Origin of the sequence: Streptomyces tibetensis, from assembly GCF_007655005.1 — a bacterium.
In the GTDB taxonomy this organism is placed as follows: Bacteria; Actinomycetota; Actinomycetes; order Streptomycetales; family Streptomycetaceae; genus Streptomyces; species Streptomyces tibetensis.
The window spans coordinates 112,534-168,230 of record NZ_SZVW01000021.1 but is presented as its reverse complement, the minus strand read 5'-3'; the positions used below and the strand labels follow the sequence as shown (position 1 = coordinate 168,230).

Here is a 55,697-nt window from a genome sequence, read left to right as displayed (position 1 = left end):
GCGTACGGCGTCGGAGCCCTGCTCACGGAGCAGCTCGCCGCATCCGACGAGGTCAAGCAGGTCGTCGCCATCGACGAGCGGCGCGGCGAGTGCGCGGCGGCCCAGTGGCACATTTTGGACGTACGGGATCCGGCCATCGCGGACAAGCTGCGCGGGGCCGACGTGGTGGTGCACCTGGCGCTGGATCTCGACCTGGAAACCGACGCAGCCGCCCGAACGGCCTACAACGTACGGGGGACGCAGACCGTCCTGACGGCCGCCGCGGCTGCCGGAGTGCACCGGGTCGTGCTGTGCACCTCGGCGATGGTCTACGGCGCGCTGCCCGACAACGAGCTGCCGCTGTCGGAAGACGCCGAGCTGCGCGCCACGGCCGAGGCGACGGGCGTCGGCGACCTGCTGGAGATCGAACGGCTGGCGCGGCGCGCGCCCCGGGCGCACCCCGGGCTCAATGTCACCGTGGTTCGGCCCGCTGTGCTGGTGGGAGGCACCGACACCGCGTTGACCAGGTACTTCGAGTCGCCCCGGCTCCTGGTCGTGGCAGGGTCGCGGCCCGCGTGGCAGTTCTGCCACGTCGAGGATCTGTGCAGCGCGCTGGAGTACGCCGTTCTGGAGAAGGTCGAGGGGGAACTGGCCGTCGGCTGTGACGGCTGGCTGGAGCAGGAGGAGGTCGAGGAGCTCAGCGGGATCCGGCGGATGGAGCTGCCGTCGGCGGTCGCGCTGGGTGCGGCGGCGCGACTGCACCGCATCGGCCTCACCCCCTCCCCGGCCGGGGACCTGGCGTACACGATGTACCCCTGGGTGGTGAGCGGCAGCCGGCTGCACGACGCCGGGTGGCGGCCGCAGTACACCAACGAGGAGGTGCTGGCGGAACTCCTGGAGGAGGTCTCCGGCCGGCACACGGTCGCCGGGCGCCGGCTGGGCCGCAAGGACGCGACGGCCGCGGGTGCGGCCGGTGCGACGGTGGCCCTGCTGGGTGCGGCGGCGGTGGTGCGGCGGGCGCGAAAGGCCCGGCGGCGGATCTGAGGGGCGCCTGTACGGGAAACGCCGCGGAAGGCGGCCCTGTAGGAGGCTCCAAACGCGTACGCGCGCGTGCCGGTCGATAGCTCTATTCCGTGCCGTCGGTCGCGTGCGGCACGATGGAGGCATGGCTACCACGAACGATCACCCCGGTGAGCAGGCCGCGCAGGACCCGATCAAGCTGATCGGGATCCGGGACTCGGCTCTCTCCCTGGACGAGGTGTTCCGGGCCGTCGGGGACGACGCGGCCGGAGGCACCGCGCTCTTCGTGGGAACCGTGCGGAACCACGACGAGGGCGCCGACGTCGACGAGCTGGGGTATTCCTGCCACCCCAGCGCCGAGGCCGAGATGCGGCGCATCGCGGAGAAGGTCGCCGCCGAGTTCCCGGTGCGGGCCCTGGCGGCCGTGCACCGCGTGGGGGACCTGCGGGTCGGGGACCTCGCCGTGGTCGTCGCCGTCTCGTGCCCGCATCGCGGAGAGGCCTTCGAGGCCTGCCGGAAGCTGATCGACGACCTCAAGCACGAAGTGCCCATCTGGAAGCACCAGAAGTTCTCCGACGGCACCGAGGAGTGGGTCGGCGCGTAGCGCTGGTCCTGAGGGGCGGGTGACGGGAGGGCGGGTCGGACCGTAGCGGTGTCCCGAGGGGTGGTGGCCGGGTGCCGTGGCCGGGTCGGGGCCTGCCGATCCCGGCGGTCGCCTTCCGGTTGCGTAACCGCACCCCTGGCGTGAGCGTTGTCACTGCGGATCGTTAATCTGCTGATCAGTCAGTTGCGGATGCTCAAAGGGGTTGGAGGTCGGCATGGCGGCGCTCGCCTGGTTGCTGATTCCGCTTGTGGCTGCCATCGGCGCGGGACTCTGGGGCAGTTGGGCCCACCGGACCCGCAAGGCCCGCAACGACGGGCCGGAGCTCACCGGCTACGCCCGCTTCCGTGAGGCCATGGAGAAGCCCCGCCCGGGCGCCTGACGGCAGAGGAATCAGCAGGTCACAAGCGTTGTGGAGGGCAGGGCCGCCTCGGACGGGCGGCCCTGACGGTGCGCTGACAGGACCGTCCCGTACTGTCGACTCATGCCACGCCGCACCGCGACGATGCTCGCCTCCACCCTGATGCTGATCGCGCTCCTGTGCGCGGGAGTGTTCATCCCCGTGCCCTATTCGGAGATGTCCCCGGGGCCGACGGTGAACACGCTGGGCGACCACGACGGCGAGCCGGTGCTGCAGATCGCGGGCAAGAAAACGTATGCGACCAGTGGCCATCTGAACATGACGACGGTCCGGGTCACGAGCGCCGACTACCGGATGAACCTGGTCGAAGCCGTCTACGGCTGGCTCGCGCACGACAACAAGGTCGTGCCGCACGAGACGCTCTACCCGGACGGCAAGACCGAGGAGCAGTCCACCCAGGAGAACGCCGAGGAGTTCAGCCAGTCCCAGGAGAGCGCCAAGGTCGCCGCCCTGAAGCAGCTGGACGTTCCGGTGAAGTCCTGGGTGATCGTCTCCACGGTCGTCAAGGGGTCCCCGGCCGAGGGCAAGCTGCACGCGGGAGACGTGATCAAGGCCGTGGACGGTACGGCGGTGAAGGAGCCCGCCGACGTCGCGAAGCTCGTCACCAAGCACAAGCCGGGCCAACAGGTCCGCTTCACGATCGTGCCGGCCAAGGAGCAGGCCGCCGCGGAGAAGGAGAAGCGGACGCCGACCGAGACGCAGGACATCACGATCACCACCACGACGTCCGACGACACCGGTGAGAAGCGGGCCATCGTGGGGATCTCCGCCGGGACCGACCACACGTTCCCCTTCACCATCGACATCAAGCTCGCCGACGTCGGCGGGCCGAGCGCCGGTCTGATGTTCGCGCTCGGCATCTACGACAAGCTCACCCCGGGCAGCCTGACCGGTGGCGCGTTCGTGGCCGGCACCGGCACGATCGACGACGCCGGCAAGGTCGGGCCGATCGGCGGCATCGAGATGAAGACCGTGGGTGCGCGGGCCAAGGGCGCGAAGTACTTCCTCACGCCCGCCGACAACTGCGCGGCCGCCGCCAAGGACACCCCCGACGGTCTCACCCTGATCAAGGTGGGCACCATCAAGGACGCCCTGGGAGCCCTGAAGGACATCCGCGGCGGCGACACCGCGGATCTGCCGAAGTGCGGCAAGTAGGCCGGGGACCAGGGGTCCGGTAAAGCCGGACCCCACGGTCGTTCGGGCTACTCCTCGAAGGTCGCCGCCAGCGCCTCCGCCAGCCCCGGAACCAGGTCCGAACCGGTCAGGACCTCGGTGGGGGAGTCCTTCTCGCGCAGCCGCAGGGCCGACTCACGCGTGCCGTCGCGCAGGACCGCGACCGTCATGCGGACCTCCTGGCGGTCCGGGTGGTCCGCCACCCACTTCGTGAGCTCGGCCTCGCTCAGACCCTTCGGAACCTGGGCCTCCGCGGACGGCGGCAGCATCAGGCGCTCCACGGCGAGGGCGCAGCCGACCACCGCGTCGGGCCAGGCGATGGTGGCGAGGAACTCGTCGAGCGGCTTGCCCGTTGGAACTTCATCCTGCTCGATCGGGGTGAGGCCGGAGTTCTCCGGCTCGTCCCCCAGGCCGAGCCGGTCCGCGAGCGAGGGCTGTTCGGCACGAAGCCGTGCGGTGTCGACGAGGGCGAAAAGGCGGGCTGGCTGGTCCCAGCCGAGGCCGGAGACGTACTCGTCGATCTCGAGAACGGCCCGGGTGAGCGGGTTCGCAGCCATGGGAGTGTTGGACATGGTCACAATCCTCTCTCGTTCCTGACCGGAATCGGGAACCGAGTAAACGGTGAGTAAGTTGCATAGGTGGGGGCCCGCGATCACGGGGGCCACGCACGGTCCGTGAAGACGCGGGCCTGACGAATCAACAGCGAACTTCGAGGTGCGCACCTTGGCTTTCCAGATGCCGGACCGCGGCGGAGGCCCTTCGGGGCCGCGGATCAGAGTGGGCCGCCCGTCCCGGCGTGTCCGGACCCTGCTCATGACGCTGGGCGTCCTGGCCGTTCTCGGCATGGCGTTCACCATGTTCGCGGGCTTTTGGACGGACTGGCTCTGGTACCGCTCGGTGAACTACTCCTCGGTCTTCACCACCACCCTGTGGACCAAGATCGGGCTCTTCTTCGTCTTCGGCCTGCTCATGGCTCTCGCCGTCGGCTTCAACATCTGGCTGGCGCACCGGCTGCGGCCACCGCTGAGCGCCATGTCGATGGAGCAGCAGAACCTCGACCGCTACCGGATGGGCATCGCGCCCTACAAGAAGTGGCTGCTGTTCGGGATCACCGCCCTCGTGGGCCTGATCGCCGGAGCCTCTGCCTCCGGCCAGTGGCGGACGTGGCTGATGTGGGTCAACGGCGTGCCCTTCGGGCAGAAGGACCCCCAGTTCAAGCTGGACGTCTCCTTCTACGCCTTCGACCTGCCCTGGTACCGGTTCCTGCTCGGCTTCGGCTTCGCCGCCGCGATCCTTTCCGTGATCGCCGCCGCGCTCACGCACTACCTGTACGGCGGGCTGCGCGTCACCAGCCCCGGCGCCCGCGCAACGGCCGCGGCCACCGGGCACCTGTCGGTGCTCATCGGCATCTTCGTCGCCCTCAAGGCGGTCGCGTACTGGCTCGACCGGTACGGACTCGCGGTGAAGTCCAGCGACTTCAGGGCGACCGACAACTGGACGGGCCTGAGGTACGTCGACGCCAACGCCTACCTGCCGGCCAAGACGATCCTGTTCTGCATCGCCGTCATCTGCGCGCTGCTGTTCTTCGCCACCATCTGGCGGCGCACGTGGCAGCTGCCCGTGATCGGCTTCGGCCTGATGGTGCTCTCCGCGATCCTCATCGGCGGCCTGTACCCGGCGATCGTGCAGAAGTTCCAGGTCCAGCCGAACGAGCAGGCCAAGGAAGCGCCGTACGTCGAGAAGAACCTCGAGGCCACGCGCAAGGCGTACGGCATCGACGGCACCAAGGTCACCGACTACTCGGGCACGAGCAAGACCGAGGACAAGACCACCCTGCGCGACGACGTCCCGTCCACAGCGAGCATCCGGATCATGGACCCGAACATCGTCTCGCCGACGTTCCAGCAGCTCCAGCAGATTAGGAACTACTACGCGTTCCCGACCAACCTGGACGTCGACCGGTACGCCAAGGACGGCAAGGACCAGGACACGGTCATCGGTCTGCGTGAGCTGAACCTCGCGGGCATCCCGAAGAAGAACTGGATCAACAACCACTTCCGTTACACGCACGGCTACGGAGTGGTCGCCGCCGAGGGCACCAGCGCCGACGCCCAGGGCCGACCGAACTTCACCGAGTCCGACCTGCCCTCCGAGGGCGACCTCGGCACGTACGAGCAGCGGGTCTACTACGGCGAGAAGACCACCACGTACTCGATCGTCGGCGGTCCCCAGAAGGAGATCGACTACTCCGACGACAACGGCGAGAAGACCACCAGCTACAAGGGCGACAGCGGGGTCAACCTCTCCAACCCGGTCAACCGGGCCGCGTACGCGGTGGCGTTCGGAGAGCCGCAGATCCTGTACTCCGGGGCCATCGGCGAGGGTTCACGGATCCTGTACAACCGCACGCCCAAGGAGCGCGTCGAGGCGGTCGCCCCCTGGCTGACCATCGACGGTGACGCCTATCCGGCGGTCGTGGACGGCCGGATCCAGTGGATCGTCGACGCGTACACGACGACGAACGGCTACCCGTACTCCTCGCGTACGACTCTCGGCGACACCACGGCGGACTCGCTGACCGCCACCAACGACAACCGCGCGGTGGTGGCCCAGCAGAACCAGGTCAACTACATCCGCAACTCGGTGAAGGCGACCGTCGACGCGTACACCGGCAAGGTCAAGCTCTACCAGTGGGACACCAAGGACCCGGTTTTGAAGACCTGGATGAAGGCCTTCCCGGACACGGTGGAGCCCAAGGGCGACATCTCCAAGGACCTGATGGACCACCTGCGCTACCCGCAGGACCTGTTCAAGGTCCAGCGGGAGCTGCTCACGCGCTACCACGTGAAGGACGCCACGACGTTCCTCAGCGGCAGCGAGGTGTGGCAGGTGCCGGACGACCCGACGAACCGGTCGGGCAGCGCGGTGCCGCCGTACTACCTGAGCATGAAGATGCCCGACCAGAAGGCGCAGGCGTTCTCGCTGACGACGACCCTCACGCCCAACGGCCGGGACAACCTCAGTGCGTTCATGGCGGTCGACGCCGAGGCGGGCACCAGTGACTACGGCAAGATCAGAATCCTGAAACTGCCGACCAACACCACGGTCAACGGACCCAAACAGGTCCAGAGCCAGTTCAACTCCCAAGAGGACATCGCCGAGTCCATCAGGCTCCTGAGAGGTGGCGACTCCGAAGTCGAGTACGGCAACCTGCTGACGGTGCCGCTCGACGGGGGACTGCTGTACGTGGAGCCGGTCTACGTACGCGGTGGTGGACTGAAGTACCCCCTGCTGCGCAAGGTGCTGGTCACCTACGGAGGCCAGACCGCCTTCGAGAACACCCTCGACGAGGCCCTCAACAAGGTCTTCGGAGCGGACGGCCCGACCACCGAGCCACCGGACGAGGGCGGCGACACGACGCAACCACCGCCGACGTCGGACAACCCGACGGTCCAACAGGCCCTGCAGGATGCCCAGAAGGCGTTCGACGAGGGTCAGGAGGCCCTGAAGAAGAACGACTGGGAGGCGTACGGCAAGGCGCAGAAGGACCTTGAGGACGCCCTGCAGCGGGCCGAGGACGCACAGTCCGAGGCGAGCCGGGCGGGCGGTTCCGGGGGCGGCGAAAGCAAGCCCAGCGGCAAGCCGAGCGGAAGTCCGAGTCCCAAGCCGAGCAGCTAGCGCCCTGGCCTGGTCAAATGCCCGTCCCGCGCCGTGATACGGTTGTGAACACAACGGCGCGGGGTGGAGCAGCTCGGTAGCTCGCTGGGCTCATAACCCAGAGGTCGCAGGTTCAAATCCTGTCCCCGCTACTGAAGTCGCGATGTCCGAGTGACGGAGCGGCACCGAAGGCCCGGATTCCACAAAGGAATCCGGGCCTTCGTGATGTGTGAACGCATGTGCTGGCGCAGTCTGTGGCCGCGCCGCCGGGGGGAGTTGGCCGATCTGTGTTTGACTTGTCTCTCTGTGGGCATGTCGACAAAACGCTGAAGTGACCTCACTGGCTGCGGTATACCAGGTGTACCCAGGTTGCAGGTGGTGCGACGATGGACGTTATGGGGGACAAGGCAACTCTGTTCGAGACAGGGCGTTTTGTGCAGCCTTCCAGCCGGGAGGACACCGAGACCCCGGACGAGACCGGGGAGATCGCCGACGAGGCGGCCGAGGAGCTGCGTCAGCGGCTGGCCGCCGAGGCCGGCGACGTCGAAGCGATGAGTGTCCTCGGGGCCATGCTGCTGCGCCGTGGTGATCTCGACGGTGCCGAGCCTCATCTGCGTGCCGCCACCGCCGCGGGCGACCGGGCGGCCGCCAACAACCTGGGAGTCCTCCTGCACCAGCGGGGGTACGCCGACGAGGCCGCCGGATGGTGGCGGATCGCCGCCGTCGCCGGATCCACGGCGGCCGCACACGCCCTCGGGCGGCACCACCGCGAGCGCGGCGACGAGCCCGCCGCCGAGTACTGGCTGCGCCAGTCCGCCGAACAGGGCCACACGCTGGGCGCATACGCGCTCGCCGATCTGCTGGAGCACCGCGGTGACGCCGGGGCCGTGCAGTGGATGCGGGTCGCGGCCGAGCGCGGGCACCGGGAGGCGGCGTACCGGCTGGCGCGGGCGCTGGACCGGCAGGCGGCGCGGGAAGCCGACGGCGACAACGGTGTCCAGGCGCCCGAGGAGGCCGAGCAGTGGTACCGGCAGGCTGCGGCACGTGGCCACCGGCGGGCCGCGCTGCAGCTCGGGACGATCCTGGAGAGGCGTGGTGAACTCAAGGAGGCCGGGCGCTGGTACCTGACCTCCGCCAAGGACGGGGAGGCGCGCGCCGCCTGTGCGCTCGGCTTCCTGCTGCGCGACGCGGGCGACACCGAGAACGCCGCCGTGTGGTGGCTGCGGGCCGCCCAGGACGGCGACGGCAACGCGGCGAACGCGCTGGGGGCGCTGCACGCCGAGCGGGGCGAGACCCAGACCGCCGAGCGGTGGTACCGGGCCGCGATGGACGCGGGTGACGTGAACGGCGCGTACAACCTCGGTCTGCTCTGCGCCGAGCAGGGGCGCACCCCGCAGGCCGAGCAGTGGTACCGGCGCGCGGCCTACGCCGGGCACCGGGAAGCGGCGAACGCGCTGGCGATCCTGTTGCTGCGGGGCGGTGACGAGACGGGCGCGGAGCCGTGGTTCTCCAAGGCCGCCGAGGCCGGGAGCGTCGACGCCGCCTTCAACCTCGGCATCCTGCATGCCGGCCGGGGCGAGGAGGAGGCCGCGTTGCGCTGGTACGAGCGTGCCGCCGCAGCCGGCCACACCGAGGCGGCGCTCCAGGTCGGTATGGCAAGGCTGCGGGAAGGGGACGAGCAGGAGGCCGAGCGGCACCTGCGGTGTGCGGCCGGGGGCGGGAGCTCCGAGGCCGCGTACCGGCTGGCGACCGTGCTCGACGCGCGGCGGCCGCCGGAGCCCGCGCACGAGCTCGGGGAGCCGGTGCACCGGCGGAGCGAGTGCGAGGAGTGGTACGAGCGGGCCGCCTCCCAGGGGCACCGGCGGGCGCAGGTGCGGGTCGGCATGCTGGCGGCGGCCCGGGGTGATGTCGTCGAGGCCGCTCGGTGGTACCGGGAGGCGGCCGAGGCCGGATCCCGCAACGGCGCGTTCAATCTCGGGCTGCTGCTGGCCAGGGAAGGGAGCGAGCCCGAGGCGGCGGTGTGGTGGACGCGGGCAGCTGACGCCGGGCACGGGCGGGCGGCGTTGCGGCTGGCCCTGGTCTACGCGCGTCGGGGTGAGCTGGCGGAGGGGCAGCGCTGGGCTGACCGGGCCGTGTCGCTGGGCCCGGCGTCCGTCGCCGAAAGGGCGGAGCGGCTCAGGGATGCGCTGCGGCAGGAGCTGTCCGCGTGAGGCGTCGCTGCTGGGACCGGGCGGGGGCCGCCGGACTATGGATTTGCATCCATCCTCTGCGGTGACGTAACGTTGCATTCACCGACGCGGGGTGGAGCAGCTCGGTAGCTCGCTGGGCTCATAACCCAGAGGTCGCAGGTTCAAATCCTGTCCCCGCTACTGAAGGCCGAGGGCCGGAATCCGAAAGGGTTCCGGCCCTCGGTGTTTCTGGTCCGCAGGGTTCCGGCCCTCAGTGTTTCTGGTCCCCGGTGTTCCGGCCCTCGGTGTTTATGAAACTCGGTGTGTCTGGCCCTCGATGTTCGGGCCGCAGCGCTCGCGGACTCAGCGTCTTCAGCCTCCGTGTCTTCGCATCGTGCGACAACGGCAGCAGTGAGCCCCGGCACCCATGGGTGCCGGGGCTTTCGTGTTCGTGTGCGAGGGCTAGGCGGCGGCGCAGTTCGGGCAGACGCCGCGGTACGTCACCTCGACGTCCGAGACCGTGAAGCCGAAGCGCTCGGTGTCGGGGAGGTCGGCCAGCGGGTTGCCGGTCGGGTGGACGTCGCGGATCGCGCCGCACTGGGCGCAGACCAGGTGGTGGTGCGGCTGGTGGGCGTTCGGGTCGTACCGCTTGGCACGCTGGTCCGTGGAGACCTCGAGCACCTCGCCGAGGGTCACCAGTTCGCCCAGGGTGTTGTAGACGGTCGCCCTGGAGATCTCGGGCAGCTTGGCGACGGCCCGTGCATGGACCTCGTCGGCCGTCAGATGGACGTGTTCGCCGTCGAGGACCTCAGCCACGACACGCCGCTGCGCGGTCATCCGCCATCCGCGTCCGCGCAGCCGTTCCAGAAGGTCACTCATAGCCACCAGCCTAACAGCAAAAGAGACCAGGTCCCGAACAGGTGTGAGTTTAGATCCCTGCCTGCTTTAGACGTTGTCTAGGATCGAGGGTGGCATCGTGGAGCGGGCGATCGACGACTTCCGTCGGGCCGACGGGGGCTATGGCAAGCGGCGGGAGGTCGCTGTCCGGGCCCTGTGCGGCTGGACTCCGGCGCAGGACCGCTTGCGGTGGCGGACGGGCCGGGTCCCATTCGGGGTCCGGCCCGTCCGCGTCGTCACGCCGGAACCTGCTGTCGTGCCGGTGCCCAGCAGCGGATGATGTCGCGGACCGACACGATGCCGACGGGCTCGCCGCCGTCCAGCACGATGAGGTGCCGGAAGCCGCCGTGTGCCATGGCGGCCGCCGCCTCCTCCAAAGTCCAGGCCGGGGTGGCGAACACGACGTTGTTGGTGGTGTGGGTGTGGGCGCGCTCCGTGTCCGGGTCCTGGCCCAGGCCTACGGAGTTGAGGATGTCGCGTTCGGTGAGGATGCCGATGCCGCCGGCGTCGGGGTCGTGGACCACCGCCGCCCCCACCTTGCGCGCGGACATCAGCGATGCGGCCTGGCGCAGGGTGTGGGTCGGGCCGATCGTGAGGACGACGGTGCTCATGGCGTCACGGACGAGCATGGATGGAGCCACCTCCTGGGAGTCTCCCCACCGTTCGTTCAGGGTTTCACAAATTCACAAGTGGGGGACTCCCAGGGTGGCAGGTAAAGGGAGGGTCAACAAGGGGGCGCTCGGTAACAACGGGGGGCTCAGTAGCGCTGGTTGAGAAATCCCAGCAACTCGTCGTGCAGCAGGCCGTTCGACGCGGCCGCGTTGCCGCTGTGGGGGCCGGGGCGGGCGTCGAGGCCGGTGAAGGTGCCGCCGGCCTCCGTGACGACGATGGCAGTGGCGGCCATGTCCCAGAGGGACAGCTCCGGCTCGGCACACATGTCGACGGCGCCTTCGGCCACCATCATGTACGGCCAGAAGTCGCCGTACGCGCGGGTGCGCCACACCTCGCGCGTCAGGTCCAGGAAGCCGTCCAGGCGGCCCTGTTCCTCCCAGCCGCTGAGCGAGGAGTACGCCAAGGACGCGTCGGAGAGCTTGGAGACGCGGGAGACCTGCAGCCGGGACGCCTTGGTGAGGCTGCGGCCGGAGAACGCGCCGTGGCCCTTCGCGGCCCACCAGCGGCGGCCGAGGGCGGGAGCGGAGACGACACCGACGACGGGCTGGAAGCCGCCCTCACCGGCCTCCATCAGTGAGATGAGAGTGGCCCACACGGGCACGCCTCGCACATAGTTCTTGGTGCCGTCGATCGGGTCGATCACCCAGCGGCGGGGGCCGGAGCCCTCGACGCCGTACTCCTCGCCGAGGATCGCGTCTCTGGGACGGGCGCGCTGGAGGTGGCCGCGAATGAGCTCCTCTGCGGCCTTGTCCGCCTCGCTCACCGGGGTCATGTCCGGTTTGGTCTCGACCTTGAGGTCGAGGGCCTTGAAGCGGTCCATCGTCGCGGCGTCGGCGGCGTCGGCGAGGACGTGGGCGAGACGCAGGTCGTCGAGGTAGTCGGGCATGCAACGAACCTATCTGCCGAGGTGGGGATGGGGCTACCGGGGGTTTGTGAGGGTGGGGGAGGGGTTTGGGCGAGGCGTGGGGGCGCCGGGTCAGTGATCCGGACTCTGTTCCTCCGCGCCGCCCGCAGCCGGCCCGGGCTTGGCGTGGAGGATGTCGCGTGCCTGCTCCGCGGCTCGGGCGGTGCTCTCGGAGACGAAGTCGAGGAAGCGGGCGACGTTCTCGAGGCGGGTGGCGGCCTGGGTGCCGGGGCCGAGGACGCCGACGCCCTGCCGGGCGATGTCGACGACCTGGGCGATGGCCCGGGCGCTGGCCATCATCGACCGGTACCAGACGTCGTCGTCGACGACGTAGCGCTCGCGGCGGCCCTCGTCCGCCTCCCGGCGGACGAGGCCCTGGCTGTCGAGGTACGCGATCGCCTTGGAGACGGACGCCGGACTGACCTGGAGCCGCTGGGCGAGTTCGGACGCGGTGAGGCTGCCCGCGTCGGTCAAGCAGAGGCAGGCCATGACCCGGGACATCATCTTGGGCATGCCCGATCCGATGAGGACGGTGGTGAACGTCTCCTCGTACTCGCGCACGGCCTCGGCGTCCCGCCCGTCGGTCTGCGGGGGTGCCTTCGGGTCCCGGTGTGCGGCCTGCTTGCGGCGTGTGCGCCGTTCCGTGGCGCGGTGGGCCAGGTCGGCGCGGTAGGCCGCGGGGCCGCCGTTGCGCATGACCTCGCGGGTGACCGTCGAGGTCGGGCGGTCCAGGCGCCGGGCGATCTCCGCGTAGGCGAGGCCGTCGGCCAGCCCCAGCGCGATCTGCTGACGTTCCTGCTGGGCGAGTCTGCCTCCCGGCATCGTGGCCTCCTTCGTGCTGGGCGATGACCGCACCATAGCGTTCACCGACACATCATTGCAACGGACCAACAGGTTCTGTTGCGTTCGACGGCAAGCTCGTTGCAATGATTAATCGGCTCTGAGCTGCAAATACTTGATTTGTGTGCAACGAAGTCGTTGTCGGTTTCGTGAAGGCAACGTAGCTTTTCCCTCATCGGAAACGACGCACCGCGAGAATCCAAGGAGAGCACGATGCAGAAGTTCGACACCCCCGCCACCGTCTCGGCCGTCCTCGACATCCCCGCCGGACGCATCCGCTTCATCGCCGCCGACCGGGCCGACACCACCGTCGAGGTCCTGCCCGCGGACGCGTCCAGGAGCCGCGACGTGAAGGCGGCCGAGCAGATCGAGACCACCTACGACGACGGTGTCCTTCGCGTCACGGCCCCCGCGGCCAAGAACCGCGTCCTCGGCCACTCCGGATCCGTCGAGATCACCGTGCAGCTGCCCGCCGGATCCCACATCGAGGCGAAGGCCGCCGCCGCCGAACTGCGCGGCGTCGGACGGCTCGGCGACGTCGTCTTCGAGGCGGCGCAGGGCTCGGTCAAGCTCGACGAGACTCACGGCGCCCGCCTCACCCTGCTCGCCGGCGACATCGAGGTCGGCCGCCTCGGCGGCACCGCGCAGATCAGCACCCAGAAGGGCGACCTCCGCATCGCCGAGGCCGTACGCGGCACCGTCGCGCTGCGCACCGAGCAGGGCGACATCTCGGTCGGCGCCGTCCACGGCGTCTCCGCCGCCCTGGACGCCGGCACCGGCTACGGCCGCATCCACAACACCCTCAAGAACGCCGACGGCGCCGCCGCCGGCCTGACCATCCACGCGACCACCGCGCACGGCGACATCACCGCCCGCAGCCTCTAGCAGCCCCCAGCCTGTCCGAAGGAGCACCTCTCATGACCGACCTGGCCATCGCGGCGAACGGGCTGCGGAAGTCCTACGGCGACAAGACCGTCCTGGACGGCGTCGACCTGGCCGTCCCGGAAGGGACGATCTTCTCCCTGCTCGGGCCGAACGGCGCCGGCAAGACCACCGCCGTCAAGATCCTCTCCACCCTCATCACCGCCGACGGCGGACAGGCCCAGGTCGCCGGCCACGACCTGTCCACCGACCCCCGGTCCGTACGCGCCGCGATCGGAGTCACCGGCCAGTTCTCCGCGGTCGACGGCCTGATCACCGGCGAGGAGAACATGCTCCTCATGGCCGACCTGCACCACCTGCCCACACGCGAGGGACGCCGCATCGCCGCCGAACTGCTGGAACGCTTCGACCTCACCGACGCCGCCGGCAAGCCCGCCTCCACCTACTCCGGCGGCATGAAACGCCGCCTCGACATCGCCATGACCCTGGTCGGCGACCCCAGCATCATCTTCCTCGACGAACCCACCACCGGCCTCGACCCCCGCGCCCGCCACAACCTGTGGCAGATCATCCGCGAACTCGTCACCGGAGGCGTCACCGTCTTCCTCACCACCCAGTACCTGGAGGAAGCCGACCAACTCGCCGACCGCATCGCCGTCCTCCACCACGGCACCCTCGCCGCCGAAGGCACCCCCGACCAGCTCAAACGGCTCATCCCCGGCGGACACATCCGGCTCCGCTTCACCGAACCGGCCGCCTACCGCGACGCCGCCGCCACCCTCATCGACACCACCCGCGACGACGACTCCCTCACCCTGCGCCTGGCCGGCGACGGCAGCCAGCGCCACCTGCGCACCACCCTCGACCGGCTCGACGCAGCCGGCATCGAAGCGGACGAACTCACCGTCCACACCCCCGACCTCGACGACGTCTTCTTCGCCCTGACCGGTGGCACCGCCGCCGGCATCCCCGACCAGCCCAAGGAGAACGCCCGATGAGTTCCCTCAGCCTCGCCCTGCGCGACTCCTCCACCATGCTGCGCCGCAACCTGCTCCACGCCCGGCGCTACCCCTCCCTCACCCTGAACCTCCTGCTCACCCCGATCATGCTGCTGCTGCTCTTCGTGTACGTCTTCGGCGACACCATGAGCGCCGGCATCAGCGGTGGCGGTCCGGACCGTTCCGCGTACATCGCCTTCGTCGTCCCCGGCCTGCTGCTGATGACCATCGGCAGCACCACCGTCGGCACCGCGGTCTCCGTCTCCAACGACATGACCGAGGGCATCATCGCCCGCTTCCGCACCATGGCGATCCACCGTGGGTCGGTGCTCATCGGGCATGTCCTCGGCAGCGTGCTGCAGGCGGTCGCCAGCGTGGTCCTGGTCGGAGCCGTCGGTGTGGCCATCGGCTTCCGCTCCACCGACGCCACCGTCCTGGAGTGGCTCGCGGCCTTCGGCCTGCTCGTCCTCTTCGCCACGGCGCTCACCTGGATCGCCGTCGGCATGGGCCTGGTCAGCCCGAACGCCGAGGCGGCGAGCAACAACGCGATGCCACTGATCCTGCTGCCGCTGCTGTCCAGCACCTTCGTCCCGCTCGACGCGATGCCGGGCTGGTTCCAGCCGATCGCCGAGTACCAGCCCTTCACCCCGGCCATCGAGACCCTGCGCGGCCTGCTCCTCGGAACCGAAATCGGCCACAACGGATGGCTCGCCCTCGCCTGGTGCCTGGGTCTCGCGGTGCTCGGCTACTTCTGGTCGACCTCGAAGTTCGACGGCGACCCGAGGTAGCCCCCCGTGACCACGCGGGCCGTGTCCCGCGAACGTCCCACCCCGGGGCGGCGTACACCGACAACCGGTCGGAGTGCGCCGCCCGTTCGTACGCACGCGGCCAGGACCCGGCGCACGGCGCACAGGTCAACGCCCCGCGCTACAAGGCCGAAACACGCCCCCATGCGCGCTCGCGAACCCTTGACAGTGGTTCCACGCGCGTCAAATCTGGGCGCAGAGCCGCTCGCCCCAAGGGGAGGCGAAGATGCCTGCAGCGCGGGAATCTCTACTGGACGCCGCTTACACGGCGCTCGTGCGCCGGCCGTGGTCCGCCGTACGGATGGTGGACGTGGCCGCGGCGGCAGGAGTGTCCCGGCAGACGCTCTACAACGAGTTCGGCAGCAAGGACGGTCTCGCCCGGGCACTCGTCAGGAGAGAGGCCGACGGATACCTCGCGGGGGTGGACCGTGCCCTCGCCGCGCACAGCGATCCGTGCGACCGGCTCACCGCCACCGCCGAGTGGACCGCCTCGGCGGCCCGGGGCAACGTCCTCGTCCGCGCCATGCTCACCGGCTGCTGGAGCGAGCGGCTGCCCGCCCCGGTCCTGACGGCGGTACCGTCCAGCTCCGCCGTACCGGCCCAGCGCCGCGCCGACGGGCCCCTGCCCTCACCCGGCGACTTCGTCACGCTCGTCCGCGACCGGGCCGTCACCCTCCTGGCCGGGCCCGCCACACCCAAGTCCGACACCGCCGAGCTGGCCCGCTCCTGCGAACTCGCCGTGCGGCTCGCCCTGTCCTGCGTGGCCGCACCACCCGGCGAGGGCGGCGTCGCCGACCTGGTCCGCAGCGCCCTTCCCCGGCAGGCCGACTGACGGGACGTCAGTGCGCGGAACCCGACAACTGCAGCCCGATCACACCGGCGATGACGAGACTGATCGACACGATCTTCAGTACCGACACCAGGTCACCCAGGAACACCATGCCGTAGATCGCCGTCCCAGCCGCCCCGATGCCGGTCCACACCGCATACGCCGGACCCACGTCGAGTCGTCTCAGCGCGAGGGTCAGCAGTCCGAAGCTGCCGAGGGCGAAAACGCAGAACGCGACCGTCGGCCAGAGCCTGGTGAAGCCGTGCGACAGCTTCAGACACACCGCGAAGCCGGTCTCGAGCAACCCGGCCACGATGACCAGCAGCCACGCCATGAGTCGTCCTCCCCGTATCCCACGTTCAGTGACCGCTTCATCAGTCCCAGCGCGCTCGTCAGGCTTTGGCCAGGCTTGCGTCCGGCTTGGGTGCGATTATGCACTTACCGTCCGCACGCCATGACAAACAACGCGGAGGTCAGTCGCCTTCCTTGCGCTCGCGCGTGGCCAGCAGCCGCCGCAGCGAATACAGCCGCGCAGGGTCCGCGTGCCCCTCGGCCACCCACGCGTCCAGCGCGCAGTCCCGCTCGTCGTGGCTGCACGCGCGCGGGCAGCCCTCGGTGCCCGGCTCCAGGTCGGGGAAGGCGAGGATGACCCGGGAGGGGTCCACGTGGTTGAGCCCGAAGGACCGCAGGCCGGGGGTGTCGATCACCCAGCCGTCGCCGCCCGAGAGCGGCAGCGCCAGCGCCGAGGTGGTGGTGTGCCGGCCGCGGCCCGTCACCGCGTTCACATGGCCCGTCGTACGCCGCCGCTCCTCGGGTACCAGCGCGTTCACCAGGGTCGTCTTGCCGACTCCGGAGTGGCCGACGAACGCGGTGATCTTGCCGTCGAGCTGCTCGCGCACCCGGGCGAGGGCGACCCCGCTCTCCAGTTCCGCTCGGCTGGTGACGACGTAGGGGATGTCGAGGTCGCCGTACAGCTCCAGCAGCTTCTCGGGTGGGGCGAGGTCCGACTTGGTCAGCACCAGCAGCGGATCCAGGCCACCGTCGTAGGCCGCGACCAGACAGCGGTCGATCAGCCGGGGGCGGGGCTCCGGGTCGGCCAGGGCGGTGACGACGGCCAGCTGGTCGGCGTTGGCGACGACCACCCGCTCGAACGGATCGTCGTCGTCCGCGGTGCGCCGCAGGACCGAGGTGCGTGCCTCGATGCGCACGATCCGCGCGAGGCTGTCCTTCTTGCCTGTCAGGTCGCCCACCAGGGCCACGCGGTCGCCGACCACCGCCGCCTTGCGGCCCAGCTCGCGGGCCTTCATCGCCATGACCACGCGGTCCTCGACGAGGCAGGTCAGACGGCCCCGGTCGACGGTGAGGACGAGTCCCTCGGCGGCGTCCTCGTGCTTGGGGCGGATGTTCGTCCGGGGCCGGGTGTTGCGGCGGCCCGGACGGGTGCGGATGTCGTCCTCGTCGGTGTGCTTGCCGTAGCGGCGCATGACCTGATCCCTGCGTCCTACGCCCCGAGCATCCCGGTCCACAGGTCGGGGAAGTCGGGCAGGGTCTTGGCCGTCGTCGCCACGTTCTCGATCTGCACGCCTTCCACCGCCAGCCCGATGATCGCGCCGGCCGTGGCCATGCGGTGGTCGTCGTAGGTGTGGAAGATCCCACCGTGCAGCCGACGCGGGCGGATGTGCAGACCGTCGGCGGTCTCCGTGACGTCGCCGCCGAGTTCGTTGATCTCCTTGGTCAGCGCGGCCAGCCGGTCCGTCTCGTGCAACCGCAGATGGGCCACGCCGCGCAGGGTCGACGGGGAGTCCGCGAGGGCCGCGACCGCCGCGATGCCCGGCGTCAGCTCGCCGACCTCACCGAGGTCGACGTCGATGCCGTGGATCGAGCCGGAGCCGGTGAACACCAGGCCGTACTCGGTCAGTTCGCAGGAGCCGCCCATCTCGGTGAAGATCTCGCGCAGCCGGTCGCCGGGCTGCGTGGTGCGGGAGGGCCAGTCCGGGACGACGACCTTGCCGCCCGTCACCAGGGCCGCCGCCAGGAACGGCTGCGCGTTCGACAGGTCCGGCTCGATGACCAGGTCCCGGCCGAGCAGGGCACCCGGCGAGACCCGCCAGACGTTCGGCTCGCCGCCCGACTCGGGCGTGTCCACCTGGGCGCCGACCGCGCGCAGCATGTCGACCGTCATGCGGATGTGCGGCATGGAGGGCAGCGTGGCGCCGGTGTGGCGGACCTCGACGCCCTGGTTGAAGCGCGGGCCGGACAACAGCAGGGCGCTCACGAACTGCGACGAGGAGGAGGCGTCGATGGCGACCGTGCCGCCGTCGAGGGCGCCGCTGCCGTGCACGGTCAACGGCAGCGCGCCGCGGCCGTCGTCGTCGATCCGGGCGCCGAGCTGACGCAGCGCGTCGATGACGCCGGTCAGGGGGCGCTCGTAGGAACGGGGGTCGCCGTCGAAGCGGACGGGGCCGTCGGCGAGCGTCGCCACCGGCGGCAGGAACCGCATCACCGTGCCGGCGTTGCCGACGTCGACCGTGGCCGGGCCGCGCAAGCCGGTGGGGAGCACCCGCCACGCCTCGCCCGTGCCGTCGGGGCCCACGCCTTCCTCGATCTCGATGCCCATCGTCCGCAGCGCGCCGGCCATCAGCAGGGTGTCGCGGGAGCGCAGGGGACGGCGCAGCCAGCCGGGCTCCGAGGCGAGGGAGGCGAGGACCAGGGCACGGTTGGTGACCGACTTGGACCCGGGCACGTGGACCGTCGCGTCGACGGCTCCGCTCGCGTGCGGGGCGGGCCAGAGGGCGGTGTCTGCGGTGTTCGGGGCCATGGCCCCACTTTATAAGCAGGCGGTCCTTCGGGTGCGGCGCCGTGGGGCCGGTCGCGAAGGCGGTCCTTCGGGTGCGGCGCCGTGGGGCCGCCTCGCGCCCGCGCGGCGGAGCCGCATGTCGGCACAGCCCCGCGCCCCTGTGTCATGCCGCCCCCTCGGGGCGCGTCACAACTCCAGCAGCCAGCGGCCCCCGCCGATCAGCGAGCACAGAGACACCGCGTGGAACAGGAAGAACCACAGCCCCGCCGGTACGTGCGTCAGCCGCGACAGCTGGTCCGCGTCCGAGTCCCCGGCACCGCCCCGGGCCCGCTTCGCCTGGAGCTCGAAGGCCGGCCGGACTCCGCCGATCAGCAGGAACCACACCACCGCGTACGCGAACGCAGCCTGGACCTGGGGTCCGGCCAGCCACGACACCAGCACGAACAGGCCGCCGGTGACGAGCATGGTCAGGGCGCCGTAGGCGTTGCGGATCATCACGAGCATGGCGAGCAGCAGGGCCGTCGCCAGCCACAGCAGGAGCGTGATGCGGCCGGCGCCGAGCAGGGCCGCGCCGCCGAGGCCCAGCAGGGGCGGGGCGGTGTAGCCGGCGGCCGCGGTGAGGATCATGCCGATGCCGTGCGGCTTGCCCCGGCTGACGGTCAGGCCGCTGGTGTCCGAGTGCAGGCGTATGCCGGTGAGGGTCCGGCCGGTGAGCAAGGCCACAAGCCCGTGACCACCCTCGTGGGCGATGGTGATGGCGTTGCGGGAGATGCGCCACAGGCCGTGCGGAACCACCACGGCGAGCGCGGCGCCCAGGGTCGCGATCACCACCCACAGATCGGGGTCGGGCTGCGTACCGGAGACCTCGTCCCAGAGGGAGGCGAGCGAGGCGGTTGCGGTGACGTCCATGTGTGGCGTTGGCTCCCTGTGGTCGATCGGGTGCGGCGCGCAGCGCCGTCGTCGCGGGGTGGTGGCCGGGTGACGGGTGGGCCTGGCAGTGTGGCACGTCTGTGCGGACGGTTGCTGAGACGCCGACCTGAGAGGGATCGTTCCCGACAGCGACTGCGCAGGTCACCGTGGCCCGACCTGGTCCCCCGGGGCGGCATGCCTCGCGGAGGTGGCCGTGCCGCGCGGCGAGAGGCGCAGACCGTCGTACAGAGGGAAGGGGCCGGCGCCGACACGGTGACGCCGGGACGACTGCGCGGGACTCCACCCGGGAGCGCGGAACCGTTACAGGCCCTGCCCCCGTGGTCCTTCGTCGTGCAGGATTCGCTGGAAGAGCAGGTGATCCCGCCACGCGCCGTTGGCGTGCAGATACTTCGGCGCGAAGCCGTACTGCTCGAACCCGGCCTTGGCCAGAACCCGCTGCGAGGCCGTGTTGTCCACCATCGTCCCCGCTTCGACCCTGTGCAGTGCGAACTCCTCGCGCGCGGCCAGGCACGCCGCCTCGACGGCGGCAGTGGCGATGCCGCGCCCGGCCCGCTCCCCGTCGACCCAGTAGCCGACGCTCGCACTGCACAGCGGGCCGAGGGTGATCCTGGACAGGGAGACGGCGCCAACGAGCCGCCCACCGTCCGTCTCGACGAGCACCCACAGCATGGCCTGCCCCGCTTCCCGCTGCGCGAGCTGGTCTCTCAACCGGGCCCGTTGGCCACCTGCGGTGAAGAACTCCGCATGCCGGTCGGGTTCCCAGGGGCGCATGCAGGTCCGGTTCCGCAGCAGCGTCCCGGCGAGTGCTCCGGCATCGTCCAGAACGGCCGCCCTCATCTGTACACCCTCAGTGATCACACTCATACTTCCTCGGCTCCGCGTCAGGATGAGGCGTTTGCGGTCGGCGACTTATACCGTTCCTCTCGGGCCTTTCAGCTTGCCGAGGTGTTCCATTCCCAGACCAGCATGATCACCCGGCACTAAGCTGCATGCAGCATCTGTCCAGGGGGCAAACCGTGGAGAACAGCTCCATAGCAGGCATGGGCCGGCTGAGTGACGTCGAAATCGGCGTCTTCCGCTGGATCACGCAACACGGCCATTTGACCGTCGAAACAGCGGCTCAGGATCTGGGGCTGACCGCGGAGGCCGTGCAACACGCGGCCTCCGTGCTCACCGCCCGGCATCTGCTTCGGCGCCTGCAAGGGCCCGCAGCGGAGACTCGGCTCGTATCCGTCGCTCCCGAGACAGCGGCGGCGACGTTGCTCGCCCCCATCGAGACGGCACTTCGCAGCCAGTTGGCACGGGCTGAAGAGCTGCGAGGGGAATTCAACGCGCTTGGTCCTCTGTACGCCGAGACTCGGCAAACCCGGCGGCACCACACTCCGATCGAAGAGGTCCACGACACCAGGACTTTTGCCGAACGGCTCGACGACGCGATCGCACGGTGCCGGTCGGAGGTGCTCACCTGCCAACCAAGCCGGGAGCACCCCGCGGGCCCGGTGGAACCTGCGAGCGATCGCGACCTGGCCCTCCTCGGGCGCGGCGTTCGGATGCGCACCCTCTACCAACACACAGCTCGCCACGACACCACGACACAGGAGTACGTCAAGCAGCTCGCCTCGACCGGAGCCCAAGTCCGAACCCTGCCCGAGCTCTTCGGCAGGATGACTGTGATCGACGAGGAGATCGCGTTCATCTCTTACCACAATGCGCAGGATGGCGCGGTCATCATTCGTGACCCGTTCACGGTCGGTTACTTCTGCTCGGTCTTCGAGCACTCCTGGGTACTGGCCACCCCGCTCAATCCAGGTCATTTCGGCACGCCCACCATCAGCACCGAGGCCAAGCAGGCAATTGTGCGGTTGCTGACCGAGGGTCTCAAGGACGAAGTCATAGCCCGCCGGTTGAACATGTCCCTGCGAACCTGCCGGAAGCACATCAGGGAAATCATGGAGAGCTTCCGCGCCGAGAGCCGATTCCAACTCGGTTACCTCATCCGCGCGCGGCTGGGCGATGCCGGCAAGCCGGGGTCTGGTCACATCGACAGCGTGGTAGATGCCGCCTGCACCGATCGATCATGACTGTCAGAGCCCGATGCGCTCGACCGTGCGGACGTCACGGACGACGTACTCGGTGAGCGACCTGCCGCAGCGGACCCTGAACCGTGCGGTGGGATCGGGCCGTTCGAGGTCGAGGAGGAGGGTGCGTTCGTCGGTCCAGCCTTGCAACCGGAATTCCGCGTTGCCGATGTGGACGAGTCCGAAGCGCGGTTCGCCGGCGATGCAGAGGACCGGGCGCCCGTCGATCAGCTCGATCGTGCCGGGGAGGCTGTCGGTCGGGTCGGCGCCGGAGTCGTCGGACCAGTCCAAAAAGGTGGCGGGCACATCGAGCTCGCAGGCCAGGCCGTCCGTCTCGAATGGCTGGAGTGGCACCTCGCTCCGGGCGAACAGGACATCGGTCCAGGGCAGTTCGGCGCGGAAGTCGGCCGGGAACAGACCCATCAGTTCCGGGGTGGGAACGCAGTCGACGACCAGATGGATACGTCGCCGGGCGCTGCGATTGCGGGCGATGTGCAGGCGGTCGAAGTCCGCGTACCACAGTTGCCCGGCGTTCCAGTGGTAGGTCTCGCCGCCCACGACGAGTTGCGCTCCGGGCTGGGTCACGATCGGGATGTGCAGCCGGAGGGAGCCCCACGGAAAATTGGTGCGGCCGTCCCGGTGCTCATGGGTTTCGGCTCCCGGCCCGAGTGCCATGAGACGGACGCTGTGCAGTGGAGCGGGGATCCTGCCCAGCACCTCAGCGTGGTAGGGGCTGCGGGCCAGGGCCTCGGTGTCGAGGTGGTCCTCCAAGCCCGCGCCGCCTGGGTCGGTGCGCGCCAGGCTGCCGCTGGGGCCGCGCAGTGGGATGATCTTCCAGTCGAAGGTGTCCTCGGCACCCAGGCCCTTCTGGCTCACCGGACGGTTGGGGCGCCATGTGAGATCCGACAGGGCGGCGACCTCTGCGGCGAGCCGCACGGCGTCGACGCTGAGGTCCAGCGGTGCGGCGGGCGGCAGATGCGCCCATGTGGCGTTGTCCACAGAGGTCAGGGGCTCGGAAGACACGGGCATTCTGGGTTCCTCACTTGTCGCTGTGCTGTGGTGGTTGGTCCTTGACGGTCTGGTCGGCCGGGGCCTTCTGCATCACGGTGTGCGGGTCGGCCCCCCACGGGCGGGTCCTGCCGGTCGCGGCCGCCGCTGCGAGCGCGGTGAGTCCCCCGGCGGCGAACACCCACGGCGCGGAGATCCACTCGGCCACGAGCCCGCCGATGGCCAGTCCCGTGCCCTGGGTGGTGATGGATCCGGTGCCGGCGAGGGTCATGGCGCGGCCGCGCAGATGTGGAGGCACGCTCTCGATGAAGAGCTGGTCGAGTGGGAGGGCGTAGGCGGTTCCCGCGCCGCTCAGCAGCAGCAGGGCGAGAGCCCAGGGCAGAGCGGGTTCGACGGCGAAGCAGACGAGCGGGGCTGCTGCGAGGAGCAGCAGGGGGGGAACGCTCCGGGCGCGCTTTTCAGCTCTGAGGAATCGGGCGACTGCTGCCTCGCCCAGCGCGGTGCCGACGGCCGGGGCTGCCAGGAGAAGGCCCACCGCGGTGGGTCCTCCCCCCAACTGCTCGGCGTAGGGGGCTGCGAGCCCTTCCGGCATGACGATCAGTGCTGTGGGCAGCCATTGCAGGAGCAGCAGACGCCTCAGCAGCGGCGTGGTGAGGATCATCCGGTTGCCCTGCACAGTGGCACGGATGATGCCCGTACTCTCCTGACGTCCTGCGGAAGGAGCAGGCCTGGGGCGGACCGTCAGGACCACGACCACGATGGCGAAGGCGAAAGTCGCCGCATCCAGGTACAGAGCGGCTCGCGGGGTGACCAGGAGCAGCAGGAGACCGCCGAGGCCGAAGCCCAGAGTCTGGCCGATCTGAATGGTGCCCGAGAACATCGAGCGGGCCAGGGCGTAACCTTCCATGCCGACGATCTCCGGGAGCATGGTCTGGCGGGCCGCGCGGAATGCGGGAGTCAGCGCCCCGGATGCCGTCACCAGGCACAGCAGCACAGCGACCGACGTGCCGGGCAAGGTCATCAGCAGCACACACACCATGCGCGCGGCATCGCCGATGAGCATCACCCGGCGGGCCGGGAACCGGTCCACCACGGAGGACAGCAGGGCAGCCGTCAGCACCTGGGGCACGAAGCCGAGCGCGTACGTGAGCGCGGCGGCCAGGGCGGACCCGGTGCGGTCGTACACCAGGACCGACAGTGCGATCTTGGTGAGAACGTCACCGAGGATGGACACTGTGTGGGCTGCGAACAGACCGTTGAACTCACGGTTGCCGAGCAGGTCCTTGTAGGTGATCGGCCCGCTCATACGGGTGAGCCGAGCGACATCGGGCAGCCCGAGGGCGCAGGGCCCTGCCGGGCCGTTCCGGTCCGGGCAACGTGCCCAGGTGCGGCAGGCACGGTGAGGCGCACCACGAGCCCGCTGGGCGTCAACTCCCGGGCCGGATCGGGAACCACAGTCGTGTCAGGAGCAGCCTCCACGCGGAAGTCGCGCAGCAGCAGCGCGGTGCCCAGCGTCATCTCGATCAAGCTCCAGGACAGTCCCATGCACACCAGGGGGCCCGCGCCGAAGGGCAGATAGGCATGGGGCACAGCCGCGGTACCCGATCCATCGGAGAGCCAGCGATCCGGATCGAAGGACAGCGGATCGGGGAACCACTGGGCGTCGCGCTGGATGACGTAAGAGGGAATCATCACCTTGGTGCCGCGGGCCAGGGTGTAACCGCCGAGCTCCGTGTCATGAAGGGTGTGGCGGGCGTATATCCAGTTCGGCGGCCACAGGCGCAGTGCCTCCTTGACCGCTCGCCGGGTGTACTCGAGCTGCTCGTAGTGGGCATGAGTGATCGGGTCCGACGGCGGGAGCACGGCGGCGGCCTCGTTCGCGATGCGCTCTTGGGCCTCGGGGTTCCTGATCAGCTCGTGGATGATCCAGCCGAACCCGGAGGAGGGCGCGCTCTGGGCGGCCAGCAGGGTGGCCGCCAACGTCTCGCGGATGATCCGGTCGGAGAGCACTCCGTGCCGACCTGTCGGTTTCATCAGCACACCGAGCAGGTCATCCCCTTCGATCCGCCCCTCCTTGCGGCGGACGTCGACCACCCGGGCTATTCCGTTCTCCAATGCCCGGTTGGCGCGTGCCACGCGCCGGTGACGCGGCAACGGCAGCCAGGAGGGCAGCGCGATCGTGCTGCGGATGACAGGAAGGAGGGCGTCGAACAGTTCCTGTTCCAAGCCCTCCGCTATCGGCGCGTCCTGCGTGAAGCAGATCATCGCGCCGAGCCGGGAGGTAAGGCGACGCATTTCCGCGACGATCTCGATGTCACTGCCGGAGGCCCAAGACGGAATCGCGGTTCGCATTTCCGCCCCGATCATGGGGATCTTGGCCTGCATTGTGGACGGGCGCATTCCGCGCATGCGGGCAGCACGCGAAGAGGACCACTGCTGCAGTGTCGCCGCATCCTCTCTCTGCTTCCGGTGGAGGAAGTCCACCTCTCCGCCGAAGTCCTTGTTGGTGCGCAGGAGAACCTCCCCCGCCAGGGCCGGGTCGGACACGACGACGATGTGGTGGTCGAAGGACCAGATCGCTCCGTACCGTTCGGACATGCTGGTCATGAAGCCGAGGCGGTCCTCGTCGTAGGCCGGTCCATTGCCGGTAAGACGCGCGCCACGCGGGCCTGGAGGTCGGTTCATCGGATCCCCTCGGGTAAGTCGGTCCGGCTTGTCGTGCCCCTGGGGCTGGACAGAAGCGAAAGCTCTGCCCAGCCCCAGGAATGAGCTCCCCTGGCTGCAGATAAGGGGGAGTTGCTCAGTACTTGTAGAAGCCGGCCAGGGCGGTCATCTTCGTGCGGCGGGCAATCGCGTACGAGGCAGTCTTGAGCAGGGCCATCGTCAGCACCTTCTTCCATGGCAGGGGCCGTCCCGGAACATGAACGACCAGAGTGGTTGTGTTTTCAACTCCGCACGTCTTTGCCGGAATTGCTGTTGCCCGTTCAGACTGCCGACCGGCCACTCGGCAGGTCCAGCATGATCGGGTGGCAGTAGCTGCATGCATCAAATAGCCAGGGGTATCTTGCGGAGATACCGGACATTCGGCCGCCGTGCGACTTCCGGAATGCGCAACGAGGCCGACAGAAAGCCCCGGGCGGACCGGCCGCAGACAAGCACCGCCGGGGGTGGGCGACGGGCGGGACATCCCGTTGATGGCGCACCCGTCTGACGCCGCGGCCGGGCGCGTGGCCCGCCACGGCACCGGTCCGGGCGGCGCCCCGTTCCGGACGATCGACGGTCTGCCACTCTTGGACGTGTCCGGGTGGCCAGGACGACGGCGGCACCAAGGGACCCACGGAGATGTACGGGGGACTCGGCGGGGCGGGCGGTCATGGTGATCGATGCGGCGCTGACCCGGAACCCGTGCCGACCGAGGCGGCATGGTTTAGCGTTTCCTCAGGTCGGAGGAGTGTTACCTATGTGCGGACGGTATTCGGCGAGTCGTAAGCCAGAGGATCTCGCGGGAATCTTCGAGATCGAGAAGTGGGAGCCCGAGGAGACCCTCGAGCCGGACTACAACGTGGCACCCACCAAAGAGGTCTACGCCGTCCTGGACCGCCCCCTGAAGGACGCGGACGACCCGCGGCCGGTTCGCCAGCTGCGCACGCTGAAGTGGGGGCTCGTCCCGTCCTGGTCGAAGACCCCCGAGGGCGGCGCCCGGATGATCAACGCCCGCGCGGAAACCGTCCACGAGAAGCCGTCCTACCGCCGTGCCTTCACCTCGCGGCGCTGCATCCTGCCCGCCGACGGCTACTACGAGTGGGTCACCGGCACCCAGGAGCGCGAGCTGGAGGTCGAGGGCAAGAAGAAGCGGCCCCGAAAGCAGCCGTACTTCGTGACACCGGCCGACGGGTCGGTCTTCGCGATGGCCGGGCTGTACGAGTTCTGGCGCGACAAGACCCTGCCGGACGACCACCCGCAGGCCTGGTGGGTGACGTGCTCGGTCATCACCACGGAGGCCGAGCAGAGCCCGCTCGCGGTGTCCCCGGCCGACGGGCCGCGGGCGCTCGCCGAGATCCACCCCAGGATGCCGCTGATGCTGACGCCCGACCGCTGGGACGCCTGGCTGGACCCGTCCCGCACGGACGCCGACGACCTGCGCGAGCTGCTCGCTCCGCCGCCCGCCGGGCTGATGCGCGCCTACCCGGTCGCCACCGTTGTCAGCAACGTCCGCAACAACGGGCCGGAGCTGCTGAAGGAGCTGGAAGGGCCCGAAGAGGGCACACTCTTCTGACGTGGCGAACGGAACGAACGTGAGCAACGTGAACAACGTGACGAAGACGACTGAAGTGACGAAGATGGCCGGAGTGACGAAGGCGGCCGGAGTGACCACCGAGACCGTCGAGACCGACGCGGGAACCGCCCGCATCACCTGGCACCAGGCGAAGAAGGCCCGGCTGGTCCTCGCCGTCAGCCATGGCGCGGGCGGCGGCATCGAGGCCCGTGACCTGACCGCCCTGGCCGAGGCCCTGCCCGCCCACGGGGTGACCGTGGCCCGCGTGGAGCAGCCCTGGCGGGTGGCGGGGAAGAAGCTGGCACCCGCGCCGAAGACGCTGGACACCGGCTGGCGGGGCATCTGGCCCGCGCTGGCGAAGGCCGGACTGCCGGTCGTCTCCGGCGGGCGCAGTGCCGGGGCCCGGGTCGCCTGCCGTACCGCCGCCGAGCTGGGCGCCCACGGCGTGCTCGCGCTCAGTTTCCCGCTCCACCCGCCGGGCAAGCCGGAGAAGTCCCGCGCCGGGGAGCTGCTGGGCTCCGGGGTGCCCACCCTGGTCGTGCAGGGCGGCAACGACCCGTTCGGGAAGCCGCAGGAGTTCCCCGCCGGGGAGTACGAGCTCGTGGAGGTCCCGCACGGGGATCACGGCTTCGCTGTGCCGAAGCGTGCGGATATCTCGCAGGAAGACGCCGTGGCGGTCATCACGGACGCGGTCGTGGAGTGGGCCGGGTCACTCGGGTAAAGCTTCGGGAATGCCGGGGCGGCGGTCACTGTTGTGCGGGACGTACGTGCTGGAGACCAGCACCGACGTCGTAGGAGAGGGAGTCCGCCGCATGGGTTCGACCATCTGCCCGACCCGCAGCAGCCGCGCCGACCTGGACTGGACGGTGCTGCACGCGGCCAGGACCGCCCCTGTTCGGGCGGCGGGCGGACCGGATCGTCGTCTATCCTCCGATTCGGGTGAGACCGGTCTCGGTCTCACGAGAACACTCGAGGAGGTGGGTCCGGTCACAGGGACCGACGCAGGGACCGAACACGGCCAGGCGGAGCAGCCCGAGGGCCAGGGCGGCACGGGCGCGGAGACGGCCGCGGAGCGCAGTGCGCGCTTCGAGCGGGACGCGCTCGAGTTCCTCGACCAGATGTACTCGGCAGGGCTGCGCATGACGCGCAACCCGGCCGACGCCGAGGACCTGGTGCAGGAGACGTATGCCAAGGCGTACGCGTCCTTCCACCAGTTCCGCGAGGGCACCAACCTCAAGGCGTGGCTGTACCGGATCCTCACCAACACCTTCATCAACTCGTACCGCAAGAAGCAGCGCGAACCTCAGCGCTCCGCGGCCGAGGAGATCGAGGACTGGCAGCTCGCCCGTGCCGAGTCGCACATGTCGACGGGTCTGCGCTCCGCCGAGTCGCAGGCGCTCGACCACCTGCCCGACTCGGACGTGAAGCAGGCGCTCCAGGCGATCCCCGAGGAGTTCCGCATCGCCGTCTATCTCGCGGACGTCGAGGGGTTTGCCTACAAGGAGATCGCCGACATCATGGGGACACCCATCGGTACGGTGATGTCCCGGCTGCACCGGGGCCGCCGTCAGCTGCGCGGCATGCTGGAGGACTACGCCCGTGACCGCGGGATGGTCCCGGCCGGTGCCGGAGAGTCGAACGAAGCGAAAGGCTCGGGGTCATGAGCTGCGGAGAGCCGCACGAGACGGATTGCAGCGAAATCCTCGATCATCTCTACGAGTTCCTCGACCGTGAGATGCCGGACTCGGACTGCGTGAAGTTCGAGCACCACTTCGAGGAGTGCTCGCCCTGCCTCGAGAAGTACGGGCTCGAGCAGGCCGTGAAGAAGCTCGTCAAGCGCTGCTGCGGGCACGACGACGTGCCGGGCGACCTGCGGGACAAGGTCATGGGGCGGATCGACCTGATCCGCTCCGGCCAGGCCGTCCCCGATCAGGACGTCACGGCCTCGCCCGCCACGCATCAGGAGTCCTGACACTCCTGCGCTTTTCAACTACCCCACCTCTGCGCGGGTAGTCACTCTCGAACACGTCACTCGAATGTGCTAATCCGCGGGTTATCGGCCCGCGGAGCCCCCTGTTGCCGTCCTAGGCTCCGGGCCTGACGGACCTGGCCGGGGGAGGGGCACATGGAAGCGGTACCGGCACGGGCACGGGTCTACATCGCCTGTGTCGTCACGGCCGCCCTGCTCTGCCTGCTGCCGCAGCCGGGCACCCACACCACCTGGTGGGCGGTCGTACTGCTCGCCGGGCTGTACGCCGGATGCGAGCGCGTCGCCCGGTCCCGGTTCGTGGGGATCTCCCACCCGGCCGGGACCTTCTACCCCGTGCTGCTCGCCGGTGCCTTCCTGCTGCCCGCGCCCGCGGCGGCGCTGGTGGCCGTGCCCGGCGCGCTGCTCTCACAGGTCGGGCAGCGGCCTGTGGCACTGCGACGCGTCTGGCGGGCCGCCCAGCTCGTCCTCGGGGTGTGGGCCGCGGCCAGGACGCACCGGCTGCTCGGCGGGCCGGAGGCGGTCGCCGCGGGCGACGTCCCGTACGCCCTCGGGCCGGCCGGGGCGGCCGTGCTGGCGTTCTGCCTGGTGCTCGCGCTGCTCGACGGCGGGATCCTGGCCGTGGCGGAACGGGTGCCGGTGCGGCGGGCCTGGCGGGGACTGGTGGCACGCTCGCTCGCTCCGATCGCCGTGCACGGCCTCGCCGGGCTGATGATGGCCGTCCTGTGGCGCAGCCCCTACGGGCCCGTGGCCGCGCTGCTCGTGCTGCTGCCCATGTGCGTCTCGTGGTGGGCGTTCGCGCAGTACCACCGGGAACACGCCGCCCATCAGGCGACCATCCGGGCGCTCGTCCAGGCCGTCGACATCAAGGACGGGTACACCCGCGGGCACAGCGAGCGGGTCGGGCAGGCCTCCATGATGATCGCGCGCGAGCTGGGCATGGCCGACGAGCGCGTCGAGGTGCTCCGCTTCGCCGGGATCCTGCACGACGTCGGCAAGCTGGGCGTGCCCACCCGGCTGCTCAGGAAGGACGGGCCGCTGACGCCCGAGGAGCGGCGGGTGATCGAGCTCCACCCCGAGTACGGGCACGAGATGGTGCGCGGCATCGGCTTCCTCGGCGAGGCCCGCGCCGCCGTGCTGCACCACCACGAGCGGCTGGACGGCAGCGGCTACCCCTACGGCCTGGTGGGTCGTCAGATCCCGGAGTCCGCACGGGTCGTGGCGGTCGCGGACGCCTTCGACGCCATGACCTCCACCCGCAGCTACAGCAGGGCACGGCCCGTCGCCGTGGCCCTGGCCGAGCTGGAGCGGTGCGCGGGCAGCCAGTTCGACCCGGTGATGGTCGCCGCTCTGGTCGACGCCGTCGGGCGGACGGGGTGGCACCCCGCCGTGACCGCCGACGACGACGAGACCCGCCCACCACGGGTGCCCCCGCCCGGCGCACACCTGTCCGGCCGCCCAGGAGCACACCGATGAGCGCGTACCGGCCGCCCCCGCTCCTCACCCTCGTCCACGCCTGCGCCGGCCTCTTCGCCGCCGGCTCCCTCGCCGTCACCCTCTACGACGGCCTCGAGGAACGCCGGGTCGCCCTCGCCTTCGGCGTCCTCGTCACCGTCGGCGAGCTCACCCGGCGCAACGGCGCGCGGGTCCGGGAGCCGGCGCCGCTCGGAGCCGCGGCGGCCCTGTCCTACGCCCTGCTCGGAGAGGCCGGCGGACGGGCCACCCATCACGGCCCCGCCCAGGTCGTCGCCGTGGTCCTCGCCGCCTCGCTGCTCGGCAGCGTCCCGCACGTCGCCCGCGGCCAGGGGCCCACACTCGACCATGTGGCGCGCCGCGTGCTCACCGTCGGTTTCGTCGCCGTGTGCTTCCAGCCCCCGTACAACCGGGGCATGTTCGACGACTGGGGCGGCCCCGCCTACGCCCTGCTGCTGCTCGCCCTGCTGTCCCTGACCGCGCTGTGCGACGCGGTGCTCGCCGCCGCCCTGGCCCACACCCGCACCGGCTGGCCGTTCGGGCCGGTGCTGCGGGACGAGCTGCGGGCCGTGTGCGGCATCGGGTCCGCCGTCATCGCCACCGGGGCGGTGATGGCGCTGGCGGTCGCGGTCGTGGGGCTGTGGGCCCTGCCCGTCTTCTCCGTACCACTGCTGCTCGCCCAGATGTCGTTCCGCCGCTACGCCGCCGTCCGCGCGACCTACCGGCAGACCATCGCCTCCCTCGCCCGGGCCACCGAGGTCGCCGGATACACCCCGGCCGGGCACGCCCGGCGCGTCGCCGCGGTCAGCAAGGCGGTGGGGCGTGACCTGGGGCTGACCGAGCCCGAGCTCGCCGTACTGGAGTACGCCGCGCTCATGCACGACATCGGCCAGCTGAGCCTCGTCGACCCGGTGCCTGCGGGCGCCACGGCCGCGCTGCCCGCCGCGGAGCAGCGGCGGATCGCCCTGCTCGGCGGGGCCGTCGTACGGCAGACGGGCGTCGACGAGGCGGTGGCCGTGATGGTGGAGCGGCAGGCCGACCCCTACGCAGAGCAGCCGCTCGCCGCGCGAATCGTCCGGGCCGTGAACGCGTACGAGGAGAAGTCCCGGGAAGGAGGGCCGGGCGGGCCGCTGAAGGCGCTGGAGGAACTCCGGCTCGCCACGGCCGGGACGTACGCCCCGGAGGTGGTGGAATCACTGGCCCGCGTACTGGCAAGGAGCAGTCTGACCCTGCCCGTGGCTGGGTAACCCATGGGTAATGAGCGCCCTCGAGGCCGTACGTGGTTGGATGCGAAGGAGAAGGTGTCCGGGGGCTCGAAACACAGCTACGGCCAGCCCACCGCACGGAACTGGCAGGCGGGAATCGTGAGGATCTTCGGCAAGGGACGGCACCGGCCCTCCGCCTCCTGGCGGCAGGCCACGGACCGGGCGTTCACCCTCATCGGCGACGGCCGGTACGAGGACGCAGGCGCACTGTTGACACGTGCCGCCGATCTGGAGCCCTGGCTTTCCGAGTCCTGGTTCAACCTCGCGCTGCTGCACAAGTTCCGGCACGACTGGGAGCAGGCGCGGGCGGCCGGGCTGCGAGCCGTGGCCCTGCTCGACCGGGACACCGGCGCGCCCGACTGGTGGAACGTCGGCATCGCAGCGACCGGGCTGCAGGACTGGCCGCTGGCCCGGCGCGCCTGGCAGGCCTACGGGCTGCGGGTGCCGGGAGCGGCCAACGACTCCGGTGAGCCCCTCGGCATGGACCTCGGCAGCGCGGCCGTACGGCTGTCCCCGGAGGGGGAGGCCGAGGTCGTGTGGGGGCGGCGGCTGGATCCCGCGCGGATCGAGGTGCTGTCCATTCCGCTGCCGTCGTCGGGGCGGCGCTGGGGTGAGGTCGTCCTGCACGACGGTGTGCCGCACGGGGAGCGGACGACTGCCGCCGGGCACACCTACCCGGTGTTCGACGAGATCGAGCTGTGGGCGCCCTCGCCGGTGCCGACCTGGGTGGTGCTGCTGGAGGCGGCGACCGAGTCGGACCGGGACGCGCTGGAGCAGCTCGCGGCGGACGCCGGGTTCGCCGCGGAGGACTGGTCTTCCTCCGTGCGGTTGCTGTGCCGGATGTGTTCCGAGTCGCGTATGCCGTCGGACGAGGGCGACGGGGAGCATCTCGATCCGCACGATCACAGTGAGCCGGGGCATCCCGGGCCGCTGGGGCACCGCACGGACGGGCAGCTGTGGGTTCCCGAGCGGGAGTGCGGGTTGGCTGCGCCGGCTGCGCTGGTTCGAGGATTGCTGGACGGGTGGGTGGCGGACAGTCCGGATTCCCGGGATTGGCGGGATCTGGAAGAGGTCTGTTAGCGCCGTTGTCGGGTGCCGCGCCGTCGTGGTTGTTCGCGCCCGCGCGGCGGAGCCGATGGTGAAACAGTCCCGCACCCCTGACGGGGCGCCTTCCCCGTACCCTGTATCTGCATCCGGCTTGGATTTGTTCAGGAAGGCGTACGTAACGTCATGGCTCAGCAGGACACCGATCAGCAGCGTGCGGGCGTGCTCCCCGTCGATGACGAGGGGTACGTGATCGACACGGAGGACTGCGAGGAGCGCGAGGCGGCCTGGCGGGAGCGGGGAACCTCGCGGCCGATCACGGTGGTCGGGAACCCGGTGCTGCACAAGGAGTGCAAGGACGTCACCGACTTCGGCGAGGAGTTCCAGCAGCTCGTCGCGGACATGTTCGCCAGCCAGCGCACCGCCGAGGGCGTGGGCCTCGCCGCCAACCAGATCGGCGTCGACGCGAAGGTCTTCGTCTACGACTGCCCCGACGACGAGGGCGTCCGGCACACCGGTGTCGTCTGCAACCCCAAGCTCGTCGAACTGCCCGCCGAGAAGCGGCGCCTGGACGACAGCAACGAGGGCTGTCTGTCGGTGCCCACCGCGTACGCCCCGCTCGCCCGCCCCGACTACGCCGAGGTGACCGGGCAGGACGAGAAGGGCAACCCGATCCGGGTGCGCGGCACCGGGTACTTCGCTCGGTGTTTGCAGCACGAGACGGACCACCTGTACGGCTACCTGTACATCGACCGGCTCTCCAAGCGCGAGCGCAAGGACGCCCTGCGGCAGATGGCCGAGAACGAGCCCCGCTACCCCGTGGTGGCCAACGACTGAGACCTCGGCTTCACCAGCCGCACGGCGTCTGTCCGGGTTTCCCGCCCGGGACAGGCGCCGTTCTTCTGTGCCGTTCGCCTGTCCGTCGCACGTTCGACCGCTGTTGCTCTCCCGGTGATCCGCGGGAAGTCACACAACGGGAGATTCCCGGCGCTGTGGGGTGGTGAATGAAGCAAATACGTTCCCAGAACGGTCAGTTGTAGTGCTGAATGGGATGAGCGGGGTATGCAACGGCGCACGCCCGGCACGAAGGGAGGGGCGCCCGCGCCAACTGGCGGCTGAGAGGGGTTAGTTCGTGCATGCTTTGTCACACGGCACCACACCGACACCGGTCACGATCCCAGTTCCACCGTCGCTCTCTCTCCCGGTGATCGAGGCGGAGTTTCCCCGGCAACTCCACCCGTATTGGCCGAAGTGCCAGGAGAAGACCCGGGCCTGGCTGCTCGAAAAGCGGCTCATGCCGGCGGACAAGGTGGAGGAATATGCCGACGGCCTTTGCTACACCGACCTCATGGCCGGGTACTACATCGGCTCCTCGGACGAGGTCATGCAGGCGATCGCCGATTACAGCGCGTGGTTCTTCGTCTGGGACGACCGTCACGACCGCGACATCGTGCACGGCCGCCCTGTCGCCTGGCGGCGGCTGAGGGACCGGCTGCACTCGGCCCTCGACTCCCCCAGGGAGCACCTGCACCACGAGGACCCACTGGTCGCCGGGTTCGCAGACAGTGTGCTGCGGCTGTACGCGTTCCTGGGCCAGACGTGGAACCTCCGGTTCGCCCGGCACTTCCACGCGGTGATCGACGCGTACGACCGGGAGTTCCACAACCGCACCCGGGGAATCGTCCCGACGGTCGAGGAATACCTGCAACTGCGCCGGCTCACCTTCGCGCACTGGATATGGACGGACCTGCTGGAGCCGACCGCCGGCTGTGAACTCCCCGACGCCGTGCGGAAACACCCGGCGTATCGGCGGGCGGCGCTGCTGAGCCAGGAATTCGCCGCCTGGTACAACGATCTGTGCTCGCTCCCGAAGGAAATCGCGGGCGATGAGGTGCACAATCTCGGAATCAGTCTCATCACCCATGAGGGGCTGACTCTGGAACAGGCCGTCGTGGAAGTCAGGCGTCGAGTCGAGAAAACCATCACCGATTTCATCGACGTCGAGCAGGAAGCCTTAGGGTTCGCCGACGACCTCGCCGACGGCACCGTGCGGGGAAAGGAACTGAGCGCCGCCGTGCGGGCCTGTCTGAGCAACATGCGGAACTGGTTCAGTTCCGTCTACTGGTTCCACCACGAGTCCGGCCGGTACATGGTGGACAGCTGGGACGACCGGTCCACGCCCCCGTACGTCGACAACGAAGCGGCAGGTGAGAAATGACCGTCGAGTCTGTGAAACCGGTCCACGCCCCCGTACGTCGACAACGAAGCGGCAGGTGAGAAATGACCGTCGAGTCTGTGAAGCCCGAAACCCCGCCGGCCGTGGAGCTGCGGGAGCCGCCCCGGGCGGGCGGCGGCGTCCCGGTTCTCGGGCACGGTTGGAAGCTGGCGCGCGACCCGCTGGCGTTCATGTCCCGGCTGCGCGACCACGGCGAGGTCGTGCGGCTGAAGCTCGGACCGAAGACGGTGTACGCGGTCACCACCCCGGCCCTGACCGGCGCCCTGGCACTGAGCAACGACTTCATCATCGCCGGGCCGCTGTGGGAGTCCCTGGAAGGCCTGCTCGGCAAGGAGGGTGTGGCCACGGCGAACGGCCCGCGGCACCGGCGCCAGCGGCGCACCATCCAGCCCGCCTTCCGGCTCGACGCCATCCCCGCCTACGGCCCGATCATGGAGGAGGAGGCCCACGCGCTCACCGAGCGCTGGAAGCCCGGCGAGACGATCGACTGCACCTCCGAGTCCTTCCGGGTGGCCGTGCGCGTGGCGGCTCGCTGCCTGCTGCGCGGCGAGTACATGGACGAGCGGGCCGAGCGGCTGTGCGTCGCCCTCGCCACCGTCTTCCGGGGAATGTACCGGCGGATGGTGGTCCCGCTCGGGCCGCTCTACAACCTGCCGCTTCCGGCCAACCGCGAATTCAACCGGGCATTGGCCGATTTGCATCTCCTGGTCGACGAGATCGTCGCCGAGCGCAGGGCATCCGGTCAAAAGCCGGACGATTTGCTGACGGCATTGCTGGAGGCGAAGGACGACAATGGCGACCCGATCGGGGAACAGGAGATCCACGATCAGGTCGTCGCGATCCTCACCCCCGGCAGCGAAACCATCGCCTCCACGATCATGTGGCTGTTGCATATGCTCGCGGAGCACCCGGAACACGCCGACCGGGTGCGCGACGAAGTGCAAGCCGTCACCGGTGGGAGGCCGGTGGCATTCGAGGACGTCCGAGGACTCAGGCACACCAACAATGTCGTGGTCGAGTGCATACGTTTGAGGCCCGCCGTGTGGATTCTGACGCGCCGGGCGGTGCGGGACACGGAACTCGGTGGATACCGTATTCCGTCCGGGGCGGACATCATCTACAGCCCCTTCGCGATCCAGCGCGACCCGAAGTCGTACGAGCGAAACCTGGAGTTCGACCCGGACCGGTGGCTTCCGGACCGGGTCAAGGACATCCCGAAGCACGCCATGAGCCCCTTCAGCGTCGGCAACCGCAAGTGCCCGAGTGACCACTTCTCGATGGCCATGCTGACGCTGATCACGGCGGCGCTGGCCACCAGATACCGCTTCGAGCAGGTGGCGGGGTCGAAGGACGACGCACGGGTGGGGATCACGCTCCGGCCGCACGACCTGCTGGTGCGGCCGGTCGCGCGGTGACCGAAGCCGTGCCTCAGGCCGCTTCGGGGCCTCTGAATGTGCGCCGGTAGGCGTTCGGCGTGGTCCCGATCGCCCGGACGAAGTGGTGGCGCAGCGTGGCCGCGTTGCCGAACCCCGTTCGGCCGGCGATCGCGTCCATGGTCTCGTCCGTCGCCTCCAGCAGCCGCTGGGCCAGCAGCACACGCTGGCGCAGCACCCAGCGGTACGGAGTCGTACCCGTCTCCTGCTGGAAGCGGCGGGCGAAGGTGCGCGGGGACATGTGGGCGCGGGTGGCCAGCTGCTCGACGGTGACCTCCTCGTCCAGGTGCCGCTCCATCCACGTCAGCACCTCACCGATCGTGTCGGCCTCGGGGAGCGGCAGTGGGCGCTCGATGTACTGGGCCTGGCCGCCGTCGCGGTGCGGCGGCACCACCATCCGCCGGGCGATCTTGTTGGCTACCTCGGTGCCCTGCTCCTTGCGCACCAGGTGGAGGCAGGCGTCGATGCCGGCTGCCGTGCCGGCGGAGGTGATCACGGGGTCCTCGTCGACGTAGAGCACGTCCTGCTCCACGACCACGCGCGGGTACTGCCGGGCGAGTTCCTGGGCGTGTTTCCAGTGCGTGGCACAGCGGCGGCCGTCCAGCAGCCCGGCCGCGGCCAGCACGAAGACGCCGGAGCAGACGCTCAGCACTCGGGCGCCGCGGTCGACCGCGCGGCGCAGGGCGTCCAGCAGTTCCGGCGGGAAGTCCCGGTGCGCGTAGCTCTGCCCGGCCGGCACGGCGATCAGGTCGGCCGTCTCCAGCCGCTCCAGGCCGTGCTCGGCCTGGAGCGAGAAGCCCGAGTTCATCCGCAGCACCGGGCCCTCGGCCGAGGCCACGGCGAAGTCGTACACCGGCAGGCCCTCGTCGCTCCGGTCGGTGCCGAAGACTTCGCACACCACACCCAGTTCGAAGGGATTCACGCCGTCGAGGAGGGCGACGGCCACGTTCTGCAGCATGCGTCCAGTGTGCCTCGCCCTTGGCAGTAATTCGAGGGTCTACGGCAGTACTGCCACTGACGGTAAGGAGTCATCAGCGCGACAGTGGTGTCCATGAACACGAACCAGATGGAAGCGCTGATCGGACTGGCCGCCACCTTCGGGATCCTGGTCCTCCTGATCCTCCCGTCCGTGATCGGCCTGGTGCGCGAGAGGCGCATCGACCGTCAGATCAGGGAGGCCCAGGAGGCCCGCGAAGAGGTGCCGGCTCAGAAGTCCTCGTCCAGGTCGACGGTGCCCTCCACCGCCACCTGGTACGCCGAGGGCCGCCGCTCGAAGAAGTTGGTCAGCTCCTGAACCCCCTGGAGCTCCATGAAGGAGAAGGGGTTCTCGGAGCCGTACACCGGAGCGAAGCCGAGGCGGGTCAGCCGCTGGTCCGCCACGCACTCCAGGTACTGCCGCATCGACTCGGTGTTCATGCCCGGGAGACCGTCACCGCACAGGTCGCGTGCGAACTGCAGCTCGGCCTCGACGGCCTCCCGGAGCATGTCCGCCACCTCCTGCTGGAGCCGGTCGTCGAAGAGCTCCGGCTCCTCCTTGCGGACGGTGTCGACCACGTCGAAGGCGAAGGACATGTGCATCGTCTCGTCGCGGAAGACCCAGTTGGTGCCGGTGGCCAGGCCGTGCAGCAGGCCCCGGCTGCGGAACCAGTAGACGTAGGCGAAGGCGCCGTAGAAGAACAGGCCCTCGATGCACGCGGCGAAGCAGATCAGGTTGAGCAGGAAGCGGCGGCGGTCCGCCTGCGTCTCCAGCCGGTCCAGCTTCTCCACCGAGTCCATCCACTTGAAGCAGAACGAGGCCTTCTCGCGGATGGACGGGATGTTCTCCACGGCCGCGAAGGCCGCAGTGCGGTCCTCCGGGTCGGGCAGATACGTGTCGAGCAGCGTCAGATAGAACTGGACGTGCACGGCCTCCTCGAAGAGCTGACGGCTCAGGTACAGCCGCGCCTCGGGGGAGTTGATGTGCTTGTACAGCGTCAGCACCAGGTTGTTGGCGACGATCGAGTCGCCCGTTGCGAAGAACGCGACCAGCCGGCCGATCAGGTGCTGCTCCGCCGGTGACAGCTTGGCCAGGTCGGCGACGTCCGAATGGAGGTCGACCTCCTCCACGGTCCAGGTGTTCTTGATGGCGTCCCGGTAGCGCTCGTAGAAGTCCGGGTACCGCATGGGGCGCAGGGTGAGCTCGAAGCCGGGGTCGAGAAGGTTCTGGGTCATGACAGTCGGCGCGAAGCGCCGTCCTCCAGGGGGTGGCGGTCGGGTGGCGGGTGGGAATTACTGGCAGGCTTCGCAGGACTCGGGGTTTTCCAGGGAGCAGGCGACCGCTTCGGGGTCGGGGGTGGCCTGCGCGGGGACGGTGGCCTGTGCGGCGCGGGCGATGCGGGTCGCCGGGCGCGAGCGCAGGTAGTACGTCGTCTTCAGCCCGGACTTCCAGGCGTAGGCGTACATCGAGGAGAGCTTGCCGATGGTCGGCGTCTCCAGGAAGAGGTTCAGGGACTGGGACTGGTCCAGGAACGGGGTCCTGGCCGCCGCCATGTCGATCAGGCCGCGCTGGGGGATCTCCCACGCCGTGCGGTAGAGGGCGCGGACGTCCTCGGGGATCCAGGCGAAGTCCTGCACCGAGCCGCTGGCCTCGCGCAGGGCCTCACGGCTGCGGGCGTCCCACACGCCGAGCCGCTTCAGCTCGTCCACCAGGTAGGAGTTGACCTGGAGGAACTCGCCCGACAGCGTCTCGCGCTTGAACAGGTTGGACACCTGCGGCTCGATGCACTCGTACACGCCCGCGATGGAGGCGATCGTGGCGGTGGGGGCGATGGCGAGGAGCAGCGAGTTGCGCATGCCGGTCGTGGCGACGCGCTCGCGCAGGGCCGCCCAGCGCTGCGGCCAGGTGAGCTCGACGTCGTAGTGGTCGGGGTGCAGCACGCCCCGGGCCGTACGGGTCTTCTCCCAGGCGGGCAGCGGCCCGTTGCGCTCGGCGAGGTCGGCGGAGGCCTCGTACGCGGCGAGCATGATGCGTTCGGCGATGCGCGTGGACAGGGCCTTGGCCTCGGGCGAGTCGAACGGCAGGCGCAGCTTGAAGAAGACGTCCTGCAGGCCCATCGCGCCGAGGCCGACCGGACGCCAGCGGGCGTTGGAGCGGCCCGCCTGCTCGGTCGGGTAGAAGTTGATGTCCACGACCCGGTCGAGGAACGTGACGGCCGTGCGGACGGTCTCGTCCAGCCGCTCCCAGTCCATGCCGCCGTCGGCCACGAACGCGCCGAGGTTCACCGATCCGAGGTTGCAGACCGCCGTCTCCCCGTCGCTGGTGACCTCCAGGATCTCCGTGCAGAGGTTGGAGGAGTGCACGACGTGGCCCGGCTCGGCCGTCTGGTTGGCGGTGCGGTTGGCGGCGTCCTTGAAGGTCATCCAGCCGTTGCCGGTCTGCGCCAGGGTGCGCATCATGCGGCCGTACAGCTCGCGGGCCGGCAGGGTCTTCTTCGCGAGGCCCTTGGCCTCGGCCGCCCGGTACGCGGTGTCGAACTCCTCGCCCCACAGGTCGACCAGTTCGGGCACGTCCGAGGGGGAGAACAGCGACCAGTCGGCGTCGGCGTTCACGCGCCGCATGAACTCGTCCGGCACCCAGTGCGCCAGGTTCAGGTTGTGCGTGCGGCGGGCGTCCTCGCCGGTGTTGTCCCGCAGCTCCAGGAACTCCTCGATGTCGGAGTGCCAGGTCTCCAGGTAGACCGCGGCCGCGCCCTTGCGCCGGCCGCCCTGGTTCACGGCGGCGACCGAGGCGTCCAGGGTCTTCAGGAACGGGACGATGCCGTTGGAGTGGCCGTTGGTGCCGCGGATCAGTGAACCGCGGGCCCGGATGCGGGAGTAGGCGAGTCCGATGCCGCCGGCGTGCTTCGACAGCCGGGCCACCTGGTGGTAGCGGTCGTAGATCGAGTCCAGCTCGTCCTTGGGGGAGTCGAGGAGGTAGCAGGACGACATCTGGGGGTGCCGGGTGCCGGAGTTGAACAGGGTGGGGGAGGAGGGGAGGTAGTCGAGGCGGCTCATGAGCCCGTAGAGCGCCGCGACCTCGTCCAGCGCGCGCGTGGTGTCGTCCTCGGCGAGGCCGCTCGCCACCCGCAGCATGAAGTGCTGGGGCGTCTCCACAACCTTGCGGGTGTGCGGGTGCCGCAGCAGGTAACGGCTGTGCAGCGTGCGCAGGCCGAAGTATCCGAAGCGGTCGTCGGCCTCCCGGTCGATCAGCGCGTCGAGACGGGCGGCGTGGACGCGCACGAACTCGGCGGTCCGGTCGGCGATGAGGCCCTCGCGGTGGCCGACCGCGACGGACTCGGTGAAGGACGTGACGCCCTGGGAGGCGGCCTCTTCGCGGATGCCGATGGTCAGCAGCCGGGCGGCCAGCCGGGAGTAGGCGGGGTCCTCGGAGATCAGACCGGCCGCGGCCTCCGTCGCCAGCTCCCGCAACTCCCGCTCGTCCGCCTGCGCGGACCGGCCGCGCAACGCGGCGGCGGCGACCCGGCCGGGATCGGCGTCGGGGAGGTCGGCGGTCAGCTCGGTCAGGGTCCGCAGCAGCGCGGCACCGGGGGTGTCGTGCTCTTCTTCGGCGGCTGAGACCGGTTCGGCTGGCGCGATGGTCACGTGGGGCTCTCCCTCGCTCGGCACGGGGGCCTCGTCGAGGGCAGGGGGGCAGCACACGAGCGCACGCGGCGTCGCGTCCACCGGCCCATTCCACGAGGCCCGGACGTCAGGGCACACCGGCCGGGTGGCCGGGCGCGCTGTCGGCAGGTCCTCGGACTGACTCCTGTGCGGGGCGGTTCCGGGAACGGAGGGTTCCGGGAACAGACATGCACAAGTACACCGTTGCGGGACAGTTCCGGATTCGCACCGGATTCCCCTGCGGCGACAGCGAGCATGAGCATACATCTTGTGCCGGGTTCGGATGGCACCCCCAGATGTTGTGTCGCGCTGGTTTCAGAGCGTCAACTCATAGGTGAGAAGAGTGATGTCCGTCCGCTCCGGGATGGGGTTCCAGTCGCGCTCGGGCGTGCGGAGGAAGCCCAGCCGTTCGTAGATGCGGTGGGCCGCGTGCATGGTGCGCTGGGTCGACAGCACGACGCTCCGGCAGCCCGGCGTGGCCCGGGCCCGGGCGAGGCAGGAGCGGACCAGGGCCTCGCCGACCCCCTGTCCGCGCGCCGCGTGGGAGACGGCGAGCATGCGGATCTCGGCCTCGTTGGGGCCGGCTATGTCGGCCATGGGGCCGCCGGACGGGACGAAGGTGACGCCGCCGAGCACGCGACCGTCCCTGAGCGCGGCCAGGACCTCGGCGGCGGCGGCCCGTCCGGCGACGTCTCTCAGCACGCGCAGGTACTCGTCGCCCTCGCCGAAGTCGAGGAGGTTGTCCTGAAGGTAGGCCTGGGCGGTGATGGTGCCGAGGTCGTCGTATTCGGTGGGTTCGACGGGGCGGATCAGGATGTCCATGGCGTGAGTGTGCACGACAGCGGGCCGCCGAGGGTGCTTGCTCCTCGGTGGCCCGCTGCCGGTTGTGTGTGGTTGCTCGCGCAGTTCCCCGCGCCCCTGAAGGCCCTTAGTGCGAGGTACCTGCTGTCGCAGGCGGGAGTTCCACCTGGACGCCGGGGTCGCCCGCGTCCGCCGTGTAGTCCTCGGGCTTGGTCTCGTCGACGCCGTCGGGGGCCTTCAGGGCCTTCAGGACGAAGGTCGCGACCACCGTCACCACCACGTTCAGGACGAACGCCGTGAGGCCGATGTAGCCGATCTCCCCGATGCCCGGGATCTCCTTCGCCGAGCCGCCGAAGTGCTTCTGGGTCGGGGAGGCGACGCCGTACGCGGCGACCGTGCCGTAGATCATGCCGACCGCCCAGCCGGCGAGCAGCGCCCAGCGGTGGAACCAGCGGGTGAACAGGCCGCCGACCAGGGCCGGGAAGGTCTGCAGGATCCAGATGCCGCCCAGGAGCTGGAAGTTGATGGCGACCGTCTTGTCCATGGTGAGGACGAAGGCCAGCGCGCCGACCTTCACCAGCAGGGAGACCAGCTTGGAGACCTTGGTCTCCTGCGCCGGAGTGGCGTCCGGCTTGATGAAGTCCTTGTAGATGTTGCGGGTGAAGAGATTCGCGGCCGCGATGGACATGATGGCCGCGGGCACCAGCGCGCCGATGCCGATCGCCGCGAACGCCACGCCCGCGAACCAGTCCGGGAACATCGTCTCGAACAGCTGCGGGATCGCCAGCTGCCCGTTCTGCACCTTGATGCCGGCCGCGATCGCCATGAACCCGAGCAGCGCCAGCAGACCCAGCATCAGCGAGTACAGCGGCAGGATCGTGGTGTTGCGGCGGATCACCTCACGGCTCTTCGAGGACAGCGTCGCCGTGATCGAGTGCGGGTACATGAAGAGCGCCAGGGCGGAGCCCAGCGCCAGCGTGGCGTACGTCCACTGGCCCGGCTCGGCCGGTGTCAGCGCACCGCGCGGCGCGCCCGTCGCCGGGTTGGTCTGGCTGTACGCCTCACCGGCCTTGGCGAAGATCTCGTCGAAGCCGCCCAGCTTGATCGGGATGTAGATGATCGCCACCGCGATGACGATGTAGATCAGCGTGTCCTTCACGAAGGCGATGAGCGCGGGGGCACGCAGACCCGAGGAGTACGTGTACGCCGCCAGCACACCGAACGCGATCAGCAGCGGCAGGTCCTTGATGAACCAGTTGGTGTTCTCGCCGCCGCCGACGCCCATGACGTCCAGCACGGCCTGGATGCCGACCAGTTGGAGCGCGATGTACGGCATCGTCGCCAGGATGCCCGTCACGGCCACCGCCAGCGACAGGCCCTTCGAGCCGAAGCGGCCGCGCACGAAGTCGGACGTCGTGACGTACCCGTGCTTGTGGGAGACCGACCACAGACGGGGCAGGAAGGTGAAGATCAGCGGGTACACCAGGATCGTGTAGGGCACGGCGAAGAAGCCGGCCGCGCCCGCCGCGTAGATCGCCGCCGGCACGGCGACGAAGGTGTACGCCGTGTACAGGTCGCCGCCGAGCAGGAACCAGGTGATCCAGGTGCCGAACGAGCGGCCGCCCAGGCCCCATTCGTCCAGGCTCTGCTCGTTCTCGGCCTTGCGCCAGCGCGCGGCCAGGAAGCCCATGACCGTCACGGCCAGGAAGAAGAAGATGAAGACGCCGAGCGCGACGCCGTTCACGCCGTCCTTCACTGCGACGCACCGCCCTTCGCGGCCGAGCGGGCGCGCTGGTCACGCTGCCACAGCTTGTAGGCGATCATCGTCAGCGCGGTGGAGATCAGCACCCAGGCCATCTGGTACCAGTAGAAGAACGGGATTCCGATGAAGGCCGGGTCGGTCTTGGCGTACGAGCCGACCCACAGCATGGCCACGAAGGGCGCTATGAGGCAGACGGCGATGACGACGCGCACAGGCGTCACCACCGGCCCTCTGCTGGCTTCCGGGGCTTGCGACATCAGGCGGCTCCGTCCCCTTGGTGATCACCTGTGGCGCAGGCAATCTAGGTCAGGGTGAGGCGGGAACGGAACCCCTCGTCCGCAATGCGGTACCCAACCGAAACCAGATGTCAGCAGCGACGGAAGCCCGTCGGTGGGGTCACTCGGCGGGCCGCTTCAGCCGGGCCACGAACTTGTACCGGTCGCCCCGGTAGACCGACCGCACCCACTCCACCGGCTGTCCGTCCCGGTCCAGCGAGTGCCGGGAGAGCATCAGCATCGGCAGCCCGACGTCGGTGCCCAGCAGACCGGCCTCGCGGGGTGTCGCCAGCGATGTCTCGATGGTCTCCTCGGCCTCCGCGAGCCGGACGTCGTAGACCTCGGCCAGAGCCGTGTAGAGGGACGTGTACTTCACCAGCGAGCGCCGCAGCGCCGGGAAGCGCTTCGCGCTCAGGTGGGTGGTCTCGATGGCCATCGGCTCCCCGTTGGCCATGCGCAGCCGCTCGATGCGCAGCACGCGTCCGCCGGGCGTGATGTCGAGCAGCCCGGCCAGGCGGTCGTCGGCGGTGATGTAACCGATGTCCAGCAGCTGCGAGGTGGGTTCGAGGCCCTGGGCGCGCATGTCCTCGGTGTACGAGGTCAGTTGCAGGGCCTGCGAGACCTTCGGCTTGGCGACGAACGTGCCCTTGCCCTGGATGCGCTCCAGCCGGCCCTCGACGACCAGCTCCTGCAGCGCCTGGCGCACGGTCGTGCGCGAGGTGTCGAACTCCGCCGCCAGCGTGCGCTCGGGCGGGACCGGCGTGCCCGGCGCCTGGGTCTCCGTCATGTCGAGCAGGTGCTTCTTCAGGCGGTAGTACTTGGGCACGCGCGCGGTACGGACGGGCACCCCGTTCTCGTTCTCCGCACTGCTGACGTCGGTGCTCATGCTCCGCCTTCCCGGCCCGTCTGCCGACACGATCCCACCTGTATACCGTCGGCGCCTCTTTTGGTCTAGTCCACCATTCCCTGTGGTCTACCCGCAGTATGCCGTGTCCCGCCGAGGTTTTCGCTGGCTTCTTACTTAAAGGTTCCTGCATATGTAGGTCGCATAACGGCTGGTCAGAGCCTTATCGGGACCCTTGACAGGCTTTCTGGTCTGGTCCAAGCTCCCCGGTACTGGTCTACACCATTGGTCCAGGCCCGGCCCCACGTTCACTGCGGGGAGCCAGGGGGGTTGTGGGATCCCTGAGGAGGGTGGCGTGAAGCGCAAGCTGACAGCCGCGATCGGAATCGCGGGCATGATGGTCTCCATCGCGGCATGCGGGGGCGAGGGCGGCGGGGGCTCCGACAAGGGCGCGGACGCCAAGGAGCTGACCGTCTGGCTCACCGTCGACGCCCAGAACAACTGGCCCTCGCTGGTGAAGGCCGCCGACGCCGCGGTGCAGAAGAAGCACCCCGGCCTCAAGATCAACCACGAGTACTACGGCTGGCCCGACAAGAACGCCAAGCTCGACGCCGTCCTCGCCACGGACAAGGCTCCCGACGTGGTCGAGATGGGCAACACCGAGATGCTCGGCTACATGGTCAAGGGCGCCTTCGCCCCCCTCGACCGGTCCGCGTTCGACAACTCCGACGCCTGGCTGGACGGCCTCAAGGCCTCGGTCACCTACGACGGCAAGACCTACGGCGTCCCGTACTACGCCGGCGGCCGCGTCGCCAACTGGCGCAAGGACGTGGCGGCATCCGTCGGGGTGAAGTCGACGCCCAAGACGTACAAGGAGCTCACCGCCGCCCTGGACAAGATCCAGAAGAAGCAGGGCGACAAGTTCAGCGCCTGGTACCAGCCCACCCGCGACTGGTACGCGGCCATGTCCTTCGTCTACGACGCGGGCGGCGCCATCGCCACCGAGTCGGGCGGACAGTGGAAGGCGTCCCTCTCCTCGCCCGAGTCCCTCAAGGGCCTGAAGGAGTTCGAGAACGTCGTCGACTCGTACATGCACGGCGACAAGACCAAGGACGAGTCCGACCGCTACATCGTCTACGGCCAGGGCAAGTCCGCCATGATCTTCGCCGCCGCCTGGGAGGGCGCGACCGCCGAGGACCCCAAGAACGACAAGACCGGCAAGCTCAAGGGCAACCTCGAGAACTTCGTGATGCCCGGCCCGTCCGGCAAGAACATGCCCGTCTTCCTGGGCGGCTCCGACCTCGCCGTGCCGGTGAAGTCGGACGCGCAGGCCCTGGCCGCCGAGTGGATCAACGCGTTCACCGGCTCCTCCGGGCAGAAGGGCCTGATGGCCAAGGGCAACCTGCCCAACAACAAGACCGATCTCGCGACGCTCAAGAACGACCCGAAGACGGCGGTCCCCGCCACCGCGGCCGAGTCCAACTGGTTCGTCCCGATGGCACCCGGCTGGGGCCAGGTCGAGAAGGCGCAGATCCTGCAGACCATGCTGCAGAGCATCGGCACCGGCAAGAAGTCCGTCGAGGCCGCCGCCAAGGACGCGGACGCCGCGATCGACAAGGTCATCAACACCAAGTGACCTGAGCGCGGGGCTCCCGGCTTGCGGAGCCCCGCCGTCGTCAAGACCTGAGGGGACCACCGAGGAGCGCGCGATGAGTGCCGCAGAGACCACCACCACTGCCAAGGTGCCGCCACCGCGGCAGGCACCACCGCCGCCCCCCAAGGACCGGCGACCCCGTGGACAGCGCACGTCCGGCGGGGCCCTGGCCCCCTGGCTGCTGCTCGCGCCCTGCCTGCTGATCCTCGCCCTGGTCATGGGCTATCCGCTGGCCCGTCTCGTCACCCTGTCCTTCCAGAAGTTCGGGCAGTCCCAGCTGTGGGGCTTCCAGCCGGCCGAGACGGTCGGGTTCGACAACTTCGCCAAGGTGCTGGGCGACGGCGAGTTCTGGGCCGTCGTCCTGCGCACGATCGTCTTCGCGGCCGGCGCGGTCGTCTTCACCATGGTGATCGGCATGGCCCTCGCCCTGCTGCTCCAGCGGGTCTCCGGCTGGCTGAAGATGCTCATCAACATCGTGCTGGTGGCGAGCTGGGGCATGCCGGTGATCGTGGCGACCACGGTCTTCAAGTGGCTCTTCGACTCCGATTACGGCGTCTTCAACGCGCTGCTCAGCAAGCTGCCCGGCGTGGAGATGATCGGCCACAACTGGTTCGCGAGCGGCCCCGAGGGCCTGGCCGTGATCATGCTGCTGGTGATCTGGGGAGCCGTGCCGTTCGTGGTCATCACCCTCAGCGCCGGTCTCACCCAGGTCCCCAAGGAGCTGGAGGAGGCCGCCCGTCTGGACGGCGCCGGCTCCTGGGGCGTCTTCCGCTTCGTCACCCTGCCCGTCCTCAAGCCGATCATCGTGATGCTCACGACCCTGTCGGTCATCTGGGACATGGGCGTCTTCCCTCAGGTGTTCGTCATGCGGGGCGGCCACCCCGAGCCGGAGTTCCAGGTCCTCAACACCTACTCCTACGACCGGGCGTTCGTGGTCAACGACTACGCCCAGGGCTCGGCCATCGCGCTGATCACCGTCCTGCTGCTGCTCGGCGTGGTCGCCGTCTACATGCGGCAGATGCTGAAGATCGGAGAGGTCGAATGAGCACGCTCGCCGGAACCCGCCGCCGCAGGAACCCGCGACTCGGCTGGAACCTCCTCGGTCTCCTCGTCTTCGTCGTCGCCGGCTTCCCGCTCTACTGGATGCTCAACACCGCGTTCAAGCCCGCCAAGGACGCCATCGACCCGGACCCGAGCCTGCTGCCGACCGGTCTCACCCTCGACAACTTCGGCCGGGCGCTGGACATCGCCGACTTCTGGGGTCCGGTGGGCCGCAGCCTGGTGGTGTCGCTGGCCGTGGTCGTCATCGGCATGACCGTCGGACTGCTGGCCGCGCTCGCCATCTCCCGGTTCGCCTTCCGCGGCCGCAAGATCGTGATCGTGGGCATCCTCGCGGTGCAGATGGTCCCGCTGGTCGCCATGATCATCCCGGTGTTCCTGCTGCTCAACGACCTGGGCCAGTACGACCGGCTGACCGGCCTCATCATCACGTACCTGACCTTCATCCTCCCCTTCACCGTGTGGACGCTGCGGGGCTTCATCGTCAACATCCCGAGGGAACTGGAGGAGGCGGCCATGGTCGACGGCTGCTCGCGCACCGGCGCCTTCCTCCGGGTCGTCTTCCCGCTCCTGGCCCCCGGCATGGTCGCCACCTCGGTCTACGGTTTCATCCAGGCCTGGAACGAGTACCTGTACGCCCTGATGCTCCTCAGCCAGAAGAACCAGACCGCGACCGTCTGGCTCGGCAACTTCACCACCAAACACGGCACCGAATACGCCCCGATGATGGCCGGCGCCACGATGATGGCTGTGCCGATCGTCGCCCTCTTCCTCCTCGTCCAGCGCAAGATGGCCGCGGGCCTGACCGCGGGCGCCGTGAAGGGATGACCTCACCCGATGACGACACTCGCCAGCGGCACCGACACGCTCACCCGCGACGCCCTGACGGTCCTCCAGCCCGGCTTCACCGGCACCACCGCCCCCGACTGGCTGCTCCGGCGGCTCGGTGAGGGCCTCGCCTCCGTCGGACTGTTCGGCCGCAACATCGCCTCGCCGGACCAACTGGCCTCTCTGACCGCCCAACTGCGGGCCGAGCGCGACGACGTCCTCGTCGCGATCGACGAGGAGGGCGGCGACGTGACCCGTCTGGAGGTGGGCAGCGGCTCCTCCTTCCCGGGCAACCACGCGCTCGGCGCGGTCGACGACGTGGAGCTGACCCACCAGGTCGCCCACGAACTGGGCCGGCGCCTCGCCGCCTGCGGCGTCAACCTCAACTGGGCCCCGTCCGCCGACGTGAACTCCGACCCCCGCAACCCGGTCATCGGCGTCCGCTCCTTCGGCGCCGACACCGACTTGGCCGCCCGGCACACCGCCGCCTACGTCACCGGCCTGCAGTCCGCCGGTGTCGCCGCCTGCACCAAGCACTTCCCGGGCCACGGCGACACCGCCGTCGACTCCCACCACGCCCTGCCGCGCATCGACGTCTCTGCCGACGTGCTGGCCGAACGCGAACTGGCCCCCTTCCGCGCCGCCATCGCCGCCGGCACCCGGGCCGTCATGAGCGCCCACATCCTGGTCCCCGCCCTGGACCCGGACCGCCCGGCCACCCTCTCCCGCCGCATCCTCACCGGCCTGCTCCGCGACGAGCTCGGCTACGACGGCCTCATCGTCACCGACGGCATGGAGATGCGGGCCATCGCCGGCACGTACGGCATCGAACGCGGCAGCGTCCTCGCCATCGCCGCGGGCGCCGACGCGATCTGTGTGGGCGGCGGCCTCGCCGACGAGGCGACCGTGCTGCGCCTGCGGGACGCCCTGGTCGCGGCCGTGCGTGCGGGCGAACTCCCGGAGGAACGCCTCGCCGAGGCCGCCGACCGAGTACGCACACTGGCCCGCTGGGCGGGCACGTCGGGCCGTCCGGCCGAGAGCACCCACCGCACCGAGATCGGCCTGCACGCCGCCCGCCGGGCCCTCACCGTGACCGCCGCGCCCGGCCTCGGCAGCCCCGACACCTTCAAGCCCCTCGCGGAACCGCCCTACGTCGCCGCCCTCACCCCCGTCGCCAACATCGCCGTGGGCGACGAGACCCCGTGGGGCGTCGCCGCGGAACTCGTCCACCTCCTGCCGGGCACGGTGACGGGCAGCTTCTCCGCCGGGGACGGCCCGGAGGCGGAGGCCGGTGAGGGCGCCGGACGGGCGGCACTGGAGGCGGCCGGCCCGCGCCGCATCGTCGCGGTCGTCCGCGACGAACACCGCCACCCCTGGATGGCCTCGGCCCTCGACACCCTGCTGGCGGCCCGCCCCGACACCGTCGTCGTGGAGATGGGCGTCCCCCAGGCCGCCCCGCGTGGCGCCCTGCACATCGCCACCCACGGCGCGGCCCGCGTCTGCGGCCGGGCGGCGGCCGAAGTGATCGCCGGGGTCACGGGGCTGTGAGGACCGGGGGGTGAACCGGTCGGCCCGGCCCGTCACGGATCGGGTCGGGCCGGGTCGGGTCGACCGGCCTGGCCCGTGCCGGAACGGCCCGGGGCGCCCCGCCACAGCGATGCGCACCTACCTCACCTACTCACGACGGGCCGTGGCAACGAGCGGGTCAACGGCTCCCTCGGCCTGCTCGACATGACGCCCTACGGCCGCGGCGAGGCCTGGGAGGGCTACCCCGAGGGATGGCCCGAGGGCCGCGACGCGTGCCGGTCCTGGCGTTCGGACGCCGACGGGAACGCGGGACAACCCCGAGGGCCGCGACGCGTGCTGGTCCTGGCGCTCGGACGCCGACGGGAACGCCACCTGTGGCCCGACCAGCAGTCCCGCACCGCAGTGGATCCGTCCTGGTGCGACCGCTGTGAAAACCCTGGGGCAGGCGAGGCCGTCACCACTGAGGAGGCCCGTGTCACCAACCCCGCGGGTCGCTCCAGCTAGATCCCCTGCCAGTCCGGCTTGTTGGCGTAGGTGTGGCGGAAGTAGTCCGCCAGCTTCAGCTTCGACGCGGCGGCCTCGTCGACGACGACGGTCGCGTGCGGGTGGAGCTGGAGCGCGGACGCGGGACACACCGCGGCGATCGGCCCTTCCACCGTCGCCGCGACCGCGTCCGCCTTGCCCTCGCCGGTGGCGAGCAGCACCAGATGCCGGGCCTCCAGGATGGTGCCGATGCCCTGCGTGATCACGTGGTGCGGCACCTGGTCGATGTCACCGTCGAAGAAGCGCGCGTTGTCGATCCGGGTCTGCTCGGTGAGTGTCTTGATTCGTGTCCGCGACGCCAGCGACGAGCACGGCTCGTTGAAACCTATGTGTCCGTCGGTCCCGATGCCGAGCAGCTGAAGGTCCACACCCCCCGCGTCCGACAGCGCCTTGTCGTAGGCCTCGCACGCCCCCTGCACGTCCGCCGCCGTGCCGTCCGGGCCCGTGAACTGCTCCATCCCGATGCCGAGCGGCTCCAGCACCTCACGCCGCAGCACCGACCGGTACGACTCCGGATGATCGGCCGGCAGCCCCACGTACTCGTCGAGCTGCGCGATCCGCGCCCGCCCGACGTCCACCGCGCCGGAGCGCACCTTCGCGGCCAGCGCTTCGTACACAGGCAGCGGCGTCGAACCCGTGGCCACGCCGAGCAGGGCGGCGGGCTTGCGCCGGAGCAGCTGCGCCATGGCCTCGGCGATGAGCTCGCCGCCCGCCTTGGCGTCCGGAACGATGACAACTTCCACGCTGGGCCTGCCGATCTGAAAGGACTGCTCAACTGGGACCCGACCCGGAGGGTCGTGTGGTTTAGACCAATCTAACAGAGCGGTCCTGCCGCTCCCAGGGTGCGTACCGACGCTCCCACGCCGGTGGCGCTGCTGTGCCGAACAGGTCAGCAGGGGGTGAACAGTGGGGCTCCCACGGGGTGCCGAAGTGCGTGCAAGGCCTCCCGGGTGGGCGGTGTCCGGCCCGGGGGAGTGGAATGGGGTCTGCACCCTCCCCGCCCCCGGAAGGAACCCGCCATGACCGCCGCAGCCACACCGGATCCCCGCAGTGAACTCCCGGGCCGGACCATGGCTCGCGAGATGGCGGAGCAGCCCGCCGTCCTGCGCCGGATCCTGTCCGAGGGTGCCCCCGCCATCCAGGACGTGGCCCGGCGGATCGCCGCCCGCACACCCCGCTTCGTGCTGCTGACCGCCCGCGGCACCTCCGACAACGCCGCCCTGTACGCCAAGTACCTCCTGGAGATCCGGCTCGGCCTGCCCTGCGGACTCACCTCGATGTCCACCACGACGGCCTACGGCGCCCGGCCCGACCTCACCGACGTCCTGGTCGTCACGGTCAGCCAGTCCGGCGGCTCCCCCGACCTGGTCGCCTCCACCCGGGCCGCCCGTGAGGCAGGCGCCATCACGCTGGCCGTCACCAACAACCCGGACTCACCGCTCGCCGGTGTCTCCCAGTACCACATCGACATCATGGCCGGGCCCGAGAAGGCCCTCCCCGCGACCAAGACCTACACGGCCTCCCTGCTCGCGCTCTACCTCTTCGTCGAGGGCCTGCGGGGCGGTGACGGCGCGGCTGCACGGGTGCTGCCGGACCTCGCCGAGCAACTGCTCGCCCGCCAGGGGGAGGTGCGCACGCTCGCCGCCCGCTACCGCTTCGCCGAGCGCATGGTGATCACCTCCCGCGGTTACGGCTACCCCACGGCCAAGGAAGCCGCCCTCAAGCTGATGGAGACCAGCTACATCCCCGCCCTCTCCTATTCCGGCGCGGACCTGCTGCACGGACCGCTCGCCATGGTCGACAACGTCTCCCCGGTCATCGCCGTGGTGACCGACGGCAAGGGCGGCGAAGCCCTCCAGCCCGTCCTGGACCGGCTGCGCGGACGCGGCGCCGACCTCGTCGTCATCGGCCCCGGGCACCAGGTGGAGCAGGCCTCGGCCGGCTTCGTGCTGCCCACGGACGGCGTGGCGGAGGAGGTCCAACCCCTGCTGGAGATCATCCCCCTCCAGCTGCTGGCCTACGAGGTCACCATCGCCCGGGGCCAGGACCCGGACGCACCCCGGGCACTGGCGAAGGTGACGGAGACCCGCTGAGGGCGGGGGAGGCCAGGGGGTCGGGGGGCTCGCACACGCCCTGCCCCCTCGCGGCTAGTGACCTGGTTTTCACTAGGTGAGCGAACCCCCCGTCACATCCACCCAACTGCCCGTCACCCACCGCCCGCCGTCCGACGCCAGGAACGCCACCACGTCGGCGACCTCGGCAGGCCGGCCCACCCCGCCCAGCGCCGAAAACGCCGCGGCCTTCGCCAAGCCGTCGGGACTGCCGTACAGCAGTGTCGCCGTGTTGTCCGTGTCTATGATCCCCGGGGCCACCGAGTTCACCGTGATGCCCCGATGCCCCAGCACCTTGGACAGGTCCCGTGAGAGGACGTCCAGCGCGCCCTTCGTCATCGCGTAGGCCATGTTGTCGGGCATCGCCGCCGTCCGGGCCAGCCCCGACGAGATGTTGACGACCCGGCCGCCGTCCCGCAGGCGTGCCATGCCGTGCTTGAGGATGAAGAATGGTGCCTTCACGTTCACCGCGAAGACCTCGTCGTACTCCCGCTCCTCCAGCTGCCCGATCGGGCGCGTGCTGCCGATCGCCGCGTTGTTCACCAGGATGTCCAGCCCGTCCGCGTGCCGGTCGAACTCCTCCCACAGGGCCTCGGCGTCCCCTGGTGTCCCCAGCTCCACGCCCATCGCGAACGCCGAGCCGCCGGCCTTCTCGATCGCCGCGACCGTTTCCTTCGCGGCCGTCTCGTTCCTGCCGTAGTGCACCGCGACCCGGGCGCCGTCGCGCCCCAGTCGCTCGGCGATGCCTCGCCCGATGCCCCTGCTCGCCCCCGTGACGAGTGCCGTCCTACCCGTGAGCACGCCCATGACGGCGCCCCCTCCTCATTTGTCTAGCGGTCGCTACAGAAATGACCATACGGCAGTCCGCCCCCATTTCTCTAGTGCCCGCTATAAAATGCATCCCATGGTGAACGAGGACGGAACCATGAAGGCTCCGAAGAGGTCCGACGCCACGAGTGCGACGACCGCCGGGGCGGGCAAGGCCAGGGCCAGGCCCCGCGGTCGCCCCCGCTCCTTCGATCGTGAAACCGCACTGGAGAAGGCCCTCCTGGCCTTCTGGGAGCACGGCTACGAAGCCACGTCCGTCTCCGACCTCACCCGTGTCATGGACATCGGAGCCCCCAGCCTCTACTCCGCCTTCGGCGACAAGCGGTCCCTCTTCGAGGAGGTCGTCCGCGTGTACGGCACGCGATACGGATCCTTCGCCGAGCGGGCCCTCGCCGAAGAGCCCACCGCGCGGGCCGCCGTGGAGCGCACTCTGCGCGAAGCCGCCACCGCGTACACCGAACCCGGCCACCCGCACGGCTGCCTCGTCGTCCACGCCGCCGCGAACTGCTCGAACCCGGAGGTGGAGCAGTCGCTGCGGGATCGACGCAACGCCAACATCGCCGCGCTCGAAAGCCGTATAAGGGCCGATGTCGCCGCCGGCGTGCTGCCACCCGCCACCGACGCCGCCGCCCTGGCCCGCCACACCGGAGCGATGATCCAGGGCATGTCACAACAGGCACGTGACGGGGCGAGCAGGGAGGAACTGGAGGCGGTCGCGGAAATTGCCCTGTCCATCTGGCCCCGCACAGGAACCCACACGGGTTAGGCTGCCTGCTGGGCGCCGGTGCGTCCGACGCGTCGCGGAAATGACAACAACGAACAGCCTCCAACGCATGGACACCATAAGTGGTCTAGTCCACAATGCGTAACGAGAGCGCGTGTGCAACGCGCACCAGCCTCCGTCTTCCCCGCACAGGAAGGCGGACCGAGGAACCGAGGCTCTCTGCCCTGACTGCCCCGGCTCCTCATCCTTCGGCCGACCGGGACCGCACACCCCACGGCCGATGCTGCTCCGGGCTGCGGTGCCGGGAGGGTTGAGGGTCCCTCTCAGGCGCCGCGGCCCGCGGGTGTTTCAGGGCCGTACGAACCCCCGGGTACGCTCGCACACGTGCCCTCCATGAACGAACTCGTACGCCAGCACACCGCCCTCGACGACACCGATCTCGAGTGGCTGCACCTGCTGGTATCGGAGTGGCAGCTGCTCTCCGACCTCTCCTTCGCCGACCTGGTCCTGTGGGTCCCCACCAGCGACGGCATCCGGTACGTCTCGGTCGCCCAGATGCGGCCCAACACCGGTCCGACCTCGTACCAGGACGACATGGTGGGCCACCTCGTCCCGCGCGGCCGCCGCCCGATGCTGGACGCCGCCCTCGACGAGGGCCGCATCGTGCGCGAGGGCGACCCCGAGTGGCGCGAGGAGGTGCCCGTCCGGGTCGAGTCGATCCCCGTACGACGGGAGGGGCGCGTCCTTGGAGTCATCGCGCGCAACACCAACCTCCTCACCGTGCGCACCCCGAGCCGCCTGGAACTCACCTACCTGCAGAGCGCCTCCGACCTGGCGCAGATGATCGCGGCCGGGTCCTTCCCGTTCGCCAACCAGCAACTCGACATGGACGCCTCGCCCCGCGTGGGCGACGGGCTGATCCGGCTCGACGCCGACGCCATCGTCCAGTACGCCTCCCCGAACGCCCTGTCCGCCTACCACCGGCTCGGCCTCGCCTCCGACCTCGTCGGCCAGCACCTGGGCAGGACCACCGCCGAACTCGCCCCGACCCGGGGCCCGGTGGACGAGGCGCTCGCCAAGGTCGCCAGCGGCTGGGCGCCGCGCGAGTTCGAGATCGAGGCCAGTGACGGGGTCATCCAGTTCCGCGCGATCCCGCTCAAGCCGAAGGGCACCCGCATCGGCTCCCTCGTCCTGCTCCGGGACGTCACCGAACTGCGTCGGCGTGAGCGCGAGTTGATCACCAAGGACGCGACGATCCGGGAGATCCACCACCGTGTCAAGAACAACCTCCAGACGGTGGCGGCCCTGCTGCGCCTCCAGGCCCGGCGCATCGAGTCCGACCGCGGGCGCGAGGCTCTCGAAGAGGCGGTGCGGCGCGTCGGATCGATTGCGATCGTGCACGAGACGCTCTCCCAGAATTTGGACGAGCGCGTGGAGTTCGACGACATCGCCGACCGCGTCCTGGCGATGGTCGCGGAGATCTCCCCGGGCAAGGTGGCGGGCCGGCGCACCGGCCGCTTCGGCATTCTCGACGCCGAGGTCGCCACGCCGCTGTCGATGGTGCTGACCGAGGTGCTGCAGAACGCGCTGGAGCACGGGTTCCGCGAGGGCGACACCGGCACGGTCGAGGTGTCGGCGGTCCGCGGTGGCACGGCCAAGGAGGCCCGACTGCTGGTCACGGTCCAGGACGACGGCGTCGGCCTGCCGGAAGGCTTCGATCCGCATACGG

Annotated in this window: 52 protein-coding genes, 2 tRNA genes and 1 riboswitch (2 of these 55 only partly in view); of the genes, 32 read left to right on the top strand and 22 right to left on the bottom strand. The window is 69.9% G+C overall.

Annotation, left to right across the window (positions count from 1 at the left end):
• The 4 genes from FDO69_RS32015 to FDO69_RS32005 all read left to right on the top strand — a co-directional run.
• On the top strand, window positions 1-1,023 hold the 3' portion of the coding sequence (locus FDO69_RS32015; RefSeq protein ID WP_104785056.1) for an SDR family oxidoreductase. The gene continues 99 nt to the left of window position 1, outside the view; 1,023 of the gene's 1,122 nt are visible here — the last part of the coding sequence; the start codon falls outside the window, past its left edge; the stop codon is at window positions 1,021-1,023.
• A 121-nt stretch (window positions 1,024-1,144) separates the two neighbouring features.
• Window positions 1,145-1,603, top strand: a complete 459-nt coding sequence (locus tag FDO69_RS32010) for a molybdenum cofactor biosynthesis protein MoaE (protein WP_104785053.1) — start codon at window positions 1,145-1,147, stop codon at window positions 1,601-1,603.
• 202 nt (window positions 1,604-1,805) lie between these two features.
• Window positions 1,806-1,982: a hypothetical protein gene (locus FDO69_RS41380; protein WP_159030670.1), complete on the top strand. Its 177-nt coding sequence runs from the start codon at window positions 1,806-1,808 to the stop codon at window positions 1,980-1,982.
• A gap of 102 nt (window positions 1,983-2,084) precedes the next feature.
• The gene (locus FDO69_RS32005) at window positions 2,085-3,176 is read left to right on the top strand and encodes a YlbL family protein (protein ID WP_104785050.1); all 1,092 of its coding nucleotides are present in this window, start codon (window positions 2,085-2,087) and stop codon (window positions 3,174-3,176) included.
• 47 nt (window positions 3,177-3,223) lie between these two features.
• On the opposite strand, the gene FDO69_RS32000 is transcribed toward FDO69_RS32005, so the two are convergent.
• Window positions 3,224-3,766 (bottom strand): PPA1309 family protein, encoded by a 543-nt coding sequence (locus tag FDO69_RS32000; RefSeq protein WP_234388190.1) that lies wholly within the window; start codon window positions 3,764-3,766, stop codon window positions 3,224-3,226.
• A gap of 163 nt (window positions 3,767-3,929) precedes the next feature.
• On the opposite strand from FDO69_RS32000, the gene FDO69_RS31995 reads away from it, so the two are divergent.
• The 4 genes from FDO69_RS31995 to FDO69_RS31980 all read left to right on the top strand — a co-directional run bounded on the left by FDO69_RS31995 (window position 3,930) and on the right by FDO69_RS31980 (window position 9,220).
• On the top strand, window positions 3,930-6,872 hold the full coding sequence (locus FDO69_RS31995) for a UPF0182 family membrane protein (RefSeq protein ID WP_104785086.1): 2,943 nt from the start codon (window positions 3,930-3,932) through the stop codon (window positions 6,870-6,872).
• A gap of 57 nt (window positions 6,873-6,929) precedes the next feature.
• Window positions 6,930-7,003, top strand: a tRNA-Met gene (locus FDO69_RS31990).
• 234 nt (window positions 7,004-7,237) lie between these two features.
• Complete coding sequence (locus FDO69_RS31985; RefSeq protein ID WP_170320971.1) at window positions 7,238-9,061, top strand: tetratricopeptide repeat protein; 1,824 nt, start codon at window positions 7,238-7,240, stop codon at window positions 9,059-9,061.
• Between the two features lie 85 nt (window positions 9,062-9,146).
• Window positions 9,147-9,220, top strand: a tRNA-Met gene (locus FDO69_RS31980).
• 261 nt (window positions 9,221-9,481) lie between these two features.
• On the opposite strand, the gene FDO69_RS31975 is transcribed toward FDO69_RS31980, so the two are convergent.
• The 4 genes from FDO69_RS31975 to FDO69_RS31960 all read right to left on the bottom strand — a co-directional run bounded on the left by FDO69_RS31975 (window position 9,482) and on the right by FDO69_RS31960 (window position 12,314).
• Entirely contained in the window at window positions 9,482-9,898 is a 417-nt protein-coding gene (locus tag FDO69_RS31975) for a Fur family transcriptional regulator (protein ID WP_062928973.1), read from the bottom strand.
• 254 nt (window positions 9,899-10,152) lie between these two features.
• The gene (locus FDO69_RS31970) at window positions 10,153-10,545 is read right to left on the bottom strand and encodes a CBS domain-containing protein (RefSeq protein ID WP_104785041.1); all 393 of its coding nucleotides are present in this window, start codon (window positions 10,543-10,545) and stop codon (window positions 10,153-10,155) included.
• Between the two features lie 128 nt (window positions 10,546-10,673).
• Window positions 10,674-11,474, bottom strand: a complete 801-nt coding sequence (hisN, locus tag FDO69_RS31965; RefSeq protein WP_104785038.1) for a histidinol-phosphatase — start codon at window positions 11,472-11,474, stop codon at window positions 10,674-10,676.
• Between the two features lie 90 nt (window positions 11,475-11,564).
• Entirely contained in the window at window positions 11,565-12,314 is a 750-nt protein-coding gene (locus FDO69_RS31960) for a GbsR/MarR family transcriptional regulator (RefSeq protein ID WP_104785035.1), read from the bottom strand.
• 231 nt (window positions 12,315-12,545) lie between these two features.
• Between FDO69_RS31960 and FDO69_RS31955 the strand changes: the two genes are divergently transcribed.
• From FDO69_RS31955 to FDO69_RS31940, 4 genes are all read left to right on the top strand, one after another.
• A complete protein-coding gene (locus tag FDO69_RS31955; protein ID WP_104785032.1) occupies window positions 12,546-13,217 on the top strand; it encodes a DUF4097 family beta strand repeat-containing protein in 672 nt (223 codons plus the stop codon).
• 32 nt (window positions 13,218-13,249) lie between these two features.
• The gene (locus tag FDO69_RS31950; RefSeq protein WP_104785029.1) at window positions 13,250-14,212 is read left to right on the top strand and encodes an ATP-binding cassette domain-containing protein; all 963 of its coding nucleotides are present in this window, start codon (window positions 13,250-13,252) and stop codon (window positions 14,210-14,212) included.
• Window positions 14,209-15,000, top strand: coding sequence for an ABC transporter permease (locus FDO69_RS31945; protein ID WP_104785026.1), 792 nt, complete (start codon window positions 14,209-14,211; stop codon window positions 14,998-15,000). Before FDO69_RS31950 ends, FDO69_RS31945 begins: the two co-directional genes overlap by 4 nt.
• Window positions 15,001-15,244: 244 nt before the next feature.
• Window positions 15,245-15,850 carry a TetR/AcrR family transcriptional regulator gene (locus FDO69_RS31940; protein ID WP_104785023.1) on the top strand — a complete coding sequence of 202 codons (606 nt, stop codon included), beginning with the start codon at window positions 15,245-15,247 and terminating at the stop codon, window positions 15,848-15,850.
• Window positions 15,851-15,857: 7 nt separating this feature from the next.
• Here FDO69_RS31940 and FDO69_RS31935 read toward each other — a convergent pair whose 3' ends face one another.
• The 5 genes from FDO69_RS31935 to FDO69_RS31915 all read right to left on the bottom strand — a co-directional run bounded on the left by FDO69_RS31935 (window position 15,858) and on the right by FDO69_RS31915 (window position 20,411).
• Entirely contained in the window at window positions 15,858-16,181 is a 324-nt protein-coding gene (locus FDO69_RS31935) for a DMT family transporter (protein WP_104785020.1), read from the bottom strand.
• A gap of 139 nt (window positions 16,182-16,320) precedes the next feature.
• Window positions 16,321-17,331, bottom strand: a complete 1,011-nt coding sequence (gene rsgA, locus FDO69_RS31930; protein ID WP_104785017.1) for a ribosome small subunit-dependent GTPase A — start codon at window positions 17,329-17,331, stop codon at window positions 16,321-16,323.
• 17 nt (window positions 17,332-17,348) lie between these two features.
• Window positions 17,349-18,665, bottom strand: coding sequence for a 3-phosphoshikimate 1-carboxyvinyltransferase (gene aroA / locus FDO69_RS31925; protein WP_104785014.1), 1,317 nt, complete (start codon window positions 18,663-18,665; stop codon window positions 17,349-17,351).
• A 165-nt stretch (window positions 18,666-18,830) separates the two neighbouring features.
• Entirely contained in the window at window positions 18,831-19,553 is a 723-nt protein-coding gene (locus FDO69_RS31920; protein WP_104785011.1) for a M50 family metallopeptidase, read from the bottom strand.
• Window positions 19,554-19,874: 321 nt separating this feature from the next.
• Window positions 19,875-20,411 (bottom strand): GNAT family N-acetyltransferase, encoded by a 537-nt coding sequence (locus FDO69_RS31915; RefSeq protein ID WP_234388189.1) that lies wholly within the window; start codon window positions 20,409-20,411, stop codon window positions 19,875-19,877.
• A gap of 179 nt (window positions 20,412-20,590) precedes the next feature.
• Here FDO69_RS31915 and FDO69_RS31910 point away from each other — a divergent pair, with 179 nt between their 5' ends.
• Window positions 20,591-21,655: a LuxR C-terminal-related transcriptional regulator gene (locus FDO69_RS31910; protein ID WP_159030669.1), complete on the top strand. Its 1,065-nt coding sequence runs from the start codon at window positions 20,591-20,593 to the stop codon at window positions 21,653-21,655.
• A gap of 3 nt (window positions 21,656-21,658) precedes the next feature.
• Here the strand turns inward: FDO69_RS31910 and FDO69_RS31905 are convergent, their stop codons facing one another.
• Genes FDO69_RS31905 through FDO69_RS31895 form a run of 3 tightly spaced genes read right to left on the bottom strand, consistent with a single transcriptional unit; the run spans window position 21,659 to window position 25,345 of the window.
• Window positions 21,659-22,675, bottom strand: coding sequence for an aspartyl/asparaginyl beta-hydroxylase domain-containing protein (locus tag FDO69_RS31905; protein WP_159030668.1), 1,017 nt, complete (start codon window positions 22,673-22,675; stop codon window positions 21,659-21,661).
• Window positions 22,676-22,691: 16 nt separating this feature from the next.
• Window positions 22,692-23,966, bottom strand: a complete 1,275-nt coding sequence (locus FDO69_RS31900) for an MFS transporter (protein ID WP_104784999.1) — start codon at window positions 23,964-23,966, stop codon at window positions 22,692-22,694.
• Window positions 23,963-25,345: a cytochrome P450 gene (locus FDO69_RS31895; protein ID WP_104784996.1), complete on the bottom strand. Its 1,383-nt coding sequence runs from the start codon at window positions 25,343-25,345 to the stop codon at window positions 23,963-23,965. Before FDO69_RS31895 ends, FDO69_RS31900 begins: the two co-directional genes overlap by 4 nt.
• Window positions 25,346-26,120: 775 nt before the next feature.
• Between FDO69_RS31895 and FDO69_RS31890 the strand changes: the two genes are divergently transcribed.
• The 10 genes from FDO69_RS31890 to FDO69_RS31845 all read left to right on the top strand — a co-directional run bounded on the left by FDO69_RS31890 (window position 26,121) and on the right by FDO69_RS31845 (window position 36,356).
• Window positions 26,121-26,936, top strand: coding sequence for an SOS response-associated peptidase (locus FDO69_RS31890; protein ID WP_104784994.1), 816 nt, complete (start codon window positions 26,121-26,123; stop codon window positions 26,934-26,936).
• Between the two features lie 64 nt (window positions 26,937-27,000).
• A complete protein-coding gene (locus FDO69_RS31885) occupies window positions 27,001-27,657 on the top strand; it encodes an alpha/beta hydrolase family protein (protein ID WP_104785083.1) in 657 nt (218 codons plus the stop codon).
• A 256-nt stretch (window positions 27,658-27,913) separates the two neighbouring features.
• Window positions 27,914-28,600, top strand: a complete 687-nt coding sequence (gene sigR / locus FDO69_RS31880; RefSeq protein WP_104784992.1) for an RNA polymerase sigma factor SigR — start codon at window positions 27,914-27,916, stop codon at window positions 28,598-28,600.
• A complete protein-coding gene (gene rsrA / locus FDO69_RS31875) occupies window positions 28,597-28,908 on the top strand; it encodes a mycothiol system anti-sigma-R factor (RefSeq protein WP_104784990.1) in 312 nt (103 codons plus the stop codon). The genes sigR and rsrA overlap by 4 nt, the downstream gene beginning before the upstream one ends.
• A 153-nt stretch (window positions 28,909-29,061) precedes the next feature.
• Window positions 29,062-30,399 carry an HD-GYP domain-containing protein gene (locus FDO69_RS31870; RefSeq protein ID WP_104784987.1) on the top strand — a complete coding sequence of 446 codons (1,338 nt, stop codon included), beginning with the start codon at window positions 29,062-29,064 and terminating at the stop codon, window positions 30,397-30,399.
• The gene (locus FDO69_RS31865; protein WP_170320970.1) at window positions 30,396-31,643 is read left to right on the top strand and encodes an HD-GYP domain-containing protein; all 1,248 of its coding nucleotides are present in this window, start codon (window positions 30,396-30,398) and stop codon (window positions 31,641-31,643) included. Before FDO69_RS31870 ends, FDO69_RS31865 begins: the two co-directional genes overlap by 4 nt.
• A 117-nt stretch (window positions 31,644-31,760) precedes the next feature.
• Window positions 31,761-32,741, top strand: coding sequence for a tetratricopeptide repeat protein (locus tag FDO69_RS31860; protein WP_104785080.1), 981 nt, complete (start codon window positions 31,761-31,763; stop codon window positions 32,739-32,741).
• Between the two features lie 150 nt (window positions 32,742-32,891).
• Window positions 32,892-33,542 carry a peptide deformylase gene (gene def / locus FDO69_RS31855; RefSeq protein ID WP_104784983.1) on the top strand — a complete coding sequence of 217 codons (651 nt, stop codon included), beginning with the start codon at window positions 32,892-32,894 and terminating at the stop codon, window positions 33,540-33,542.
• A gap of 295 nt (window positions 33,543-33,837) precedes the next feature.
• Window positions 33,838-34,923, top strand: coding sequence for an epi-isozizaene synthase (cyc1, locus tag FDO69_RS31850; RefSeq protein ID WP_104784980.1), 1,086 nt, complete (start codon window positions 33,838-33,840; stop codon window positions 34,921-34,923).
• A 62-nt stretch (window positions 34,924-34,985) separates the two neighbouring features.
• A complete protein-coding gene (locus FDO69_RS31845) occupies window positions 34,986-36,356 on the top strand; it encodes a bifunctional albaflavenone monooxygenase/terpene synthase (protein ID WP_104784977.1) in 1,371 nt (456 codons plus the stop codon).
• Between the two features lie 13 nt (window positions 36,357-36,369).
• On the opposite strand, the gene FDO69_RS31840 is transcribed toward FDO69_RS31845, so the two are convergent.
• The gene (locus FDO69_RS31840) at window positions 36,370-37,332 is read right to left on the bottom strand and encodes a GlxA family transcriptional regulator (protein ID WP_104784974.1); all 963 of its coding nucleotides are present in this window, start codon (window positions 37,330-37,332) and stop codon (window positions 36,370-36,372) included.
• Between the two features lie 93 nt (window positions 37,333-37,425).
• Between FDO69_RS31840 and FDO69_RS41375 the strand changes: the two genes are divergently transcribed.
• Window positions 37,426-37,668, top strand: coding sequence for a hypothetical protein (locus FDO69_RS41375; RefSeq protein WP_167526715.1), 243 nt, complete (start codon window positions 37,426-37,428; stop codon window positions 37,666-37,668).
• Here the strand turns inward: FDO69_RS41375 and FDO69_RS31835 are convergent.
• The 6 genes from FDO69_RS31835 to FDO69_RS31810 form a co-directional block, all read right to left on the bottom strand.
• Window positions 37,581-38,585 carry a ribonucleotide-diphosphate reductase subunit beta gene (locus tag FDO69_RS31835; protein ID WP_104784971.1) on the bottom strand — a complete coding sequence of 335 codons (1,005 nt, stop codon included), beginning with the start codon at window positions 38,583-38,585 and terminating at the stop codon, window positions 37,581-37,583. The two genes, FDO69_RS41375 and FDO69_RS31835, sit on opposite strands and share 88 nt — an antisense overlap.
• 57 nt (window positions 38,586-38,642) lie before the next feature.
• A complete protein-coding gene (locus FDO69_RS31830) occupies window positions 38,643-40,994 on the bottom strand; it encodes a ribonucleoside-diphosphate reductase subunit alpha (protein ID WP_104784968.1) in 2,352 nt (783 codons plus the stop codon).
• Between the two features lie 125 nt (window positions 40,995-41,119).
• Window positions 41,120-41,275, bottom strand: a riboswitch (cobalamin riboswitch).
• A gap of 52 nt (window positions 41,276-41,327) precedes the next feature.
• Complete coding sequence (locus FDO69_RS31825; protein WP_104785077.1) at window positions 41,328-41,834, bottom strand: GNAT family N-acetyltransferase; 507 nt, start codon at window positions 41,832-41,834, stop codon at window positions 41,328-41,330.
• Window positions 41,835-41,940: 106 nt separating this feature from the next.
• Window positions 41,941-43,569 (bottom strand): monocarboxylate uptake permease MctP, encoded by a 1,629-nt coding sequence (mctP, locus tag FDO69_RS31820; RefSeq protein ID WP_104784965.1) that lies wholly within the window; start codon window positions 43,567-43,569, stop codon window positions 41,941-41,943.
• Window positions 43,566-43,832: a DUF3311 domain-containing protein gene (locus tag FDO69_RS31815; protein WP_170320969.1), complete on the bottom strand. Its 267-nt coding sequence runs from the start codon at window positions 43,830-43,832 to the stop codon at window positions 43,566-43,568. Before FDO69_RS31815 ends, mctP begins: the two co-directional genes overlap by 4 nt.
• 139 nt (window positions 43,833-43,971) lie before the next feature.
• The gene (locus tag FDO69_RS31810; RefSeq protein WP_104784962.1) at window positions 43,972-44,736 is read right to left on the bottom strand and encodes a GntR family transcriptional regulator; all 765 of its coding nucleotides are present in this window, start codon (window positions 44,734-44,736) and stop codon (window positions 43,972-43,974) included.
• 313 nt (window positions 44,737-45,049) lie between these two features.
• On the opposite strand from FDO69_RS31810, the gene FDO69_RS31805 reads away from it, so the two are divergent.
• From FDO69_RS31805 to FDO69_RS42400, 5 genes are all read left to right on the top strand, one after another.
• On the top strand, window positions 45,050-46,330 hold the full coding sequence (locus tag FDO69_RS31805) for an extracellular solute-binding protein (RefSeq protein WP_104784959.1): 1,281 nt from the start codon (window positions 45,050-45,052) through the stop codon (window positions 46,328-46,330).
• A 73-nt stretch (window positions 46,331-46,403) separates the two neighbouring features.
• The gene (locus tag FDO69_RS31800) at window positions 46,404-47,393 is read left to right on the top strand and encodes a carbohydrate ABC transporter permease (RefSeq protein WP_104784957.1); all 990 of its coding nucleotides are present in this window, start codon (window positions 46,404-46,406) and stop codon (window positions 47,391-47,393) included.
• Complete coding sequence (locus FDO69_RS31795) at window positions 47,390-48,235, top strand: carbohydrate ABC transporter permease (RefSeq protein WP_104784954.1); 846 nt, start codon at window positions 47,390-47,392, stop codon at window positions 48,233-48,235. Before FDO69_RS31800 ends, FDO69_RS31795 begins: the two co-directional genes overlap by 4 nt.
• 9 nt (window positions 48,236-48,244) lie before the next feature.
• Window positions 48,245-49,783 carry a glycoside hydrolase family 3 protein gene (locus FDO69_RS31790; protein ID WP_104784951.1) on the top strand — a complete coding sequence of 513 codons (1,539 nt, stop codon included), beginning with the start codon at window positions 48,245-48,247 and terminating at the stop codon, window positions 49,781-49,783.
• 75 nt (window positions 49,784-49,858) lie between these two features.
• Window positions 49,859-50,266: a hypothetical protein gene (locus FDO69_RS42400; RefSeq protein ID WP_420878558.1), complete on the top strand. Its 408-nt coding sequence runs from the start codon at window positions 49,859-49,861 to the stop codon at window positions 50,264-50,266.
• On the opposite strand, the gene nagB is transcribed toward FDO69_RS42400, so the two are convergent.
• Window positions 50,263-51,048 (bottom strand): glucosamine-6-phosphate deaminase, encoded by a 786-nt coding sequence (gene nagB, locus FDO69_RS31780; protein WP_104784948.1) that lies wholly within the window; start codon window positions 51,046-51,048, stop codon window positions 50,263-50,265. The genes FDO69_RS42400 and nagB overlap by 4 nt on opposite strands.
• A gap of 276 nt (window positions 51,049-51,324) precedes the next feature.
• Here nagB and FDO69_RS31775 point away from each other — a divergent pair, with 276 nt between their 5' ends.
• The gene (locus FDO69_RS31775; RefSeq protein WP_104784945.1) at window positions 51,325-52,398 is read left to right on the top strand and encodes an SIS domain-containing protein; all 1,074 of its coding nucleotides are present in this window, start codon (window positions 51,325-51,327) and stop codon (window positions 52,396-52,398) included.
• Window positions 52,399-52,470: 72 nt separating this feature from the next.
• Here FDO69_RS31775 and FDO69_RS31770 read toward each other — a convergent pair whose 3' ends face one another.
• Window positions 52,471-53,223 carry an SDR family oxidoreductase gene (locus tag FDO69_RS31770; protein WP_104784942.1) on the bottom strand — a complete coding sequence of 251 codons (753 nt, stop codon included), beginning with the start codon at window positions 53,221-53,223 and terminating at the stop codon, window positions 52,471-52,473.
• Between the two features lie 118 nt (window positions 53,224-53,341).
• Here FDO69_RS31770 and FDO69_RS31765 point away from each other — a divergent pair, with 118 nt between their 5' ends.
• The gene (locus tag FDO69_RS31765; RefSeq protein ID WP_104784939.1) at window positions 53,342-54,010 is read left to right on the top strand and encodes a TetR/AcrR family transcriptional regulator; all 669 of its coding nucleotides are present in this window, start codon (window positions 53,342-53,344) and stop codon (window positions 54,008-54,010) included.
• Window positions 54,011-54,361: 351 nt separating this feature from the next.
• Window positions 54,362-55,697, top strand: partial view of a sensor histidine kinase gene (locus FDO69_RS31760; protein ID WP_104784937.1) — the 5' portion only. The gene runs 131 nt beyond the window's last position; 1,336 of the gene's 1,467 nt are visible here — the first part of the coding sequence; the start codon lies at window positions 54,362-54,364; its stop codon lies off the right edge, out of view.

Excerpts from the sequence above, each read along its gene's own strand:
- FDO69_RS32010 (WP_104785053.1), top strand. The coding sequence starts at position 1,145 with ATGGCTACCACGAACGATCACCCCGGTGAGCAGGCCGCGCAGGACCCG.
- FDO69_RS32005 (WP_104785050.1), top strand. The coding sequence starts at position 2,085 with ATGCCACGCCGCACCGCGACGATGCTCGCCTCCACCCTGATGCTGATC.
- FDO69_RS32000 (WP_234388190.1), bottom strand. The coding sequence starts at position 3,766 with ATGTCCAACACTCCCATGGCTGCGAACCCGCTCACCCGGGCCGTTCTC.
- FDO69_RS31995 (WP_104785086.1), top strand. The coding sequence starts at position 3,930 with ATGCCGGACCGCGGCGGAGGCCCTTCGGGGCCGCGGATCAGAGTGGGC.
- FDO69_RS31985 (WP_170320971.1), top strand. The coding sequence starts at position 7,238 with ATGGACGTTATGGGGGACAAGGCAACTCTGTTCGAGACAGGGCGTTTT.
- FDO69_RS31975 (WP_062928973.1), bottom strand. The coding sequence starts at position 9,898 with ATGAGTGACCTTCTGGAACGGCTGCGCGGACGCGGATGGCGGATGACC.
- FDO69_RS31970 (WP_104785041.1), bottom strand. The coding sequence starts at position 10,545 with ATGCTCGTCCGTGACGCCATGAGCACCGTCGTCCTCACGATCGGCCCG.
- hisN (WP_104785038.1), bottom strand. The coding sequence starts at position 11,474 with ATGCCCGACTACCTCGACGACCTGCGTCTCGCCCACGTCCTCGCCGAC.
- FDO69_RS31960 (WP_104785035.1), bottom strand. The coding sequence starts at position 12,314 with ATGCCGGGAGGCAGACTCGCCCAGCAGGAACGTCAGCAGATCGCGCTG.
- FDO69_RS31955 (WP_104785032.1), top strand. The coding sequence starts at position 12,546 with ATGCAGAAGTTCGACACCCCCGCCACCGTCTCGGCCGTCCTCGACATC.
- FDO69_RS31950 (WP_104785029.1), top strand. The coding sequence starts at position 13,250 with ATGACCGACCTGGCCATCGCGGCGAACGGGCTGCGGAAGTCCTACGGC.
- FDO69_RS31945 (WP_104785026.1), top strand. The coding sequence starts at position 14,209 with ATGAGTTCCCTCAGCCTCGCCCTGCGCGACTCCTCCACCATGCTGCGC.
- FDO69_RS31940 (WP_104785023.1), top strand. The coding sequence starts at position 15,245 with ATGCCTGCAGCGCGGGAATCTCTACTGGACGCCGCTTACACGGCGCTC.
- FDO69_RS31935 (WP_104785020.1), bottom strand. The coding sequence starts at position 16,181 with ATGGCGTGGCTGCTGGTCATCGTGGCCGGGTTGCTCGAGACCGGCTTC.
- rsgA (WP_104785017.1), bottom strand. The coding sequence starts at position 17,331 with ATGCGCCGCTACGGCAAGCACACCGACGAGGACGACATCCGCACCCGT.
- aroA (WP_104785014.1), bottom strand. The coding sequence starts at position 18,665 with ATGGCCCCGAACACCGCAGACACCGCCCTCTGGCCCGCCCCGCACGCG.
- FDO69_RS31920 (WP_104785011.1), bottom strand. The coding sequence starts at position 19,553 with ATGGACGTCACCGCAACCGCCTCGCTCGCCTCCCTCTGGGACGAGGTC.
- FDO69_RS31915 (WP_234388189.1), bottom strand. The coding sequence starts at position 20,411 with ATGAGGGCGGCCGTTCTGGACGATGCCGGAGCACTCGCCGGGACGCTG.
- FDO69_RS31900 (WP_104784999.1), bottom strand. The coding sequence starts at position 23,966 with ATGAGCGGGCCGATCACCTACAAGGACCTGCTCGGCAACCGTGAGTTC.
- FDO69_RS31895 (WP_104784996.1), bottom strand. The coding sequence starts at position 25,345 with ATGAACCGACCTCCAGGCCCGCGTGGCGCGCGTCTTACCGGCAATGGA.
- FDO69_RS31890 (WP_104784994.1), top strand. The coding sequence starts at position 26,121 with ATGTGCGGACGGTATTCGGCGAGTCGTAAGCCAGAGGATCTCGCGGGA.
- FDO69_RS31885 (WP_104785083.1), top strand. The coding sequence starts at position 27,001 with ATGGCCGGAGTGACGAAGGCGGCCGGAGTGACCACCGAGACCGTCGAG.
- rsrA (WP_104784990.1), top strand. The coding sequence starts at position 28,597 with ATGAGCTGCGGAGAGCCGCACGAGACGGATTGCAGCGAAATCCTCGAT.
- FDO69_RS31870 (WP_104784987.1), top strand. The coding sequence starts at position 29,062 with ATGGAAGCGGTACCGGCACGGGCACGGGTCTACATCGCCTGTGTCGTC.
- FDO69_RS31865 (WP_170320970.1), top strand. The coding sequence starts at position 30,396 with ATGAGCGCGTACCGGCCGCCCCCGCTCCTCACCCTCGTCCACGCCTGC.
- def (WP_104784983.1), top strand. The coding sequence starts at position 32,892 with ATGGCTCAGCAGGACACCGATCAGCAGCGTGCGGGCGTGCTCCCCGTC.
- FDO69_RS31845 (WP_104784977.1), top strand. The coding sequence starts at position 34,986 with ATGACCGTCGAGTCTGTGAAGCCCGAAACCCCGCCGGCCGTGGAGCTG.
- FDO69_RS31840 (WP_104784974.1), bottom strand. The coding sequence starts at position 37,332 with ATGCTGCAGAACGTGGCCGTCGCCCTCCTCGACGGCGTGAATCCCTTC.
- FDO69_RS41375 (WP_167526715.1), top strand. The coding sequence starts at position 37,426 with ATGAACACGAACCAGATGGAAGCGCTGATCGGACTGGCCGCCACCTTC.
- FDO69_RS31835 (WP_104784971.1), bottom strand. The coding sequence starts at position 38,585 with ATGACCCAGAACCTTCTCGACCCCGGCTTCGAGCTCACCCTGCGCCCC.
- FDO69_RS31825 (WP_104785077.1), bottom strand. The coding sequence starts at position 41,834 with ATGGACATCCTGATCCGCCCCGTCGAACCCACCGAATACGACGACCTC.
- FDO69_RS31815 (WP_170320969.1), bottom strand. The coding sequence starts at position 43,832 with ATGTCGCAAGCCCCGGAAGCCAGCAGAGGGCCGGTGGTGACGCCTGTG.
- FDO69_RS31810 (WP_104784962.1), bottom strand. The coding sequence starts at position 44,736 with ATGAGCACCGACGTCAGCAGTGCGGAGAACGAGAACGGGGTGCCCGTC.
- FDO69_RS31800 (WP_104784957.1), top strand. The coding sequence starts at position 46,404 with ATGAGTGCCGCAGAGACCACCACCACTGCCAAGGTGCCGCCACCGCGG.
- FDO69_RS31795 (WP_104784954.1), top strand. The coding sequence starts at position 47,390 with ATGAGCACGCTCGCCGGAACCCGCCGCCGCAGGAACCCGCGACTCGGC.
- FDO69_RS31790 (WP_104784951.1), top strand. The coding sequence starts at position 48,245 with ATGACGACACTCGCCAGCGGCACCGACACGCTCACCCGCGACGCCCTG.
- FDO69_RS31775 (WP_104784945.1), top strand. The coding sequence starts at position 51,325 with ATGACCGCCGCAGCCACACCGGATCCCCGCAGTGAACTCCCGGGCCGG.
- FDO69_RS31770 (WP_104784942.1), bottom strand. The coding sequence starts at position 53,223 with ATGGGCGTGCTCACGGGTAGGACGGCACTCGTCACGGGGGCGAGCAGG.
- FDO69_RS31765 (WP_104784939.1), top strand. The coding sequence starts at position 53,342 with ATGAAGGCTCCGAAGAGGTCCGACGCCACGAGTGCGACGACCGCCGGG.